This is a genomic window from Nocardioides lijunqiniae, assembly GCF_015024225.1.
Classification (GTDB): Bacteria; Actinomycetota; Actinomycetes; order Propionibacteriales; family Nocardioidaceae; genus Nocardioides; species Nocardioides lijunqiniae.
This window is the reverse complement of sequence record NZ_JACJGM010000034.1, coordinates 1-56,884: the sequence shown is the minus strand read 5'-3', so window position 1 is coordinate 56,884 and position 56,884 is coordinate 1. Positions and strand designations below refer to the sequence as shown.

The 56,884-nt window shown below is 72.5% G+C and carries 51 protein-coding genes and 1 tRNA gene (1 of these 52 cut by a window edge); 37 read left to right on the top strand and 15 right to left on the bottom strand.

Annotated elements, in window-relative coordinates:
* The 8 genes from trpC to pyk form a co-directional block, all read left to right on the top strand.
* Positions 1-58, top strand: the 3' end of a protein-coding gene (trpC, locus tag IRQ30_RS18460; RefSeq protein ID WP_193614418.1) for an indole-3-glycerol phosphate synthase TrpC. The gene continues 725 nt to the left of window position 1, outside the view; 58 of the gene's 783 nt are visible here — the last part of the coding sequence; the start codon falls outside the window, past its left edge; its stop codon occupies positions 56-58.
* Positions 55-1,284 (top strand): tryptophan synthase subunit beta, encoded by a 1,230-nt coding sequence (trpB, locus tag IRQ30_RS18455; RefSeq protein ID WP_193614417.1) that lies wholly within the window; start codon positions 55-57, stop codon positions 1,282-1,284. The genes trpC and trpB overlap by 4 nt, the downstream gene beginning before the upstream one ends.
* A complete protein-coding gene (gene trpA, locus IRQ30_RS18450; RefSeq protein WP_193614416.1) occupies positions 1,281-2,081 on the top strand; it encodes a tryptophan synthase subunit alpha in 801 nt (266 codons plus the stop codon). Before trpB ends, trpA begins: the two co-directional genes overlap by 4 nt.
* A complete protein-coding gene (locus IRQ30_RS18445; RefSeq protein WP_193607092.1) occupies positions 2,074-2,694 on the top strand; it encodes an SCO family protein in 621 nt (206 codons plus the stop codon). Before trpA ends, IRQ30_RS18445 begins: the two co-directional genes overlap by 8 nt.
* A gap of 1 nt (position 2,695) precedes the next feature.
* Positions 2,696-3,649: a prolipoprotein diacylglyceryl transferase gene (lgt, locus tag IRQ30_RS18440; RefSeq protein ID WP_338089783.1), complete on the top strand. Its 954-nt coding sequence runs from the start codon at positions 2,696-2,698 to the stop codon at positions 3,647-3,649.
* 159 nt (positions 3,650-3,808) lie between these two features.
* The gene (gene gltB, locus IRQ30_RS18435; RefSeq protein WP_193614415.1) at positions 3,809-8,359 is read left to right on the top strand and encodes a glutamate synthase large subunit; all 4,551 of its coding nucleotides are present in this window, start codon (positions 3,809-3,811) and stop codon (positions 8,357-8,359) included.
* Positions 8,352-9,821: a glutamate synthase subunit beta gene (locus IRQ30_RS18430; protein WP_193614414.1), complete on the top strand. Its 1,470-nt coding sequence runs from the start codon at positions 8,352-8,354 to the stop codon at positions 9,819-9,821. Before gltB ends, IRQ30_RS18430 begins: the two co-directional genes overlap by 8 nt.
* 71 nt (positions 9,822-9,892) lie before the next feature.
* Entirely contained in the window at positions 9,893-11,356 is a 1,464-nt protein-coding gene (gene pyk, locus IRQ30_RS18425; protein ID WP_193614413.1) for a pyruvate kinase, read from the top strand.
* Between the two features lie 3 nt (positions 11,357-11,359).
* Here the strand turns inward: pyk and IRQ30_RS18420 are convergent, their stop codons facing one another.
* Positions 11,360-12,139 (bottom strand): transcriptional regulator, encoded by a 780-nt coding sequence (locus IRQ30_RS18420; protein ID WP_193614412.1) that lies wholly within the window; start codon positions 12,137-12,139, stop codon positions 11,360-11,362.
* Between the two features lie 32 nt (positions 12,140-12,171).
* Positions 12,172-12,255, bottom strand: a tRNA-Leu gene (locus IRQ30_RS18415).
* Between the two features lie 104 nt (positions 12,256-12,359).
* On the opposite strand from IRQ30_RS18415, the gene IRQ30_RS18410 reads away from it, so the two are divergent.
* The 6 genes from IRQ30_RS18410 (at position 12,360) to IRQ30_RS18385 (ending at position 18,165) form a co-directional block, all read left to right on the top strand.
* A complete protein-coding gene (locus IRQ30_RS18410) occupies positions 12,360-12,986 on the top strand; it encodes a response regulator (RefSeq protein ID WP_193614411.1) in 627 nt (208 codons plus the stop codon).
* A 310-nt stretch (positions 12,987-13,296) separates the two neighbouring features.
* On the top strand, positions 13,297-14,319 hold the full coding sequence (locus IRQ30_RS18405; protein ID WP_227467791.1) for a branched-chain amino acid ABC transporter substrate-binding protein: 1,023 nt from the start codon (positions 13,297-13,299) through the stop codon (positions 14,317-14,319).
* A 113-nt stretch (positions 14,320-14,432) separates the two neighbouring features.
* A complete protein-coding gene (locus IRQ30_RS18400; RefSeq protein WP_193614409.1) occupies positions 14,433-15,398 on the top strand; it encodes a branched-chain amino acid ABC transporter permease in 966 nt (321 codons plus the stop codon).
* Positions 15,395-16,576 carry a branched-chain amino acid ABC transporter permease gene (locus IRQ30_RS18395; protein WP_193614408.1) on the top strand — a complete coding sequence of 394 codons (1,182 nt, stop codon included), beginning with the start codon at positions 15,395-15,397 and terminating at the stop codon, positions 16,574-16,576. Before IRQ30_RS18400 ends, IRQ30_RS18395 begins: the two co-directional genes overlap by 4 nt.
* Positions 16,569-17,471: an ABC transporter ATP-binding protein gene (locus IRQ30_RS18390; RefSeq protein WP_227463514.1), complete on the top strand. Its 903-nt coding sequence runs from the start codon at positions 16,569-16,571 to the stop codon at positions 17,469-17,471. The genes IRQ30_RS18395 and IRQ30_RS18390 overlap by 8 nt, the downstream gene beginning before the upstream one ends.
* Positions 17,455-18,165, top strand: a complete 711-nt coding sequence (locus IRQ30_RS18385; RefSeq protein ID WP_193607100.1) for an ABC transporter ATP-binding protein — start codon at positions 17,455-17,457, stop codon at positions 18,163-18,165. The genes IRQ30_RS18390 and IRQ30_RS18385 overlap by 17 nt, the downstream gene beginning before the upstream one ends.
* A gap of 25 nt (positions 18,166-18,190) precedes the next feature.
* Here IRQ30_RS18385 and IRQ30_RS18380 read toward each other — a convergent pair whose 3' ends face one another.
* Positions 18,191-18,937, bottom strand: a complete 747-nt coding sequence (locus IRQ30_RS18380) for a DUF554 family protein (RefSeq protein WP_193614407.1) — start codon at positions 18,935-18,937, stop codon at positions 18,191-18,193.
* Between the two features lie 116 nt (positions 18,938-19,053).
* Between IRQ30_RS18380 and IRQ30_RS18375 the strand changes: the two genes are divergently transcribed.
* On the top strand, positions 19,054-19,638 hold the full coding sequence (locus IRQ30_RS18375) for a GNAT family N-acetyltransferase (protein WP_227467790.1): 585 nt from the start codon (positions 19,054-19,056) through the stop codon (positions 19,636-19,638).
* A 1-nt stretch (position 19,639) separates the two neighbouring features.
* Here the strand turns inward: IRQ30_RS18375 and IRQ30_RS18370 are convergent, their stop codons facing one another.
* Positions 19,640-20,077, bottom strand: a complete 438-nt coding sequence (locus IRQ30_RS18370) for a PaaI family thioesterase (protein WP_193614406.1) — start codon at positions 20,075-20,077, stop codon at positions 19,640-19,642.
* A gap of 61 nt (positions 20,078-20,138) precedes the next feature.
* On the opposite strand from IRQ30_RS18370, the gene polA reads away from it, so the two are divergent.
* Genes polA through IRQ30_RS18345 form a run of 5 tightly spaced genes read left to right on the top strand, consistent with a single transcriptional unit; the run spans position 20,139 to position 26,662 of the window.
* The gene (gene polA, locus IRQ30_RS18365; protein WP_193614405.1) at positions 20,139-22,829 is read left to right on the top strand and encodes a DNA polymerase I; all 2,691 of its coding nucleotides are present in this window, start codon (positions 20,139-20,141) and stop codon (positions 22,827-22,829) included.
* Positions 22,829-23,167 (top strand): hypothetical protein, encoded by a 339-nt coding sequence (locus tag IRQ30_RS18360; protein ID WP_193607104.1) that lies wholly within the window; start codon positions 22,829-22,831, stop codon positions 23,165-23,167. Before polA ends, IRQ30_RS18360 begins: the two co-directional genes overlap by 1 nt.
* Positions 23,164-24,561 carry an FAD-dependent oxidoreductase gene (locus IRQ30_RS18355; RefSeq protein WP_193614404.1) on the top strand — a complete coding sequence of 466 codons (1,398 nt, stop codon included), beginning with the start codon at positions 23,164-23,166 and terminating at the stop codon, positions 24,559-24,561. The genes IRQ30_RS18360 and IRQ30_RS18355 overlap by 4 nt, the downstream gene beginning before the upstream one ends.
* Positions 24,558-25,637: an NAD-dependent epimerase/dehydratase family protein gene (locus IRQ30_RS18350; protein WP_193614403.1), complete on the top strand. Its 1,080-nt coding sequence runs from the start codon at positions 24,558-24,560 to the stop codon at positions 25,635-25,637. The genes IRQ30_RS18355 and IRQ30_RS18350 overlap by 4 nt, the downstream gene beginning before the upstream one ends.
* Positions 25,634-26,662: an NAD-dependent epimerase/dehydratase family protein gene (locus IRQ30_RS18345; RefSeq protein WP_193614402.1), complete on the top strand. Its 1,029-nt coding sequence runs from the start codon at positions 25,634-25,636 to the stop codon at positions 26,660-26,662. Before IRQ30_RS18350 ends, IRQ30_RS18345 begins: the two co-directional genes overlap by 4 nt.
* Positions 26,663-26,665: 3 nt before the next feature.
* Here the strand turns inward: IRQ30_RS18345 and IRQ30_RS18340 are convergent, their stop codons facing one another.
* Positions 26,666-27,733, bottom strand: a complete 1,068-nt coding sequence (locus IRQ30_RS18340) for a decaprenyl-phosphate phosphoribosyltransferase (RefSeq protein ID WP_193614401.1) — start codon at positions 27,731-27,733, stop codon at positions 26,666-26,668.
* Here IRQ30_RS18340 and IRQ30_RS18335 point away from each other — a divergent pair.
* Positions 27,630-28,736 carry a hypothetical protein gene (locus IRQ30_RS18335; protein WP_193614439.1) on the top strand — a complete coding sequence of 369 codons (1,107 nt, stop codon included), beginning with the start codon at positions 27,630-27,632 and terminating at the stop codon, positions 28,734-28,736. The genes IRQ30_RS18340 and IRQ30_RS18335 overlap by 104 nt on opposite strands.
* Here the strand turns inward: IRQ30_RS18335 and IRQ30_RS18330 are convergent.
* Complete coding sequence (locus tag IRQ30_RS18330) at positions 28,730-29,458, bottom strand: class I SAM-dependent methyltransferase (RefSeq protein WP_193614400.1); 729 nt, start codon at positions 29,456-29,458, stop codon at positions 28,730-28,732. The genes IRQ30_RS18335 and IRQ30_RS18330 overlap by 7 nt on opposite strands.
* Positions 29,459-29,625: 167 nt before the next feature.
* On the opposite strand from IRQ30_RS18330, the gene IRQ30_RS23915 reads away from it, so the two are divergent.
* Together IRQ30_RS23915 and IRQ30_RS18320 are read left to right on the top strand one after the other, a co-directional pair.
* Positions 29,626-33,657: an alpha-(1->3)-arabinofuranosyltransferase domain-containing protein gene (locus IRQ30_RS23915; RefSeq protein WP_193614399.1), complete on the top strand. Its 4,032-nt coding sequence runs from the start codon at positions 29,626-29,628 to the stop codon at positions 33,655-33,657.
* Positions 33,650-35,482, top strand: a complete 1,833-nt coding sequence (locus IRQ30_RS18320; protein ID WP_193614398.1) for a hypothetical protein — start codon at positions 33,650-33,652, stop codon at positions 35,480-35,482. Before IRQ30_RS23915 ends, IRQ30_RS18320 begins: the two co-directional genes overlap by 8 nt.
* Position 35,483: 1 nt before the next feature.
* Here the strand turns inward: IRQ30_RS18320 and IRQ30_RS18315 are convergent, their stop codons facing one another.
* Positions 35,484-36,641, bottom strand: coding sequence for a glycosyltransferase family 4 protein (locus IRQ30_RS18315; protein WP_338089782.1), 1,158 nt, complete (start codon positions 36,639-36,641; stop codon positions 35,484-35,486).
* 43 nt (positions 36,642-36,684) lie between these two features.
* The gene (locus IRQ30_RS18310) at positions 36,685-37,944 is read right to left on the bottom strand and encodes a polysaccharide biosynthesis protein (protein WP_193614397.1); all 1,260 of its coding nucleotides are present in this window, start codon (positions 37,942-37,944) and stop codon (positions 36,685-36,687) included.
* A gap of 55 nt (positions 37,945-37,999) precedes the next feature.
* On the opposite strand from IRQ30_RS18310, the gene IRQ30_RS18305 reads away from it, so the two are divergent.
* From IRQ30_RS18305 to pgfA, 4 genes are all read left to right on the top strand, one after another.
* Positions 38,000-39,715, top strand: a complete 1,716-nt coding sequence (locus IRQ30_RS18305) for an MmpA family trehalose lipid delivery protein (protein WP_193614396.1) — start codon at positions 38,000-38,002, stop codon at positions 39,713-39,715.
* 73 nt (positions 39,716-39,788) lie between these two features.
* Entirely contained in the window at positions 39,789-39,950 is a 162-nt protein-coding gene (locus IRQ30_RS18300; RefSeq protein ID WP_193607114.1) for a hypothetical protein, read from the top strand.
* Positions 39,947-40,717 carry a methyltransferase domain-containing protein gene (locus tag IRQ30_RS18295; protein ID WP_193614434.1) on the top strand — a complete coding sequence of 257 codons (771 nt, stop codon included), beginning with the start codon at positions 39,947-39,949 and terminating at the stop codon, positions 40,715-40,717. The genes IRQ30_RS18300 and IRQ30_RS18295 overlap by 4 nt, the downstream gene beginning before the upstream one ends.
* A gap of 104 nt (positions 40,718-40,821) precedes the next feature.
* Complete coding sequence (gene pgfA, locus IRQ30_RS18290; protein ID WP_193614395.1) at positions 40,822-41,721, top strand: cell envelope lipid trafficking protein PgfA; 900 nt, start codon at positions 40,822-40,824, stop codon at positions 41,719-41,721.
* Here pgfA and IRQ30_RS18285 read toward each other — a convergent pair.
* The gene (locus IRQ30_RS18285; protein WP_338089781.1) at positions 41,718-42,695 is read right to left on the bottom strand and encodes a class I SAM-dependent methyltransferase; all 978 of its coding nucleotides are present in this window, start codon (positions 42,693-42,695) and stop codon (positions 41,718-41,720) included. The genes pgfA and IRQ30_RS18285 overlap by 4 nt on opposite strands.
* 49 nt (positions 42,696-42,744) lie before the next feature.
* On the opposite strand from IRQ30_RS18285, the gene IRQ30_RS18280 reads away from it, so the two are divergent.
* Positions 42,745-43,635 carry a phosphotransferase family protein gene (locus IRQ30_RS18280; protein ID WP_338089780.1) on the top strand — a complete coding sequence of 297 codons (891 nt, stop codon included), beginning with the start codon at positions 42,745-42,747 and terminating at the stop codon, positions 43,633-43,635.
* 1 nt (position 43,636) lies between these two features.
* Here IRQ30_RS18280 and IRQ30_RS18275 read toward each other — a convergent pair whose 3' ends face one another.
* Positions 43,637-44,287 carry a MarR family transcriptional regulator gene (locus IRQ30_RS18275; RefSeq protein ID WP_193614394.1) on the bottom strand — a complete coding sequence of 217 codons (651 nt, stop codon included), beginning with the start codon at positions 44,285-44,287 and terminating at the stop codon, positions 43,637-43,639.
* Between the two features lie 124 nt (positions 44,288-44,411).
* Here IRQ30_RS18275 and IRQ30_RS18270 point away from each other — a divergent pair, with 124 nt between their 5' ends.
* From IRQ30_RS18270 to IRQ30_RS18260, 3 genes are read left to right on the top strand one after another with little or no spacing between them, the layout of a single operon-like run.
* The gene (locus IRQ30_RS18270) at positions 44,412-44,957 is read left to right on the top strand and encodes a carboxymuconolactone decarboxylase family protein (RefSeq protein ID WP_193614393.1); all 546 of its coding nucleotides are present in this window, start codon (positions 44,412-44,414) and stop codon (positions 44,955-44,957) included.
* Between the two features lie 51 nt (positions 44,958-45,008).
* Positions 45,009-45,560, top strand: a complete 552-nt coding sequence (locus IRQ30_RS18265; protein WP_227467789.1) for a TlpA disulfide reductase family protein — start codon at positions 45,009-45,011, stop codon at positions 45,558-45,560.
* The gene (locus IRQ30_RS18260) at positions 45,557-46,282 is read left to right on the top strand and encodes an MOSC domain-containing protein (RefSeq protein WP_193614392.1); all 726 of its coding nucleotides are present in this window, start codon (positions 45,557-45,559) and stop codon (positions 46,280-46,282) included. The genes IRQ30_RS18265 and IRQ30_RS18260 overlap by 4 nt, the downstream gene beginning before the upstream one ends.
* 54 nt (positions 46,283-46,336) lie before the next feature.
* On the opposite strand, the gene IRQ30_RS18255 is transcribed toward IRQ30_RS18260, so the two are convergent.
* On the bottom strand, positions 46,337-46,540 hold the full coding sequence (locus tag IRQ30_RS18255) for a cold-shock protein (protein ID WP_134738871.1): 204 nt from the start codon (positions 46,538-46,540) through the stop codon (positions 46,337-46,339).
* 455 nt (positions 46,541-46,995) lie between these two features.
* Here IRQ30_RS18255 and rpsA point away from each other — a divergent pair, with 455 nt between their 5' ends.
* The gene (gene rpsA / locus IRQ30_RS18250; RefSeq protein ID WP_193607117.1) at positions 46,996-48,483 is read left to right on the top strand and encodes a 30S ribosomal protein S1; all 1,488 of its coding nucleotides are present in this window, start codon (positions 46,996-46,998) and stop codon (positions 48,481-48,483) included.
* Positions 48,484-48,712: 229 nt separating this feature from the next.
* Here rpsA and IRQ30_RS18245 read toward each other — a convergent pair whose 3' ends face one another.
* Positions 48,713-48,862: a hypothetical protein gene (locus tag IRQ30_RS18245; protein WP_193607118.1), complete on the bottom strand. Its 150-nt coding sequence runs from the start codon at positions 48,860-48,862 to the stop codon at positions 48,713-48,715.
* Positions 48,863-48,955: 93 nt separating this feature from the next.
* Here IRQ30_RS18245 and IRQ30_RS18240 point away from each other — a divergent pair, with 93 nt between their 5' ends.
* On the top strand, positions 48,956-49,900 hold the full coding sequence (locus IRQ30_RS18240; protein WP_193607119.1) for a GlxA family transcriptional regulator: 945 nt from the start codon (positions 48,956-48,958) through the stop codon (positions 49,898-49,900).
* A gap of 89 nt (positions 49,901-49,989) precedes the next feature.
* Entirely contained in the window at positions 49,990-50,589 is a 600-nt protein-coding gene (gene coaE / locus IRQ30_RS18235) for a dephospho-CoA kinase (protein WP_193614391.1), read from the top strand.
* On the opposite strand, the gene IRQ30_RS18230 is transcribed toward coaE, so the two are convergent.
* The 3 genes from IRQ30_RS18230 to IRQ30_RS18220 all read right to left on the bottom strand — a co-directional run bounded on the left by IRQ30_RS18230 (position 50,564) and on the right by IRQ30_RS18220 (position 54,449).
* Entirely contained in the window at positions 50,564-51,028 is a 465-nt protein-coding gene (locus tag IRQ30_RS18230; RefSeq protein ID WP_193614390.1) for a GNAT family N-acetyltransferase, read from the bottom strand. The two genes, coaE and IRQ30_RS18230, sit on opposite strands and share 26 nt — an antisense overlap.
* A gap of 124 nt (positions 51,029-51,152) precedes the next feature.
* On the bottom strand, positions 51,153-52,106 hold the full coding sequence (locus IRQ30_RS18225; protein WP_193607122.1) for a sigma-70 family RNA polymerase sigma factor: 954 nt from the start codon (positions 52,104-52,106) through the stop codon (positions 51,153-51,155).
* Between the two features lie 177 nt (positions 52,107-52,283).
* Positions 52,284-54,449 carry a S9 family peptidase gene (locus IRQ30_RS18220; protein WP_193614389.1) on the bottom strand — a complete coding sequence of 722 codons (2,166 nt, stop codon included), beginning with the start codon at positions 54,447-54,449 and terminating at the stop codon, positions 52,284-52,286.
* 41 nt (positions 54,450-54,490) lie between these two features.
* Here IRQ30_RS18220 and IRQ30_RS18215 point away from each other — a divergent pair, with 41 nt between their 5' ends.
* From IRQ30_RS18215 to IRQ30_RS18205, 3 genes are all read left to right on the top strand, one after another.
* Complete coding sequence (locus IRQ30_RS18215) at positions 54,491-55,210, top strand: LamB/YcsF family protein (RefSeq protein WP_193614388.1); 720 nt, start codon at positions 54,491-54,493, stop codon at positions 55,208-55,210.
* Positions 55,207-55,731 (top strand): DUF4333 domain-containing protein, encoded by a 525-nt coding sequence (locus tag IRQ30_RS18210; RefSeq protein ID WP_193614387.1) that lies wholly within the window; start codon positions 55,207-55,209, stop codon positions 55,729-55,731. Before IRQ30_RS18215 ends, IRQ30_RS18210 begins: the two co-directional genes overlap by 4 nt.
* A gap of 470 nt (positions 55,732-56,201) precedes the next feature.
* Positions 56,202-56,795 carry a 5-oxoprolinase subunit B family protein gene (locus IRQ30_RS18205; protein ID WP_193614386.1) on the top strand — a complete coding sequence of 198 codons (594 nt, stop codon included), beginning with the start codon at positions 56,202-56,204 and terminating at the stop codon, positions 56,793-56,795.
* Positions 56,796-56,884: the final 89 nt, after the last annotated feature.

Sequence of the window (56,884 nt, the reverse complement as noted above, 5' to 3'; positions counted from 1 at the left end):
CGTCAAGGACGGGGCGCCGCGCCAGGCGGTCGCCGCGATGACAGGAGTCGAGGCATGACCAGCGCGCAGGAAGCACCTCCCACCACCTCCCGCTACGACGCCGACGAGCGGGGCTGGTTCGGTGACTTCGGTGGCCGCTTCATGCCCGAGGCGCTGGTCGCCGCGCTCGACGAGCTCACCGCCGCCTGGCAGGACGCGATGGCCGACCCCGCCTTCGTGGCGAGCTTCGAGGCCATCTGCCGCGACTACGCCGGCACGCCGAGCCGGCTCTACGAGGCCCGCCGGCTCTCCGACAAGGTCGGCGCGCGCATCCTGCTCAAGCGCGAGGACCTCAACCACACCGGCGCGCACAAGATCCGCAACGTGCTCGGCCAGGCGCTGCTGACCCAGCGCATGGGCAAGAAGCGCGTCATCGCCGAGACCGGCGCGGGCCAGCACGGCGTCGCCAGCGCCACGGCCGCCGCCTACTTCGGCATGGAGTGCACCGTCTACATGGGGGCCGTCGACGTCAAGCGCCAGGCGCTCAACGTCGCCCGGATGCACCTCCTCGGCGCGAAGGTCGTGCCCGTCGACGGCGGCAGCGCGACGCTGAAGGACGCGATCAACGAGGCGCTGCGCGACTGGGTGTCCACCGTCGACCACACCGCCTACCTCTTCGGCACCGCCGCCGGACCCCACCCGTTCCCCAGCATGGTCCGCGACTTCGCGCGCGGCATCGGCGACGAGGCGCGCGCCCAGTGCCTCGAGCAGTACGGCGTGCTGCCCGACGCCATCGCGGCCTGCGTCGGCGGCGGCTCCAACGCGATCGGCCTCTACCAGGCGTTCCTCGACGACGAGGACGTCGCCATCTACGGCTTCGAGCCCGGCGGCGACGGCGTCGAGACCGGCCGCCACGCCGCGACGATCCACGCCGCCGACAGCGGCGTCCTGCACGGGGCGCGCACCTACGTCCTCCAGGACGAGGACGGCCAGACCGTCGAGTCCCACTCGATCTCGGCCGGCCTCGACTACCCCGGCGTCGGCCCCCAGCACGCCCACCTCGCCCAGGTCGGGCGCGTCACGTACCTGCCGATCACCGACGCCCAGGCGATGGACGCGCTGGCGCTGCTGAGCCGCACCGAGGGGATCATCCCGGCCATCGAGTCGGCCCACGCGATCGCGGGCGCGCTGGACGTCGCCAAGCGGCTCGGCGAGGAGAAGGGTCCCGACGCCACGGTGCTGATCAACCTCAGCGGCCGCGGCGACAAGGACATGGAGACCGCCATGGAGTGGTTCGACCTGTGAGCGCCTCGACCTCCACCGCCTTCGAGAAGGCCCGCGCCGACGGTCGCGCCGCGCTGGTCGGCTACCTGCCGGCCGGCTACCCCGACGTCGCCGGCGGCATCGACGCGCTGCGCTGCCTGGTCGACTCGGGCTGCGACGTCATCGAGATCGGGCTGCCCTACAGCGACCCGGTCATGGACGGCCCCACCATCCAGGCCGCGGCGCAGCACGCGCTCGAGGGCGGCGTCCGCACCCACGACGTGCTCCGCACGGTCGAGGCCGTCGCCGCCACCGGCGTGCCGACGCTCGTCATGACCTACTGGAACCCCGTCGAGCGCTACGGCGTCCCGCGCTTCGCCGCGGACCTCGCCAGCGCCGGGGGAGCGGGCCTGATCACGCCCGACCTGACGCCCGACAGCGCCCCGGAGTGGATCGCCGCCGCGGACGAGCACGACCTCGACAAGGTCTTCCTGGTCGCGCCGTCCTCCACCGACGAGCGCGTCGCCATGACCACCGCCGCGTGCCGTGGCTTCGTCTACGCGACGGCCGTCATGGGCGTCACCGGCGCGCGCACGACCACCAGCGACCTCGCCGGCCCGCTCGTCGCCCGCACCCGAGCGACCACCGACCTGCCCGTCGGCGTCGGCCTCGGCGTCAGCAACGGCGACCAGGCCGCCGAGGTGGCGTCGTACGCCGACGGCGTGATCGTGGGCTCGGCGTTCGTCCGCGCCCTCCTCGACCAGGACGACCGGGCCGCGGGCCTGCGCGCGCTCGCGGCCCTCACCGAGGACCTCGCCGCCGGAGTGAGGCGTGCGTAGCAAGCTCGCCCCGCCCTCACGTGCCCTGCTCCCGCTCGTCCTCCTGCTGCTGGTCCTGACCGCGTGCGGCGGGGGCGAGCCGTCCAAGTTCGCCGGCAGCACCCTGGAGAACCCCTACCGGGTCCCCGACGTCGCGCTCACCGACACCGACGGCGCGCCGTACTCGCTGGCGGCCGACACCGACAAGCGGCTCACGCTGGTCTTCTTCGGCTACGCCCACTGCCCCGACATCTGCCAGCAGGTGATGGGCGCCCTCGCCGGCGCGATGAACCGCCTCGACGACGCCGACCGCGAGCAGGTCGACGTGGTGTTCGTGACCACCGACCCGACCCGCGACACCCCGAAGGCGCTGCACCAGTACCTCGAGCGCTACGACCCCTCGTTCATCGGCCTCACCGGCGACATCGACACCATCATCGAGGTCGGCAAGCCCCTGGCCATCTACGTCAACGACGGCAAGCTGCTGCCCACCGGGGGCTACGACCTGGGCGGCCACAGCACGCAGGTCACCGCGGTCGACAGCGCCGACGAGGCTCCGGTCTACTGGGACCAGGAGACCACCCAGGCGGAGTTCGCCGCCGACATCCACACCCTGCTCGCCAAGGAGAACTGACGTGACGCTCACGGCGATCACCGCCCTCTCGATCCCCAGCCCGGAGTCCGGGGTGTGGCACCTGGGGCCGGTGCCGATCCGCGGCTACGCGCTGTCGATCATCCTCGGCATCATCGTCGCGATCTGGATCGGCGAGCGCCGCTGGGTGGCCCGCGGCGGCCGGCCCGGCGACGTGCAGGACCTCGCGATCTGGGCGGTGCCGTTCGGCCTCGTGGGCGCGCGGCTCTACCACGTCGCGACCGACAGCGGCCTCTACTTCGGCGAGGGCGACAACCCCGTCGAGGCGCTGTACGTGTGGCAGGGCGGACTCGGCATCTGGGGCGGCGTCGCCCTCGGCGCCCTCGGCGTGGTGATCGCGGCTCGCCGCAAGGGCATCAAGCTGCTCCCGGTCCTCGACGCGATGGCGCCCGGCGTCCTGGTCGCGCAGGCCATCGGGCGCTGGGGCAACTGGTTCAACCAGGAGCTCTACGGCCGTCCCACCGACCTCCCGTGGGGCCTCGAGATCGACCCCGCCAACTGGCCGTCGGGCTCGACCTTCGCGCCCGGGACGACGTTCCACCCGACCTACCTCTACGAGTTCCTCTGGAACCTCGCCGCCTTCGCGCTGGTGATCTGGGCCGACCGCCGGTTCCGCCTCGGCCACGGGCGCGTGCTGGCCCTCTACGTCATGGCCTACACGGCCGGGCGCGGCTGGATCGAGTACCTCCGCATCGACACCGTCGAGCTCAACGACGTCGGCGGGCTGCGCTTCAACGTGTGGGTCTCGATCGTGCTGTTCGTCGCCGCGGCGGCGTACTTCCTGATCAGCATGCGCCGTCGTCCGGGTCGCGAGGAGTCGGTGTGGGCGGACGGCCGCGGTCCGACTGGTGAGACGACCGAGGCCGCGGACGACGCGGAGGAGGCCGAGCCGAGCGGGGACGAGCCCGAGGAGAGCACCAAGGAGACCACGGGCTGACCGTCCCATGGACGGTCGTCGACTGCCACGAGGCCGTAACCGGGTGGTAATCTGACGACTCCGCCGCGTGGGCCAACGTCGTCCCTTGCGCTCAACCGTGCAGAGTGGTCCAGGGTCACCCCGGGGCTCACCTGCGCACGACGACGACGGGAGAACTCAGTGCCCTACTCGCACGCGTTCCCGCCGCCCCAGGGTCTCTACGACCCTCGCCACGAGAAGGACGCCTGTGGCGTCGCGTTCGTGGCGACCCTCACCGGGGAGGCCAGCCACGACATCGTGGCGAAGGCACTGACCGCCCTGCGCAACCTCGAGCACCGCGGTGCCGCGGGCGCCGAGCCCAACTCCGGCGACGGCGCCGGCATCCTGATGCAGGTGCCCGACGCGTTCCTGCGCGACGTCGTCGACTTCGACCTCCCGCCGGCCAACGCCTACGCCGTCGGCACGGCGTTCCTGCAGGGCGACGAGGCCCGCGTCGCCGAGACGCGCCGCCGCGTCGAGGCGATCGCCGCCGAGGAGGGCCTCGCCGTCCTCGGTTGGCGCGACGTCCCGATCGACCCGTCGGTCCTGGGCGCCACGGCGCTCGGCGTGATGCCGGCCTTCCAGCAGCTCTTCGTCGCCGGCGCCCGCCAGCGCGTGACGGGCATGTCGCTGGAGCGCATGGCCTACTGCCTGCGCAAGCGCGCCGAGCGCGACGCGGAGGTCTACTTCCCCTCGCTGTCCTCGCGGACGCTGGCCTACAAGGGCATGCTCACCACCGAGCAGCTCGACAGCTTCTACCCCGACCTGCGCGACGAGCGGGTGGCCTCGGCCCTCGCCGTGGTCCACTCGCGGTTCTCGACCAACACCTTCCCGAGCTGGCCGCTGTCCCACCCGTTCCGGTTCATCGCCCACAACGGCGAGATCAACACGGTCATGGGCAACCGCAACTGGATGCGCGCCCGCGAGGCGCTGCTGTCCTCCGACCTGATCCCCGGCGACCTCGAGCGGATCTTCCCGATCGTCACGACCGGGGCCTCGGACTCCGCGTCGTTCGACGAGGTGCTCGAGCTGCTGCACATGGGCGGGCGCTCGCTGCCGCACTCGGTGCTGATGATGATCCCGGAGGCGTGGGAGAACCACACCGAGATGGACCAGCGCCGGCGCGAGTTCTACTCGTTCCACTCCGCCCTGATGGAGCCGTGGGACGGCCCCGCGTGCGTGGTGTTCACCGACGGCTCGCAGATCGGCGCGGTCCTCGACCGCAACGGCCTGCGCCCCTCGCGCTACTGGGTCACCGACGACGGCTTGGTCGTCCTCGCCTCCGAGGTCGGCGTCCTCGACCTCGACCCCGCCACGATCGTCCGCAAGGGCAGGCTCCAGCCGGGCCGGATGTTCCTCGTCGACACCGACGAGCACCGGATCATCGAGGACGAGGAGATCAAGTCCGAGCTGGCCTCGGAGCACCCCTACGGCGAGTGGCTGCACGCCGGGCTGATCCACCTCAACGACATCCCCGAGCGTGAGCACATCATCCACACGCACGCCTCGGTCACGCGTCGCCAGCAGATCTTCGGCTACACCGAGGAGGAGCTGCGTGTGCTGCTCTCCCCGATGGCCAACACCGGCGGCGAGACGCTCGGCTCCATGGGCACCGACACCCCGATCGCGGCGCTCAGCGACAAGCCGCGGCTGCTGTTCGACTACTTCAGCCAGCTGTTCGCGCAGGTGACCAACCCGCCGCTGGACGCCATCCGCGAGGAGCTCGTCACCTCGCTCAACGGCACCATCGGCCCGGAGGCCAACCTGCTCGACCCGACGCCCGCGTCGTGCCGCCAGGTCGTCCTGCCGTTCCCGGTCATCTCCAACGACGACCTCGCCAAGATCCGCCACATCAACCGCGACGGCGACATGCCGGGCTTCATCACCCACGTCGCCCGCGGCCTCTACGAGGTCGAGGGCGGGGGAGGTGCGCTCGCGCACCGGATCGCCGAGATCTGCGCCGAGGTCTCCCAGGCGATCGCCGAGGGCGCGCGCATCATCGTGCTCTCCGACCGCCACTCCACGGCCGAGCTCGCGCCGATCCCGTCGCTGCTGCTCACCTCCGCGGTCCACCACCACCTGGTGCGCGAGAAGACCCGCACCCAGGTGGGCCTGCTGGTCGAGGCCGGCGACGTCCGCGAGGTCCACCACGTGGCTCTGCTGGTCGGCTACGGCGCCGCGGCGGTCAACCCCTACCTCGCGATGGAGTCCGTCGAGGACCTCGCCCGCGAGGGCTACTACGTCAAGGTCGAGCCCGAGCAGGCCGTGGCCCACCTGGTGAAGGCCCTGGGCAAGGGCGTGCTCAAGGTGATGTCCAAGATGGGCGTCTCCACGGTCGCCTCCTACACCGGCGCCCAGATCTTCGAGGCCGTCGGGCTCTCCGAGGAGCTCGTCGACCGCTACTTCACGGGCACCACGTCCAAGCTGGGCGGCCTGGGTCTGGACACGATCGCCGAGGAGGTCGCGCGGCGCCACGCCACGGCGTACCCCCGCGGCGGGATCCTGCCCGGGCACCGCGAGCTCGCGACGGGCGGCGAGTACCAGTGGCGCCGCGACGGGGAGCCGCACCTCTTCGACCCCGACACGGTCTTCCGGCTCCAGCACGCCACCCGCGCCGGTCGCTACGACGTCTTCAAGCAGTACACCGCCGCGGTCGACGACCAGTCGAGCCGGCTGATGACGCTGCGCGGGCTGTTCCGGTTCAAGGACGCCGAGGGCACCGGCCGCACGCCGGTCCCGATCGACGAGGTCGAGCCGGTCTCCGAGATCGTCAAGCGCTTCTCGACCGGGGCCATGTCCTACGGCTCGATCAGCCAGGAGGCGCACGAGACCCTCGCGATCGCCATGAACCGGTTGGGCGCGAAGTCCAACACCGGTGAGGGCGGCGAGGACTCCGACCGGCTCTACGACCCCGAGCGCCGCAGCTCGATCAAGCAGGTCGCGTCGGGCCGCTTCGGCGTCACCTCCGAGTACCTCACCAACGCCGACGACATCCAGATCAAGATGGCGCAGGGCGCCAAGCCCGGCGAGGGCGGCCAGCTGCCCGGCAACAAGGTCTACCCGTGGGTGGCCAAGACCCGGCACTCCACGCCGGGCGTGGGGCTGATCAGCCCGCCGCCGCACCACGACATCTACTCGATCGAGGACCTGGCGCAGCTGATCCACGACCTCAAGAACGCCAACCCGTCGGCCCGCGTCCACGTGAAGCTGGTCTCCGAGGTCGGCGTCGGCACGGTCGCGGCGGGCGTCTCCAAGGCGCACGCCGACGTGGTGCTGATCTCCGGGCACGACGGCGGCACCGGCGCCTCGCCGCTCACCTCGCTCAAGCACGCGGGCGGTCCGTGGGAGCTCGGCCTCGCCGAGACCCAGCAGACGCTGCTGCTCAACGGGCTGCGCGACCGCATCGTGGTGCAGGCCGACGGCCAGCTCAAGACCGGGCGCGACGTCGTCGTGGCCGCGCTGCTGGGCGCCGAGGAGTTCGGCTTCGCCACCGCGCCTCTCGTGGTGTCGGGCTGCATCCTGATGCGGGTCTGCCACCTCGACACCTGTCCGGTGGGCGTGGCCACGCAGAACCCCGTCCTGCGCGAGCGCTTCTCCGGCAAGGCCGAGTACATCGTCAACTTCTTCACCTACATCGCCGAGGAGGTGCGCGAGATCCTCGCCGAGCTCGGCTTCCGCAGCATCGAGGAGGCCGTCGGCCAGGTCGGCTCGCTCGACACCGTCGAGGCGGTCGAGCACTGGAAGGCCTCGGGCCTGGACCTGAGCCCGGTCCTGCACGTCCCGGACTCCAGCGCGTTCCCCGACCAGGACCTGCGCAACACCAAGACCCAGGACCACGGTCTCGACCGCTCCCTGGACCTCACCGAGCTGGTCCCGCTGGCTCAGCCGGCGCTCCAGCACGGCGAGCCGGTGCGCGCCCAGGTCGCGATCCGCAACGTCCACCGCACCGTCGGCACGATCCTGGGCCACGAGGTCACCAAGAAGTACGGCGGCGAGGGACTGCCCGACGGCACCATCGACCTCACGTTCGTGGGCTCGGCCGGCCAGTCCTTCGGCGCGTTCGTCCCTCGTGGGGTGACGCTGCGGCTGGAGGGCGACGCCAACGACTACGTCGGCAAGGGCCTCTCGGGCGGACGCATCGTGGTGCGGCCCGACCGTGCGGCGACGTTCAACAGCAACGAGCAGATCATCGCCGGCAACACGATCGCCTACGGCGCCACCAGCGGCCAGATCTTCCTGCGAGGCGGGGTCGGCGAGCGGTTCGCCGTCCGCAACTCCGGCGCGTGGCTGGTCACCGAGGGCGTGGGCGACCACGGCTGCGAGTACATGACCGGCGGCCGGGTGGTCGTCCTGGGCAAGACCGGACGCAACTTCGGCGCCGGCATGTCCGGCGGCATCGCCTGGGTCCTGGACCTCAAGGAGTTCCGGGTCAACCGCGAGCTGGTGGAGCTGGGCCCGGTCACGGGCGAGGCCGCCCGCGAGCTCGAGCAGATGGTGCGTGGCCACCTCGAGGAGACCGGCTCGCCGGTCGCCGAGGAGCTGCTCGCCGACTGGGACCACGCGCTGACGCGCTTCACCGAGGTCATGCCGCGCGACTACCGCGTGGTGCTGGAGGCGAAGGCCAAGGCCGAGGCCGACGGCCTGGACGAGAACCAGATCGCACACAAGATGATGGAGGCACTCCATGGCTGACCCCAAGGGGTTCCTGAAGGTCGGCCGCGAGGTCGCGGAGCGACGTCCGGTCGAGGAGCGGGTCCAGGACTGGAACGAGGTCTACCCCGGTGGGATGGGCCGCGCGCTCCTGCCGATCATCACCGAGCAGGCCGGTCGGTGCATGGACTGCGGCATCCCGTTCTGCCACCAGGGCTGCCCGCTCGGCAACATCATCCCGGAGTGGAACGACCTGGTCTGGCGCGACGACTGGGAGGGCGCGATCGACCGCCTCCACGCGACCAACAACTTCCCGGAGTTCACCGGCCGGCTGTGCCCGGCGCCGTGCGAGACCGCCTGCGTCCTGGGCATCAACCAGGACCCGGTGACGATCAAGAACGTCGAGGTCTCGATCATCGACAAGGCGTGGGAGTCGGGCTTCGTGCGCCCGCAGCCCCCCGAGTGGCTCTCCGGCCGCACGGTGGCCGTCATCGGCTCCGGCCCCGCCGGGCTGGCCGCCGCCCAGCAGCTGACCCGCGCCGGCCACACCGTCGCGGTCTACGAGCGCGCCGACAAGGTCGGCGGGCTGCTGCGCTACGGCATCCCCGAGTTCAAGATGGAGAAGAAGCACCTCGACCGGCGCATCGAGCAGATGAAGCGCGAGGGCACGGTCTTCCGGGCCGGCGTCGACGTCGGTGGCGAGGACCTCACCGGCGACTCGCTGCGCGAGCGCTACGACGCGGTCGTGCTGGCCATGGGCTCCACCGAGGCGCGTGACCTGCCGGTCCCGGGCCGCGAGCTCGGCGGGATCCACCAGGCGATGGAGTTCCTGCCGCAGGCCAACCGGGTCGCGCTCGGCGAGGAGGTCGAGGGCCAGATCCGGGCCGACGGCAAGCACGTCGTGATCATCGGTGGCGGCGACACGGGCGCCGACTGCCTCGGCACGTCGACCCGCCAGGGCGCGGCCTCCATCACGCAGCTGGAGATCATGCCCGAGCCGCCGACCGACCGGCCGGAGGGCCAGCCGTGGCCGACGTACCCGATGACCTTCAAGGTCTCCTCGGCCCACGAGGAGGCGGGGGAGCGGGTCTACGCCGTGTCCACGCAGGAGTTCCTGGGTGACGACGACGGCAACGTGCGCGCGCTGCGCCTGGTCGACGTGGTGTTCGAGGGCGGCAGGCTCACCGAGATCGAGGGCACCGAGCGGGAGATCCCGGCCGAGCTGGTGCTGTTCGCGATGGGCTTCGTCGGACCGGAGAAGCCCGGCCTCGTCGAGCAGCTCGGGGTCGACCTGGACCCGCGCGGCAACGTGCAGCGCGACGGCTCCTACATGAGCTCGCTGCCCGGCGTCTTCGTGGCCGGCGACGCGGGCCGCGGCCAGTCGCTGATCGTGTGGGCCATCGCGGAGGGCCGTGCCGCGGCCGCCGCGGTCGACACCTTCCTGACCGGGTCGACGACGCTGCCCGCGCCGATCCCGCCCACGGCACGGCCACTGGTCGTCTGAGGACGACCGCTCCGCGGGACCGGGGGCGCACACGTTGGTTTTATCGATCTAAGAACCGGTAGGCTCGTCGTGTGCGAAGAGCAAAGATCGTGTGCACCCTCGGCCCTGCCACCAACTCCGAACGTCGTATCCGTGAGCTCGTCTACGCCGGCATGGACGTCGCCCGGCTGAACATGAGCCACGGCAGCCACGAGGACCACGCCGAGGCCTACCGCCTCGTGCGCGAGGCCGCCGACGCCAGCGGGCACGGGGTTGGCATCTTCGCCGACCTCCAGGGCCCCAAGATCCGCCTCGAGACCTTCCCCGACGGTCCGGTCGTGCTGCGGCGCGGCCAGCAGTGGACGATCACCACGCGCGACGTCGCGGGGGACGCCACGATCTGCGGCACGACGTACAAGGGCCTGCCGGGCGACGTCAACGTCGGCGACCCGATCCTCATCGACGACGGCAAGGTGCGCCTGCGGGTGACGGGTGTCGACGACACCGACGTCACGACCGAGGTCCTCACCGGCGGCAAGGTCAGCAACAACAAGGGCATCAACCTGCCTGGCGTCGCGGTGTCGGTGCCGGCGCTGTCGGAGAAGGACATCGAGGACCTCCGCTTCGCCCTCAGCCTCAGCGTCGACTTCATCGCGCTGAGCTTCGTGCGCAACGCGGCCGACGCCGAGGACGTGCGCCGCGTCATGGACGAGGTCGGCGTCCACCTGCCGATCATCGCCAAGATCGAGAAGCCTCAGGCCATCGAGAACCTCGACGAGATCGTGCGCGCCTTCGACGGCTTCATGGTCGCTCGCGGCGACCTCGGCGTGGAGTGCCCGCTCGAGGACGTGCCGTTCCTGCAGAAGCAGATCATCGAGAAGGCGCGCCGCAACGCCAAGCCCGTCATCGTCGCGACCCAGATGCTGGAGTCGATGGTCACCAGCCCGTCGCCGACGCGCGCCGAGACCAGCGACGTCGCCAACGCCGTCCTCGACGGCGCCGACGCGGTCATGCTCTCGGGCGAGACGAGCGTGGGGGAGCACCCCATCCACGTGGTCGAGACGATGGCCCGGATCATCGTGGCCACCGAGCAGCACGCCCTCGAGCCGCGCGAGTACGGTCAGTTCGAGCGGATCACCTGGGACCCCCACACCCGCGGCGGCGTGATCGCGAAGGCGGCCCAGGAGGTCGCCGAGCGCGTCGAGGCCAAGTACGTCGTGGCGTTCACGCAGTCCGGTGACTCCGCGCGGCGGATGTCGCGCCTGCGCGGCCCGATCCCGGTGCTGGCGTTCACCCCGGAGGCGCGGGTGCGCTCCCAGCTGTCGCTGTCGTGGGGGGTGGAGACGTTCAAGACCTCCGAGGTCGACCACACCGACGAGATGGTGCGCCAGGTCGACGAGCAGCTGCTCCAGATCGGGCGCGTCGAGGAGGGCGACCTGGTCGTCATCATCGCCGGTGCCCCTCCGGGCATCCCCGGCTCGACCAACGCCCTGCGCATCCACCGCATGGGCGACGCCATCAACGAGGTCGCGCCGGCCTACAAGCGTCAGGGCTGAGTCTCAGCGCTTCAGCCCGATGAGCTCGTCCAGCCGCGCCACCCCGGCGCGCGTGGACACGCTGATGTGGTGGACGTTGGACTGCCGCCAGGGCACGTCGACGAGGTCGAGCGCCCAGCAGCAGAGCTCGCGGATGTCCACGGAGTAGTTGGTGAACTGCCAGCGGGGATAGGCGTAGTACTTCATGACGCCGGCGACCGGCCGTCGGACGCGGTTGAGCACCCTGCATCCGTCGGAGTGGAACAGACCGCGCAGAAATGGTGCCGGGTGGGCCTCGACGATGGCGCGCTGCCAGGGCTGCAGCACGATCGAGCGCGTGTGCTTGTGCCCGGGACCGTGCTGCGGGAACAGGCACCGCCAGTGCTTCCAGGAGACGGTGAGGATCAGGCAGCCCGTTGATCGGCGCACATGAGGACGCCCGCCCGGCTTGACCCTGGTCATCAGCGAGAGGATCCGCTCGTTGTTCTCCTCATAGCGCGTGTCGTTGCAGATGTGCAGGTTGTAGACGCCGCGGCGACCGCGGCTGAGGTGACCGTCGCCGAGGTACCACCCGAGCAGCTCCGAGTAGGAGCGCTCATCCAGCGGTGCGCCGTCGCAGCGCGGGCACGGGACGGCGCAGTGAGTCTGTCCCCGCGGGAGTCCGCGACGCTGGTAGTCCCGCCTCCACCGGCGGATCGTCTTGATCGCCACGCCGTGTCGGGCCGCGTTGAGTGCGTCGGGCAGGCCGGCGTCGGAGTCACGCAGGGCACTGTCCACGGTCTCCTGCGATCGGATGTGGGGCACCCCCTCATGGTGAGAGGGACCACCGACACCGGTGCCGGGTGTGGGACTTGAACCCACATGTCCTTTCGGACGATGGTGTTTGAGACCATTGCGTATACCGATTCCGCCAACCCGGCTGGGCAGCGTCACCCTACAGAGGTGTCAGCGTGCTGCCGCAGGCGGCGCGACCGCTCCCTGAGCCGGGGGCGCCGGGGGAGGGGCGCCCTACTAGCCTGGCGTCGTGACCGACCCCGCCACCGAGAGCCGCGTACCCGCGCAGCGCACCGTCGTGATCGCCGAGGACGAGACGCTGATCCGCATGGACCTCGCGGAGATGCTGACCGAGGAGGGCTACTCCGTCGTGGGCCAGGCCGGCGACGGCGCCCGGGCGATCGAGCTCGCCGAGGAGCACCGTCCCGACCTGGTGATCCTCGACGTGAAGATGCCCGTGCTGGACGGCATCGCCGCCGCGGAGGCCATCGCGGGCAAGCGGATCGCGCCCGTCGTCATCCTCACGGCGTTCTCCCAGCGCGACCTCGTCGAGCGCGCCCGCGACGCCGGCGCCATGGCCTACCTCGTGAAGCCCTTCTCCAAGACCGACCTGCTGCCCGCGATCGAGATGGCGGTCAGCCGCTTCGCCGAGCTGAGCATGCTGGAGGCGGAGGTCGCCGACCTGTCGGAGCGCCTCGAGACGCGCAAGGCCGTCGACCGCGCCAAGGGCGTCCTGCAGAAGCAGCTCAGCCTCTCCGAGCCGGAAGCCTTCCGGTGGATCCAGAAGACCGCGATGGATCTTCGTCTCTCCATGCGGCAGGTCGCGGAAGGCGTCGTGGAGCACGGCCCGGGCGTCACCGGAGCCGGCGACGCGTGAGCGGCACTCGATAACGGATCGGTGATGATTCGGCAGCCTTCGCTCAAGTTCCTTACAGGAGGGTGCTCTCGGGTGTACGTTTCCGCACCGGAGGCACCGGCACCGTCGGGATGTCGTGCTCCGACAACTCTGCGTCCTCGGTAGTCGGCCGAGGTCCTGACGAGAGGTAGATGTCTTGAGGCGAAACACACGATTCGGGCTCGGAGCAGTGGTCGTATCACTGGCCCTGGCCGTTTCTGCTTGTGGAACGACCGACGATAACGAGGCGGGTGGCGGCGGCGGGGACGACTGCGCCTTCAACATCGGCGTGATGGGTGCCCTCAGCGGCAGCAACGCCAGCGTCGTGCTGCCGTCGGTCAACGGTGCCAAGCTCGCGCTGAAGCAGTGGTCCGCGGACAACGACGACTGCGATATCTCCCTCGAGGAGTTCGACACCGAGGGCGACCCGGCCAAGGCCACGCCGGCTGCGACCAAGATGGCCACGGACGAGACCTTCATCGGCGTCATGGGTGGCGCGTTCTCCGGTGAGACCCGCGCGACGAAGGCCACCTTCGACGACGCCGGCCTGACCATGATCAGCCAGTCCGCCACGGCCACCGACCTCACCACCGAGGAGCCGGCCGCGGTGTTCCACCGCGTCATCGGCTACGACGAGGTCCAGGGCGCGGCCATCGGCCGCTACCTGCGCGACGTCGCGGGCGCCAAGAAGGTCTTCGTCGTCGACGACTCCACCACCTACGGCGAGCCCCTCGCCAACAAGGTCAAGGAGGAGCTGGGCGACCTGGTCGTCGACAGCGACAAGACCCAGGAGGGCCAGACCGAGTTCTCCGCCGTCGTGTCGAAGATCGAGTCGGCCGAGCCCGACGCCGTCTTCTACGCCGGCTACGCCGCCGAGGCGGGCCCGTTCCTGAAGCAGCTCCGTGACGCCGGCGTGACCGCGACCTTCGTGGGTGGTGACGGCCTCTACGGCGCCGACTTCCCCAAGGCCGCCGGTGACGCGTCCGAGGGCGCCATCATCACCTGCCCGTGCCTCCCGGCCGACCAGGCCGAGGGCACCTTCGCCGCCGACTACGAGGCCGAGTTCGGCGAGGCGCCCGGCGCCTACGCCGCCGAGGGCTTCGACGTCATGACGATCTTCCTCGCCGCCATCAAGGACGGCGCTCGTGACCGCAAGGCCATGGAGGAGTTCGTCGACGGCTACGAGGGCACCGGCCTCACCAAGGAGTACGCCTTCGACGACAAGGGCGACGTCGCCGAGGAGAACGTCGTGATCTGGACGTACAAGGTCACCGACGGAGCCCTCGCGGCCGAGCAGGAGATCCCCAAGGCGTAACCAGCAGCAAGCACCGATGACCAGCGGGGCGACCGGGTCGAGACCCGGCCGCCCCGCTGGCATGGCCCACGCACCGTGGGCCGCCGTCCTGGCTCACGCACTGGGGAGACTCCATGGATTTCAGCAGCCTCATCGACCAGATCGGTGAGCACACCGCCAACGGCCTGACCAAGGGCGCGATCTACGCGCTGGTCGCGCTCGGCTACACGCTCGTCTACGGCGTTCTGCGCCTGATCAACTTCGCCCACTCCGAGGTCTTCATGGTGGGCACGTGGGCCGTCCTGGGCGTCTACACCGTCCTGGGCGCCACCGGCAGCAGCGGCGTCGGCATGGTCATCCTGGCCACCGCGCTCGCCGCGCTCGCCGCGGTAGTGGCCTCCGCCAGCACCGCCCTCATCGTGGAGCGCGTCGCCTACCGGCCGCTGCGCAAGAAGAACGCACCGCCCCTGATCTTCCTGATCACCGCGATCGGCTGCTCGCTGGTCCTGGTCGAGCTGTTCGGGCACGTGTTCCGGGTGTTCTTCGGCCCGCCGTTCGGTCGCGCGCTGGTGAGCATCCCCAGCCTCATCGACACCGAGGTGTGGCTCAACCTGGGCAAGACCTCGATCACCAACATGCAGATCATCGTCGTGGTGGGGGCCGTCGTGATGATGGTCGCGCTCGACACCTTCGTGAACAAGACCCGCCTGGGTCGCGGCGTGCGCGCCGTCGCCCAGGACCCCGACACCGCAGCCCTCATGGGCGTCAACCAGGACCGCGTCATCATGCTGGTCTTCATCCTGGGTGGGGCCATGGCCGGGGTCGCGTCGATCCTGTACACGATGAACTACGACATCACGAAGTTCGACATCGGCTTCCTGATCGGAGTCAAGGCCTTCACCGCCGCCGTCCTCGGCGGCATCGGCAACCTGCGCGGCGCCCTCGTGGGCGGCCTGCTGCTGGGCGTCGTCGAGGTCTACTCCTCCACCCTCTTCAGCTCCAACTGGGAGGACGTCACCGCATTCGTCGTCCTGATCCTGGTGCTGATGTTCCGACCGACCGGCATCCTCGGTGAGTCGCTAGGAAAGGCACGCGCATGAGTGACTCTGGCAAGGGCTCCGACACCGCTGTCGCGCCCCGCAAGGGCCCGTTGGGCCTGCCCCACCTCGGCATCGTCGACCGCTGGCAGCGGGCGCCGATCTGGATGAAGCTCCCGGTCGTCCTGGCCGTGGTCTCGTTCTGCTTCTACCTGCCCTTCCTGAACATCCTGCCGTTCGCGCAGGTGCGCACCGACCTGAACGCCGCCGGCACCGACTGGTCCAGCGTGCTGTTCCTGATCGTCGTCTACATGATCGTGGCGGTCGGGCTGAACGTCGTGATCGGGCTCGCGGGCCTGCTCGACCTCGGGTACGTCGGCTTCTACGCGCTGGGCGCCTACTCCGTGGCGCTGTTCGGCTCGTCGAGCTCGCCGGTGACGATCGCGCTTCAGGAGAAGCTCGGCTTCGCCGAGGGCTGGGCGGTGCCGTTCGCGGCCTGCATCCCGCTGGCGATCGCGTTCGCGCTCGTCGCCGGCGTCATCCTCGGCGCCCCGACCCTGCGGCTGCGCGGCGACTACCTCGCCATCGTGACCATGGGCTTCGGCGAGATCATCCGGATCATCCTGCGCAACGCGACCGACGTGACCGGTGGCCCCAAGGGCGTCATCGGCATCCCGAAGCCTCCGGGCCCGGTGGACGCCGACGGGCGTGACTTCTTCAACGGCCTCGACGTGCACCGCTGGTACTGGCTGGCGCTGATCGTGCTGTTCCTCCTGATGTTCCTCGTGCGCCGGCTGGAGAACAGCCGCGTGGGCCGCTCCTGGCTGGCCATCCGCGAGGACGAGGACGCCGCGCGGATCATGGGCGTCAACGCGTTCAAGTTCAAGCTGTGGGCCTTCGCGATCGGCGCCATGCTCGGCGCCATCGCCGGTCTGCTCTTCGCGAGCAAGCAGGGCGTGGTGGAGCCCAACGGCTTCAAGCTGAACCTGTCGTTCCTGTTCGTGGCCATGGTCGTCATCGGCGGGTCCGGCAACATGATGGGCGTGCTCTTCGGCGCCTTCCTGATCACCTACCTGCCCGAGCGGTTCCGGTTCCTGGACCAGTGGCGTCCGTTCGGCTTCGGGGTCGCCCTCGTCGCCGTGATGGTGCTGCGCCCGCAGGGCCTGATCCCCAACCGCCGAAGAGCTCGAGAGCTCGAGGACCGCAAGGCAGAGGCAGAGGAGGCGGCAGTCGATGTCTGAGCAGACGATGGAGTCCACCCGCGCGGCAGGACACGAGGCGGGGGAGGTGCTGCTGGAGGTCGACCACGTCACGTTGAGGTTCGGCGGTGTCGTCGCCCTCAACGACGTGGACTTCCAGATCCGCCGAGGCGAGATCCTCGGTCTGATCGGGCCCAACGGCGCCGGCAAGACCACCTGCTTCAACGCGATGACCGGCGTCTACAAGCCGACGTCGGGGGAGATCCGGTTCACCGGCAAGCAGATCAGCGGCCGGCCGAGCCACCAGATCACCGCCATGGGCATCGCCCGCACGTTCCAGAACATCCGGCTCTTCCCGGAGATGTCGGCCCTGGAGAACGTGATGGTGGGCTGCGACACGCGGCACAAGACGAGCGTGCTGGGCGCCTTGTTCCGCCTCTACCGCGTCCGCCCCAAGGAGCACGAGCTCCCGGAGAACGGTCTGAAGCGCGCGTTCGCCAAGGTGTTCGGCACCAGCCGGCACGTCCTGGAGGAGCGCGCCGGTCGCGAGAAGGCGATGGCGCTGCTGCGCTTCGTCGGCGTCGCCGACCGGGCGCACGAGCTGTCGCGCAACCTGCCCTACGGCTACCAGCGGCGCCTCGAGATCGCGCGCGCCATGGCGACCGACCCCCAGCTCCTCTGCCTGGACGAGCCGGCCGCCGGCTTCAACCCGGCCGAGAAGGAGGACCTGATGGACCTGATCCGTCAGATCCGCGACCGGGGTCTCACCGTGCTGCTGATCGAGCACGACATGAAGCTGGTCATGGGCGTCACCGACCGGATCGTGGTGCTGGAGTTCGGCACGAAGATCGCCGACGGGCTGCCGTCCGAGGTCGCCCGCAACCCCAAGGTCATCGCTGCCTACCTAGGAGAGCCCGACGATGCTGCTTCAGCTTGAGGACGTGGTCCTCGCCTACGGAAAGATCGAGGCGCTCCACGGCCTGACGATCGAGGTCGACGAGGGCGAGGTCGTCGCCCTCATCGGCGCCAACGGCGCCGGCAAGACCTCCACGATGCGTGCGGTCTCCGGCGTGCGTGGCATCCAGTCCGGGAGGATCACCTTCCAGGGCGAGGACGTCACGAAGCTCCGGGCCGACCAGCGGGTGCGCAAGGGGCTCAGCCTCGCGCCCGAGGGCCGCGGGATCTTCCCCGGCATGACCGTCGTGGAGAACCTCGACATGGGGGCCTACACCCGCCGTGACAAGTCCGAGGTCACCCAGGACTTCGACCGGGTCTTCGACCTGTTCCCGCGCCTCAACGAGCGGCGCAAGCAGATCGCGGGCACCATGTCCGGCGGCGAGCAGCAGATGCTCGCCATCGGGCGGGCACTGATGGCGCGGCCCAAGCTGCTCCTGCTGGACGAGCCGTCGATGGGCCTGGCCCCGATGCTCATCCAGCAGATCTTCACGATCATCACCGAGATCGCGGAGCAGGGCACCACCATCCTGGTGGTCGAGCAGAACGCCAAGCAGGCGCTCTCGCGCGCCGACCGGGCCTACGTCCTGGAGACCGGCCGGATCGTCAAGACCGGCACCGGCGCCGACCTCCTCGACGACCCGAGCATCCGCGAGGCCTACCTCGGCGTCGCCTAGCAGGTGGTGAGGGCCGCCGCCGTCGTCATCGGACGGCGGCGGCCAGCACCACCAGCACGGGGGCCACGAGCAGCGCCGGCAGCAGGTCGGCGACCGGGATCTCGCGGATCCGGAGCAGCCTCAGCGCCACGCCCACCAGCAGCAGCCCGCCCGTCGCGGTGATCGCGGCGAGCTGGGCGTCGGGCAGCACGTCGCCCAGGAGCACGCCGACGAGCGTGAGGCCGCCCTGGACGACCACGACGGTGATGGCGGACGCCGCCACGCCCCACCCGAAGGCCGAGGCGAACGCGATCGCGGCGAAGCCGTCCAGCATCGCCTTGAGGAAGAGCTGGTCCGCGCCGTTGCCGAGGCCGTCGTTCAGCGAGCCCAGGATCGTGAGCGGGCCGGTGCAGAACAGCAGCGAGGACACCACGAACCCCTCGATGAACCGGTGCCGCTCCGCGGAGCCCGCGTCGCCGGCGAGGCGCCGCTGCAGCCAGCCGCCGACCGACTCCACGCGCTGCTCGAGCCGCAGCAGGGAGCCGACGATCCCGCCCAGGACCAGCGAGCCCAGGACGATCAGCATCGGCGCGCTGTCGCCGACGCGCGACGACAGCGCCGGGTCCAGCACCGCCACCGCCGACGTCGCGGCGATCAGCAGTGTGACCAGCCCGAGGGCGTCGGTCACCAGGTCGCGGGTGCGCTCCGGCAGGCGGTCGCCGAGCAGGCGCCCCAGCAGGGCGCCCAGCAGCACGGTCGCGACGTTCACGACGGTTCCGGTTCCGGGGATCACGGGACTCCTCTGTCCAGGGTGGGCGCGCTGAGCGTAGTCTTCGGGCTGATCGTGCACGCGGCGTGCGGACGCGCGGTCGCAGTCCAAGGGTTCACCCAGGCCTGGGGAGGCGAGACATGAGTCGGTCGCTGGTGTCGCTGCGCTGTGCGGAGCTGTCCGACGCGCCGATCCTCGCCGAGCTCTGGTGCGACGGCCTGCGCCGCGCCGACCCCCACGAGCAGGTGGCCGACCTCGAGCTGGTCATCAAGGGCGCGACGGCCTCCCCGGAGCAGCGCATGCTCGTGGCGGAGTACGACGGCGCGCTGGCCGGCGCGATCCTGCTGCGCGTCGCGACCCTGTCGGCGATCAACCTCGAGCAGATCGTCCAGGCGATCTCGCCGCACGTCTTCCCGCAGTACCGGCGCCACGGCATCGGCCGCGCCCTCATGGAGAGTGCCGTCGCCTTCGCCGAGGAGCTCGGGATCGCCCACGTGGCGACCGCCGCCACCTCGGGCTCGCGCGACGCCAACCGCTTCATGGCCCGCCTCGCGCTGGGGCCCTACGCCACGCTGCGGCTGGCCCCGACCGTGGCCGTGCGCGCCAAGCTCACCGCCCAGCGCCCGGTGCTGCCGGGCAACGGCCGGCAGCGCACCCGCCTGCTGGCGGCCCGGCGCTCCATGCGCCGCTCCCAGGTCGAGGCGCCCGAGCTCGAGCTCGGCTAGCTCAGCGGCCCACCCGGTCGGCCGGCACGAGCGCGCAGGTGATGCGCGAGGTGCACACCCGCTTGCCACGGTCGTCGGTGATGACGACCTCGAAGCAGGCCGACGTGCGCCCCAGGTGCACGGGGGTGGCGACGCCGGTGACCGTGCCGGAGGTCGCGGCGCGGTGGTGGGTGGCATTGATGTCGATGCCCACGGCCACCCGGTCGGGGTGGGCGTGGCGGGCGGAGCCGACCGACCCGAGGCTCTCGGCGAGCACCACCGACGCGCCGCCGTGCAGCAGGCCGTAGGGCTGGGTGTTGCCCTCGACCGGCATCGTCCCGACGATGCGCTCCGCGGACACCTCGAGCAGCTCGATGCCCATCTTCTCGTTGAGCGCTCCCATCGGCATCTGGGCGAGGAACTCCTCGAGGGGCACGCTGGTCTGCTCGTCGTCGCTCATGGCGACATTCTCGCCGACCCGGGACCAGCGCACCGTCGGTGGTCATGGATAGAGTCGCCGGGTGCCCGACGCTCCCACGACCGACCGTCCGCGCCTGTTGCTGCTCGACGGCCACTCGCTGGCCTACCGCGCCTTCTTCGCGCTGCCCGTGGAGAACTTCTCGACGACCACCGGGCAGCACACCAACGCGGTCTACGGCTTCACCTCGATGCTCATCAACGTGCTGCGCGACGAGCGTCCCACGCACCTCGCGGTCGCCTTCGACGTGTCCCGCCAGACCTTCCGCCTGGCGGAGTACGCCGAGTACAAGGCCGGCCGCAACAAGACGCCCACCGAGTTCAGCAGCCAGCTGCCGCTGATCGAGGAGGTGCTGCAGGCCCTGCGCATCCCCTTCCTGAAGAAGGACGGCTTCGAGGCCGACGACATCATCGCCACGCTCGCGACGCGCGCGCTGGCCGACGACATGGAGGTGCTGATCCTCACCGGAGACCGCGACTCCATCCAGCTCGTCACCGACCGGTCCACGGTGCTCTACCCGATGCGGGGGGTCTCCGACCTCGCTCGCATGACGCCGGCGTGGGTCCAGGACAAGTACGGCGTGCCGCCCGAGCGCTACCCCGAGATCGCCGCGCTGGTGGGGGAGACCTCCGACAACCTGCCCGGCGTGCCGGGCGTGGGCGTGGGCTACGCCGCCAAGTGGATCAACGCCTACGACGGCCTCGACAACGTCATCCTCCACGCCGACGAGATCACCGGGAAGAAGGGCGAGTCCCTGCGCGCCCACCTCGGCGACGTCATGCGCAACCGCCAGCTCAACCGGCTGGTGACCGACCTCGACCTGGAGCTGGCGCCGGCCGACCTGGCGGTGCGCCCGTGGGACCGCACCGAGGTGCACACGCTCTTCGACGGCCTGGAGTTCCGGGTGCTGCGCGACCGGCTCTTCGAGACCCTGGAGTCCGAGGAGGAGGTCGACGGCCCCGGCTTCGAGCTGACCGGCGACGTCCTGGAGCCGGGTGCGGTGGCCGCATGGCTGGCCGAGCTGGGCGACGAGCGCGTGGGGCTCCACGTGCGCGGAGGCTGGGGCGCCGGCACCGGCAAGGTCGAGGGGCTCGCGCTGGCCACCGATGCCGACCGCGCGGCCTACCTCGACGTGACCGAGCTGACGCCCGACGACGACGCGGCGCTGGGCGCCTGGCTGGCCGACCGGGCCAAGCCGAAGGTCCTCCACGACGCCAAGGGTCCGGCGCTGGCGCTGGCCGCGCACGGCTGGGAGCTGCACGGCGTGGCCTCCGACACCGCGCTCGCCGCCTACCTCGTGCGCCCCGACCAGCGCTCCTACGACCTGGCCGACCTCACCGTCCGCTACCTGCGCCGCGAGCTGCGCCAGGAGCAGGAGCCGGAGCAGGACGCGCTGTTCGACACCGCCGAGGGCGGCGGGCACGCCGTCGCCGCCACGGCGATGCTCCACGCGCGGGCCGTGCTCGAGCTGGCCGAGGCCCTCGACACCGCCATCGAGGAGCACGGCGGCACCCGGCTGCTCGCCGACATGGAGCTGCCGCTCGTCGAGCTGCTGGCGCTGATGGAGCAGACCGGCATCGCGGTCGACACCGAGCACCTGGAGGCGCTGCAGGGCGAGTTCGACACCGAGGTGCGCAAGGCCGCCCAGTCGGCCTACGACGCGATCGGCAAGGAGATCAACCTCGGCTCGCCCAAGCAGCTGCAGGTGGTGCTCTTCGACGAGCTCGACATGCCGAAGACCAAGCGCACCAAGACCGGCTACACCACCGACGCCGACGCCCTCCAGGCGCTCTACGTCAAGACCGAGCACCCGTTCCTCGAGCACCTGCTGCGCCACCGCGACGTGATCCGGCTGCGCCAGACCATCGAGGGACTGCTCAAGACCGTCGCGCCCGACGGGCGCATCCACACGACGTTCAACCAGACCATCGCCGCGACCGGACGGCTCTCCAGCACCGACCCCAACCTGCAGAACATCCCGATCCGCACCGAGGAGGGCCGGCGCATCCGCGAGGCCTTCGTGGTCGGTGGCGGCTACGACTGCCTGCTGACGGCCGACTACAGCCAGATCGAGATGCGCATCATGGCGCACCTCTCCGAGGACGAGCTCCTGATCGAGGCGTTCCGCTCGGGCCGCGACTTCCACTCGATCACGGCCGCGCGGGTCTTCGACGTCCCGGCCGACGACGTCAGCGTCGAGATGCGCGCCAAGATCAAGGCGATGAACTACGGCCTGGCCTACGGGCTGTCCGCCTTCGGCCTGTCCCAGCAGCTGGCGATCGAGCCGGCCGAGGCCCGCGGCCTCATGGACGAGTACTTCGAGACCTTCGGCGGCATCCGCGACTACCTCGGCGGCGTCGTCGACGAGGCGCGCAAGACCGGCTACACCGAGACCATCATGGGCCGCCGTCGCTACCTGCCCGACCTGACCAGCGACAACCGGCAGCGCCGCGAGATGGCCGAGCGCATGGCCCTCAACGCCCCGATCCAGGGCTCCGCGGCCGACCTGATCAAGATCGCGATGCTCAACGTCCAGCAGGCCCTGGAGGAGCAGGGGCTGCGCTCCCGGATGCTGCTGCAGGTCCACGACGAGCTGGTGCTCGAGGTGGCCGAGGGCGAGCGCGAGGCGCTCGACGCGCTGGTCCGCGAGCAGATGGGCTCGGCCGCCGAGCTCACCGTGCCCCTCGACGTGTCCGTCGGCACCGGCCACAGCTGGCACGAGGCCGCCCACTGATGCCACCCGCGTCGGAGCGACTGGCGTCGCTCACCGCGGACCTGCTGGTCCGCGACCTGCCCGAGGCCGCGCCGCACGACGCGGCCGCGGTCGGACGCGCCACGGCCCGGCACCTCGCCTCGCTGCCCGTCGTCACGCGCGCCGGGGTGCGCGTCGCCCAGGCGGTCGTGGTCGGCAGCGCCGGGGTCCTGGGCCGACGTCCCTACTCCCGGATGACGCCGCAGGCGCGTGCCGACGTCGTCCACCGGCTGGCCGGCAGCAGCCTGCCGCTGGTGGCGGAGTACTTCCGCCTGGTGCGCGGCGTGGCCCTGATGGTGCACCACGAGGACGCCCGATGAGCTACGACGTCGCCGTGGTCGGCTCCGGTCCCGGCGGGGCCGTCACCGCTCGCGAGTGCGCTCGACGGGGCCTGCGCGTCGTCGTCCTCGAGGAGGGTGCCTGGGTCGAGCCCGGGGCCGCCGAGCCCTACTCGCTGGACCAGATGCGCCGCCAGTACCGCAACCAGGGGCTGACGGTCGCGCTCGGACGACCGCCGGTCGCCTACACCGAGGCCAGCTGCGTCGGCGGCGGCAGCGAGGTCAACTCCGGGCTCTACCACCGCGTCGACCCCGAGGTCCTCGACGAGTGGAGCGCGGCCTACGCCATCGAGGGTCTGGGACGCGCCGACCTCGACCCGTGGTTCGACTCGGTCGAGGACCGGCTCTCGATCACGACGCCGCCCCCGCCCATGAACGCCGCCTCCGACGTCCTGCGACGCGGGGCCGAGGCGCTCGGCTGGGACGGGCTCGACGTGCCGCGGTGGGTCCGTCACGGCGCCAGCGGCGCGGCGCCGGAGAAGCAGACCATGCTCCGCACCTACCTCGCGGACGCGATCGCGGCGGGCGCGGAGGTGCGCTCCGGCGTGCGCGTCGAGCGGCTGCGCGTCGAGGGCGGCCGGGTGAGCGGGGTGGAGACCGACCGCGGGGTGGTCCGGGCCGACCACGTCGTCGTGTGCGGGGGAGCGGTGCAGACGCCGGCGCTGCTGCTGCGCAGCGGGGTGCGGCGCAACGTCGGACGCGGCCTGTCGATGCACCCCACCGTCAAGGTCCTCGCCCAGCTCGACGAGGACGTCAACGACCCACGCGACCTCGCGACCTACCAGGTCAAGGAGTTCGCGCCCGCGATGACGATGGGCGGCTCTGCGGGCCGCCCGGGGATGATCGCGCTCGGCCTCTCCGGCACGTGGGACCGCGACCGGGAGCTCTCGGCCGACTGGCGCCGGCAGTCGGTCTACTACGCCTCCATCCGCAGCCAGGGCACCGGCCGCGTGCGGGTCCTGCCTGGCGCGGCCGACCCCGTGGTCACCTACCACCTCACCCGCCGCGACATGGCGGCCCTGCGTGCCGGCCTGGGCCGCCTGATGCTGCTGCTGTCGGCGGCGGGGGCCCGCCTGCAGGTCCCCTCCTACGTCGGCGCGCCCCGCGTCACCGACGCCGGCCAGGTCGGCCCGGCGGCCGAGGCCATGAGCCGGGCGGCGGCCGCGGTCATGTCGGTCCACCTCTGCGGCACCGCGCCGATGGGCGAGGACGTGCGCCGCAGCGCGACCGACTCCTTCGGGCGCGTCCACGGGGTGGCCAACCTCAGCGTCAACGACGCCTCGCTGCTGCCGAGCGCCCCGGGCGTCAACCCGCAGGGCACGCTGATGGCCGTGGCCCACCGCAACGTCGACCGGCTCCTGGAGGGCTCGCGATGAGCGGGCGCTGGGAGCCCGCGGCGACCACCGTCCTCACCGGGGCCGGCGGCTGGTTCGGCCGCGCGTTCCTGGACGCCGTCGCCCGGCCGCGCCCCGAGCACGGCCCCGTGGCCCGCGAGGGGGCGGTCCGGGTCCTGGCGGCCACGCCCGCCGAGGTGCCCGCGATCCTCGAGGTCCTGCCCCGGGCGGTGGTCCACGTCGGCGACGTGGCCGACCCACGCGTCCTCGACCGCCTCCTCGACGGCGCCGAGGGCGCCTCGGTCGTGCACGCGGCCGGCGTGATCCACCCGGCCACGGTGGCCGACTTCGCACGGGTCAACCTCGAGGGCACGCGCGAGGTGCTGGCCGCCGCGACGCGCGCCGGAGCGCGCCGGCTCGTGCACGTCTCCTCCAACTCCGCCTTCGGCGTCAACGCCACCCCCGGCGACCGCTTCCGCCAGCACGAGCCCTACCGGCCGTACCTCGGCTACGGCCGCTCGAAGATGGCCGCCGAGCAGCTGGTCCTCGAGACGGCCGCGTCGGGACGCCTCGACACCGTCGTCGTCCGGCCGCCGTGGTTCTACGGCCCGTTCCAGCCGGCGCGGCAGAGCTCGTTCTTCACGATGGTGGCCGGCGGGCGCTTCCCGGTCCTCGGAGACGGCACCCAGCGGCGCTCGATGGTCTTCGTGGACAACCTGGTCCAGGGGGTGGCGCTGGCCGAGCACCACCCCGACGTCACCGGGCAGGCCTTCTGGGTCGCCGACCGGGAGGCCTACGCCATGTCCGACATCGTGGCCACCGTCGCCCGCGTCATGCGCGAGGAGGGCTACGTCGTCAGCGACCGCGTGCTGCGGGCGCCCGGCCTCGTCGGCAGGCTCGCGGAGCGCGCCGACCGGCTCCTGCAGGACCGCGGCGTCTACCACCAGTCCCTCCACGTCCTGGGCGAGATGGACAAGACCATCGCCTGCGACGTCTCCGCGACGGTCGACTCGCTGGGCTACCGCCCGCACGTCGACCTCGCCGAGGGGATGCGCCGCTCGGTGCGGTGGTGCGCGGCCCAGGGGATCGCGCTGGCGCCCCGGAGGGACGCGCGGTGAGCGGGGTCGCGCTCGTCACCGGCGGCAGCGGCTACTTCGGGTCGCTGCTGGTCGACGCGCTGCTGCGAGACGGGCTCGAGGTGCGGGTGCTCGACGTGGTCGACGCGCCCGACCGGCCCGCCGGGGTCCGGCTCTTCCACGGCGACGTCCGCGACGAGGAGCTGGTGGGCCGCGCGGTGGCGGGGGCCGACATGGTCTTCCACAACGTCGCCCAGGTGCCCCTCGCGCGCGACCGCGCGCTGTTCGACTCGGTCAACGTCGAGGGCACGGCGGTCGTGATCCGCGCCTGCGAGCGGGCCGGGGTGGCCAAGCTGGTGCACACCTCCTCCTCCGCGGTCTTCGGCGTCCCGAGCAGCAACCCGGTCACCCGCGCCACCCCGGCGCGGCCGGTCGAGGCCTACGGCCGGGCCAAGCTCGACGCCGAGCTGCTGGTGCGGGCGGCCGTCAGCCGGGGTCTCGACGCGACGATCGTGCGCCCCCGGACGATCCTCGGGCACGGCCGGCTCGGGATCTTCGGCATCCTCTTCGACTGGATCGCCGACGGCGCCTCCGTGCCGCTGCTCGGCGACGGCAGCAACGTCTACCAGTTCGTGCACGCCGAGGACCTCGCGTCCGCGTGCCTGCTGGCGGCCCGGCGTCCCGGGCCGGCCGTCTACAACATCGGCGCCGAGGAGTTCGGCACGATGGGGGAGGCGGTCGGGCACCTGTGCGCCCACGCCGGCACCGGCTCCCGGGTGCGGCACCTGCCCGTCGGGCCGACGACGAGGGCGATGGAGTGGTCGGCCCGCCTCGGCCTCACGCCGTTCGCGCCCTACCACTGGATCATGTACAGCCGCTCCCTGTGGTTCGACGTCGCCGACGCCAAGGCGGAGCTGGGCTGGAGCGCGCGGTGGTCGACCGACGCGATGTTCGAGAGCTCCTACGAGTGGTTCCTGCAGCACCGCGACGCCGAGCCCGAGGGCGGGTCGGCGCACCGCCGGTCGGCCAAGCAGGGGCTGCTGCGCGTCGCCAAGCGGGTGCTCTGAGCCTCAGCCGACGTAGACCGCACCCGCGACGAGGGCGAGCCACACCACGGCCAGGACCTGGAGCACGTGGTCGCGCAGGGCGATCTCCTCGGGCTCGCCCGCCACCCCCGCGTCGACCGAGACGGCGTAGCGCAGGACGGCGAGCACGAACGGCGCCATCGAGGCGACGGTGAGCGCCGAGCCGCCGGCGGCCGCGCTCAGCTCGAAGGCCCACAGGCCGTAGGTCATGATCAGCAGGCCGGCCGACATGGTCCAGACGAAGCGCAGGTACGTCGGCGAGTACAGCGCGAGCGTGCGGCGGAAGAGCTCGGGCTCCTTGAGGTCCAGCGACACCTCGGCGTAGCGCTTGCCGGCCGCCATGAAGAGCGAGCCGAACGACGCGCTCAGCAGGAACCACTGCGACAGCTCGATCCCCGAGGCGGCGCCGCCGGCGACCGCGCGCAGCAGGAAGCCCGAGGCGATCACGGCGATGTCCAGCACCGGCTCGTGCTTGAGCCACCAGGAGTAGGCGGCCGACACGGCGAGGTAGACGGCGATCACCGCCGCCAGCCGCCAGCCGGCCTGGACCGCAACGACCAGCGCCAGCACGTGGAGCGCCGCGCCCGCGGCGTACGCCGCCCCGGGCCGGACCACGCCGGCCGCGACCGGGCGGAAGCGCTTGCTCGGGTGGGCCCGGTCGGCCTCCACGTCCCGGGCGTCGTTGACCAGGTAGACGCCGGAGGCGGCGCAGCAGAACGCGACGAAGGCGATGGCCGTGTGCGCGACCACCGAGCCCTCGGTGAGCTCGCCGGACAGCACCGGGGCGGCGAGGACGAGGAGGTTCTTGCTCCACTGGCGGGGGCGCGCCGTCCTGAGCAGCCCGCGCGCGGCGGACGCCGGCGGGGTCTGGGTGGCTGTCATGTGGTCCTTGGGTGTTTCGCGATACGTTGTGGCTTCGTCTGCCGTCACTATGCCTGAGGTTGCCTTGGTGCGTCCCACCCTGCGCGCACGACGCGCCCGGCTCGATCCGGCCGTCCGTGGCGCGCGCGAGGTCGTCGGGATGTACGGCGACCCGGACACCACGTGGGGCATCTGCCTCGAGGCGCACGTCGGCGCGCCCGTGGACGGCGAGGGCGTCGGCGAGCGGGTCGCCGCGCTGTGCGTCGAGCACCCGCACCTCGGCGTCGCGCCCGAGGTGGGCGTCGTCGCGGCGGCCGACTGGCCGGCCGCGCGCCGCGAGGTCGCCTCGGCGCCGTACGGACCCAGCTCGCCGCTGCTGCGGCTGGCCCTGACCGACGACGGCACCCGCCTGCTCGTGGGGGCCCACCACGGGGTGATCGACGGCCTCGGCCTGCTCGCGGTCGCCGGGGCCGCGCTGGGCCGGGGGCTGCGCACCCGGGCCCGCGGGATCGGTGACCGCGCCGCGCCCTACGGCTTCCTGGCCTCGAGCGTGCGGCGCCTCGGCGAGGCGCTCACCGACCCGCCGGCGCGCTTCGGCGGCGACGGCGAGGAGGGCTCACCGCTCGAGGACCTCAGCTCGGTCACCCGGCCACGGGTCGAGCGCGGGACCGCCCACCTCGCGCACGCCGTGCTCGCCGCCCACACCCAGGGCTCGTCGAGGGGCACGTCGAGGGGCACGTCGCGGCGACCGGTGCTGGTCATCGGCGCCTCACGCCGGACCGACGACCTGCCGCAGCCGGACCGCCAGACCGCCTACCTCCGGCTGCGGGTCGGCGGCGGCACGGACGCCGAGCGCCTGGCGCCGGCGATCGCGGCGCTGCGACCCGAGCCGGACTTCCCGGAGACCTCCGCCGGCGGCACGGCGCCCCTGGCGGTGCGCCTGCTCAGCAGCCGGCTGGGCGCGACCGCCATGCTGAGCAACCTGGGCCTGGTCCTCGGCGAGGACCTGGTCTCGCTCACCATGTTCCCGGCCAGCAGCGGCCCGCGCTCGGTGGCGGTGGGACTGGCCTCCACGACGGCCACCACCACCCTGTCGCTGCGCACGCGCCGGCGCGACTTCACCGCCGAGGAGCACGCGGCGCTCGTCGGCGCCCTCACGGACCGCTTCTTCGAGCGGCCCGCCGGCGCTCAGTAGGGGTCGTACGGCGAGTCGTGGCCCACCAGCCGCGCCAGGGGGCGCAGCCGGAGGCGCAGCATCACCTTGATGACGACGTTGCGCAGCCACCAGGGGACCTCGCGCAGGATGCGCAGCCGGTCGGCGAGCCGGGGCGGCGTGGTGCGGAAGAGCGCCATGGAGCCCTCGCGCCGCTCGTAGCGCAGCTCGCGGGAGAAGAGGACGCGCGCCAGGATGCCCAGCGTCACCCCGATCGAGGAGTAGGCGTCGTGGACCAGCACGGGCGCGCCCGGCGGCAGGAAGCGGGCCCAGAGCAGGTCGTCGCTGAAGGTCCAGAAGTCGTGCTTGCCGTCGATGTAGAGGTACTGGAAGGACTCCGTCCAGGCGGGGCGGGCCTGGGTGGAGTAGTCCTCGACGTGCCGGACGACGTGGGCGACCTCGGCCTCGTCGAGGTGGGCGAGGAACTTGGTCTTGGTCGGCGCCCCGCCGAAGAGTCGGCCCTCGACGAAGGGGTCGATGGCGATCACCTCGCCGCCGGTGGCGTCCGCGACCTTGCCCAGCACGACGGTCGACCGGCCCTGGTGGCTGCCGATCTCGAGCAGCGCCGACCCCGCGGAGACGGCGAGCGCCTCGTCGTACAGCAGTCGCGCCTGGTCCCGGGTCAGCCAGCCGGGGATGCGGTCCGCGACCGACCAGACGCGCTCGAAGCGCTCATCGGCGTCGGCGCCCGACGGGCGGGTCACCTGGCACCACGGACCCGGCGCGCGGGCGCGGGGAGACAGATTCGACCGGGTACGGCTCCGACATTGCCACGACGCCCTAGGATCACACGCGGCAGGTTACCGGTCGGTTCGTCCCGTCCGCGGCAAGAGGAGGATTCGTCATCGAAGCCGGACGCTCGCGAGCGCTCGTGGTCGACCGACTCCGTGGACGCCCCTTCGCCTGGTGGGCGGTGCCGCTGACCTGGACCTGGCTGATGGCGCTGTCCTTCCTGCAGCGGCTCGGCACCACCACGTTCGACACCAAGTTCGACCTCACCGCCGCTCCGGGCCGGTTCATGACGCGGAGCCTGTCGCTGTGGAACCAGGACTCGTCGTTCGGCGAGCTGCAGAACCAGGCCTACGGCTACCTCTTCCCGCAGGGCACGTTCTTCCTGGTGGGCGACTGGGTCGGGCTGCCCGACTGGGTCACCCAGCGGCTGTGGAGCGGGCTGCTGCTCGTGGTCGCGTTCGAGGGCTGCCGCCGCCTCGTGCGGGCGATGAGCCCCGACGCCTCGCCGTGGGCCGGCTGGCTGGGCGGGGTGTCGTACGCCGTCGCCCCCCGGCTGCTGGGCCTGGCCGGCGTGCTGACCGCCGAGGTGCTGCCGACCGCCGTGCTGCCCTGGGTGGTGCTGCCGCTCGTGCTGGCCCAGCGCGGTCGCCTCGGCCCGCGCACCGGAGCGCTCTGGTCGGGCGTCGCGATGCTGTTCTTCGGTGGGGTCAACGCGGTCGAGAACCTCGCCGCGCTGCCCCTGCCGCTCCTGGTCGTGCTGGCGACCGTCCGCCGTCCGGGCGGCGGGCAGCTGGCGCGGTGGTGGGCCGGCGCCACGGTCATGGCCAGCGCCTGGTGGATGCTGCCGCTGCTCGTCCTGGGCCGCTACAGCCCGCCGTTCCTCGACTACATCGAGACCTCGATCGCGGTCGTGCGCCCGCTGGGCTGGACCAACGTCACGCGCGGCGCCGACCACTGGCTCTCCTTCATCTACGTCGGCGGGCAGCCGTGGTGGCCGGGCGCCTACTCCCTGGCCACCGCTCCGGTGCTGATCGCGACCACCGCCGCGGTGTCGGCCCTGGGCTTCTACGGCCTCACGCGCCGCACGATGCCCCTGCGGGTGCCGCTCCTGCTGAGCCTGCTCCTCGGCGCCGTGTGCCTGACCGTGTCCCGCGAGGGTGCCCTGGCCTCGCCGCTGGCCAGCCAGTTCCAGTTCCTGCTCGACGGGCCGCTCTCGATGCTGCGCAACGTGCACAAGGTGGACCCGCTGCTGCGGCTGCCGCTCGCGCTCGGCCTCGCCCACGCGGCCACGTCGCTGGTCCCCTCGGCCGGGCGCAGCCGCGCGGCCGCCCGGAGCCTGGGCGCCTCCCTCGTGGCGGTGCTGCTGATCGTCGCGGCGCAGCCCCTGTGGAGCGGCGAGATGCGCAAGCCGGGCTGGACCGAGGTGCCCAGCGCCTGGCAGGAGGCGGCGTCGTACCTCGACAGCGTCGACGGCACGGCGTCGGCCCTCGTCGTGCCGGGAGCCGGCTTCGGCCAGCAGTGGTGGGGATGGACCATCGACGAGCCGCTCCAGGGGCTGGCCAGCACCCCGTGGGTGACGCGCAGCCAGATCCCGCTCACGCCCGGCAGCACGATCCGCTTCCTCGACGCGATCCAGGAGCGGGTCTCCGACGGCCAGGGCTCGCCCGAGCTGGCCGGGGTGCTGGCGCGCGCGGGCGTCGAGTACGTCGTGGTCCGCCGCGACCTCGACCTCTACGCCAGCGGGGCGCCCGACCCGGCGCGCGTCGACCTCGCGCTGCGCCGCAGCCCTGGCCTGACCGAGGTCGCGTCGTTCGGGTCGTCGGGCTTCGGGGACCAGTCGATGATCGACATCCTGCGCGTCGACGGGGACGTGCCGCGCGTCGAGGCCGTCGAGCGGGACGGCGTGCAGACCCTCGCCGGCGGCCCGGAGGACATCCTGACGGCCATGGAGGCGGGGCGGCTGGACCCCCGCACCCCCGTGGTCATGGAGGGCGAGCGCAACTGGGAGGCGACCGCCCCCGACCTCGTGGGCGACGGCTACCGCAAGCGGGAGCGCGGCTTCGGCCGGCTCGAGGACGCGGTGGGCCAGGTCATGACGAAGGACGAGGGCTACCGCACCGAGCGCACCGCCAACGACTACTCCGGTCCGGAGTCCAGCCGGCGGGTCTACGCCGCCTACGAGGGCATCGCGTCGGTCGTCGCGTCCTCCTCGGGCGGCTACTCCGACACGTTCGGGCCGGTCCGCCCCGAGCTCGGCCCCTACGCCGCCGTCGACGGCCTCGTCGACACCTACTGGCAGTCCTCGCCCCTGCTCGACCCGGTCGGGCAGTGGGTCGAGGTCCGGTTCGACGAGCCGGTCTCCTTCGAGACCGCCACGGTGGTCCTGGGGGTCGACGGCGTGACCGGCCTGCCCGTGCGCGAGGTGCGGGTGCAGGCTGGCGACACCGACGAGACACTGCCCGTCGACCCGGGATCCGGGACCGTGGAGGTGCCGCTGCGCGGCGAGCTCGACCGCCTGCGCGTCACCGTGACCGACACGGCCGGCACCGACGGCGTGGTCGCGATCCGCGACATCTCCTTCCCGGGCGTGGACGTCGAGCGGCGCCTGGTCGTCCCCGACGCCGGGGCCGACGACGGCACGACGTTCGTCCTGCGCTCGCGGCCCCACCGCCGTGGCTGCATCGACGCCGGCCTGGGCACCACCTGCGGGTTCCTCGCCGACGCGCGGGCCAGCGAGGAGGAGTCCGGGCTCGTGCGCGAGCTGACCGTGCGCGACGACGGGAGCTGGGAGTTCGACGGCTCCGTCGTGGCCCGCACCACCCCGGCCAGCGCGCGGCTGACCGAGCCGATCTTCGGCAAGGTGCGGGTGCGGTCGTCGACGACGTACCTCAACGAGCCGGGCGTCGGCGCCCAGCTCTCCTACGACGGCGACCCCGCGACGTTCTGGTCGGCGGCCGAGGGCGACCCGGACCCGACGCTGAGGCTGCGGTGGAAGGGCCGGCGCACGGTCGACGAGCTGCGCGTCACCGCGCCCCGCGGCACCGCCGTGGGCCCGACGAGCGCCACGGTCGTGGCCGGCGGCGAGACGAGGAGCGTGACCTTCGACGCCGCGGGGCGCGCCGCGTTCGCACCGCTCACCACCAGTCGCCTGCGGATCGTCTTCGCGCCGCCTCCGGCCGAGGCGTCCGCCCCGCTCGGCGTCGCCGAGCTCACCGTCGGCGGCCTCGAGGGCCTGCGCTACACCCCCGAGCGCGACCTGCCCACCGGCGCGATCTGCGGTCTCGGGCCCGAGCTGGAGATCGACGGACGGGTCCACCCCACCCAGGTCTCCGGCACGCTGGCCCAGGTCCTCGACGGGACGCCGATGAGGCTGGAGTCCTGCGAGGGCCCGGTGGACATCGGCGCGGGCACCCACACGGTGCGCATCAGCGCCACGGACCAGTTCGCGCCCAGCGAGCTGACGCTCGCACCCGCCGGTCGCGCCACGCCGGCGCCGCCGGCCCGCCGCGACGTCGAGGTCGGGCGCTGGACCTCCAACGACCGCAGCGTCGAGGTGGGCCCGGGGGAGGAGGCGCTCCTCGTGGTGCCCGAGAACGTCAACGACGGCTGGGTCGCCGAGCTCGACGGGCGCCGGCTGGACACGGTGCGCGTGGACGGCTGGAAGCAGGGCTACGTCCTGCCCGCCGGCGAGGGCGGTCGCGTGCAGCTCACCTTCGCTCCCAACCGGTGGTACCAGGCCGCGCTCGTGACCGGCGGCGTGCTCGCCCTGCTGCTGGCAGCGGGTGCGGTGCTGGCGCGGCGCCGCGAGCGCCTTCGGGTGGACTGCGGGCTCGACGTCACCGCCGCAGGCGAGGCACGGCCCTGGCCCTGGGGCTGGAGCCTCGCGGGCCTGGTCGTCGTGGGCCTGCTCGGCGGGCCGGCGCTCGCCGTGGGCTTCCTGGTCGGGGTGCTCGCGCGTCGCCGCCTCGACCCCGGGGCCGCGGGCGCGGTGCTGGTCGGGCTGGCGGGCGTGGCCGCCGCGCTGGTCGCCGTGGGCGAGTCGGGGCTGCCGCCCACCGTCTGCGACGCGGTGGCCGGTCTCGGCGTGGGACTCGTCGCGGCGAGCCTGACCACCCGTCCGCATGCCCCCGACCGGACCGCCGGCACGGACGGGACGGTCTCCCATGCCTGAGCGCACCGCCTGGTGGCGACCGCTGAGCGCCCCCTGGACCTCCTGGCCCGGCGTCGTGGCGCTGGTGCTCATCCTGGGGCAGGGCGTCTGGCGAGGCGTCCTGCTGGCGCGCGGGTACTTCACCCAGGACGACTTCCTGATGCTCCGGCTCGGCGACGAGCCGCTGACCGCCGGCCTGCTCACCCAGGACTACTCGGGCCACTTCTTCCCCGGCGGCTTCCTGTTCGCCTGGGCCCATGCCCACTTCGCGCCGCTGGACTGGGGCGCGGTCGTGGTCGAGACCGTCGTCCTGCAGGCGGTCGCGGCGGCGCTGCTGTGGCTGGTCCTGACCCGGCTGCTGCCGGGCTCCTGGGCCCGCGTCCCCCTGCTGGCGGTCGGGCTCCTGTGTCCGCTGGCGCTCTGGCCGACGCTCTGGTGGGCGGTGGCGATCCAGTTCCTGCCGATCAGCATCTGCCTGCTGCTGGCGGTCTGGGCCCTGCTGGTCCACCTGCACGACGATCGGTGGTGGGCGCTGCCGCTGGTGGTGGTCGCGACGGTGGCCGGCCTGCTCTTCCAGGAGCGCGCCGCTCTCTTCCCCGTGGTCCTGGGTGCGGTCGCCTGCGCCCACGCCTCGGCGCGCGGCCCGCGCGCGGTGATGGAGGCGCTGCGCGCCAGGTGGCGGCTCTGGGCGTCGCTGGTGGTGCTCCTCGTCGGCTACGTCGTCCTGCACCGGGCGGTCGCGCCGATCGCGACGACGTCGGCCGGCTCGGGCGGCGACACCGCCGAGCTGCTCGGCAACTTCGTCGTGCGCAACGCGGTCCCCGGCTTCGTGGGCGGGCCGTGGGGCCCCGAGGTGGTCGGCGACTCGCTGCTGGTGCCTCCGGCGTACGCCGTCGTGCTGGCCTGGATCGCGGTCGCCGTCGCCGTCGTGTGGACGCTGCGCCGCACGCGCGCCGCCGGCTGGGGCTGGCTGCTGCTGCTGGTCTACACGCTGCTGGACGTCGTGCTGCTCTTCGGCGGTCGCACCGGCATGGGCCCGACCTTCGGGCTGATCCCGCGCTACGCCGCCGACATCGTGCCGGTGCTGCCCGTCGCGCTGGCCCTCGTGGTGCGCGCGGTCCTGGCCGCGCCCGCCCGTCCCGAGACGCGGCCGGCACGGCTACCGGCACTCCTGCGCAGCCCGGCCCTCGTGGCCTGCGGCCTCGCGCTCGCCTACGTCGTCTCCGCGGCCGTGACCACCACCCAGGTCTCGAGCTCGCTCGAGAACCGCGTCGACCGCGACTACGTCGAGACCCTGCGGGCCGAGCTGCGGGCCCAGCCGGAGGTCGTGCTCTTCGACGGGGGAGCCCCCGACGACGTGATGATCAACTGGTTCGGCACCGACGCGACCGTGTCCACGCTCGTGGGCATCGCGCCGGAGAGCCCGGTCTTCGACCTGCCCAGCCACTCGATGCGGATGGTCGACGCCGAGGGCCGCCTGCGCCCCATGGACCTCGTCGCGACGGTCACCAGCCGGACGCCGGACGACGAGAGCTGCGGCTACGCGGTGACCTCGCAGCGCCCCACGCCGGTCCCGCTCGAGGACACCATCGACGGCGACGGCGAGCGCATGGTGCTGCGGGTGGGCTACTACACCGCGGCCCGCGGCTCGCTGCTCGTCGAGGCGGGGGAGCAGGAGCGCGTGGTGCCGCTGCGCGACGGCCTCAACGTGGTCGACATGGTCGTCACCGGCCGCCTGGACTCGCTGTCCCTGCAGCTGCGCCAGGACGAGCGGCGCGACGAGCCGGGCACGGTCTGCGTGGCGTCGGCGACGATCGGCTTCCCGGTGGCCCGGGGCGGGTCCTGAGTCAGAGGGACATGGCGCGCCGCAGGGCCGCCACCGTCGTCTCCCACGTGAACTGCGCGGAGCGGATCCTGGCCTTGGCGCCCAGGTCGCGGCGCAGCTCCTCGTCGGCCAGGAGCCGCTCGGTCTGCTGGACCAGGTCGTCCTGGTCCTGGGCGAGGAGCCCGGTGACGCCGTCGAGGATCGACTCGCAGACGCCGCCGGCGTCGGCGTAGGCGATCGAGGGCACGCCGACGCTGGCGGCCTCCACGATGGAGAGGCCCCAGCCCTCCTTGACCGACGGCAGCAGGTGCACCCAGGACCCGGAGAGGACCTCGAACTTGGTGCGGTCGCTCACGTGGCCCAGGAAGGTGACGTGGTCCTCGAGCCCGAGGTCGGCGCGGTGCTGGAGCAGCTGGGGCTCCCACCAGCCCGAGCCCATGACGGTGAGGTGGAGGTCGGGGAAGCGCTCGCGGAGCGCGGCCACGGTCTCCATCGCGTGCTCGACCCGCTTGTGCGGCACCAGCCGCACGAGCATGACGAGCTCCGGGGTGGGGGACTCGGGGCGGGGGTCGTGCTCGGGGACCGGCGGCAGGCCGTTCCAGGCGATGGTGATGTCGGAGGCCCGCACGCCCAGGTCGACGAGCTCGCTGCGGGTGACCTCGCTGACGGCGACGTAGGAGACGCCGCGGTTGACCCGCACGGCCGCCTGCGACTCCATGAACCAGCCGACCCGCGCCAGCAGGGGGTTCAGGATCGACCACTGCTCGCGGTGGACGTGGTGGACGAGGACGGTCACGCGGGCCCGGGTGAAGAGACGCGCGAGGAACGGCATGCCGTTCTGCACCTCGAGGACCCGGTCGATCCGGCCGAAGCGTCCGCTGAGCAGGTACCACGCGGCCCACAGGTAGACCGTGAGGTGACCTCCCCGGCGCACGTAACGCAGGCCGTCGAGCTCCTCGGACCGGGTCGCGCCGGGGTACTGGGCGCTGAAGATGGTGACGTCGACGCCGTCGTCGCGCAGGCGCCTGGTGACCTCCCCGACGTAGAGCTCGGAGCCCCCGCCCTCGGGGTGCCACAGGTCGCGCCAGTTGAGCACGAGCAGCCGGGTGGCGCGCGCGTCGATGGGTGCGCGGCGGCCGGCCCTGCGGGCTCGCGTGGCAGCGCGGTATCTGTCGAGCACCGTGTTCGTCCCCTCCCTGAAACGCCTACGGGTGTGGCGGACGCTACACGCCTTCGCTCATCACCGTGGGATCTTCGGCAGGGACGGGGGAGCGGGCGAGGTAGAGGCTGACCGTGACCAGCACCGCCAGGAGGAGGGCGTCGACGGCCACGACGACGGCCAGCAGCGTGTCAGGGGTCCGGCACAGGACCCCGATCCCCACGACCAGGGCGACGCCGGCCCAGGGCAGGTAGACCGAGCGGCGGCCCTGTCCCGCCACGACCGCGTACACCAGCAGCTGGAGCATCGCCAGCAGCGTGCCGAGCACCGCGAACAGCCACAGCCGCGACTCGATCTCGGCGTACTCGCTGCCTCCGACGAAGATCATGGCCAGGCCGGGGAGCAGGAACGCCGCCACCGTGGCCGCGACCCCGATGCCGGCCACCGTCGCCAGCCCCCGCAGCAGGGTGCGCCGTCGCTCGTGGACCGACGACATGGCGGGGAAGGACACGACGACGACGAACTGCGGCAGGAACAGCACGGCCTTGGTCATGATGAGCCCGGCGGCGTAGAGGCCAGCGTCGTGGCCGTCGAGCACGTTGCGGGCGACCATCACGTCGACGTTGCCGAGCGCGAAGAACGCGAGGAGCGCCTGGGAGTTGCGGGCCACCTCGCCCAGGAGCGAGGGCCCGGGCGGAGCGGGCGAGGAGGACCGGGGCAGGCGGGTGCCCCGCAGGGCGATGCTCCCGGCCAGGACGGGTGCCAGCGCCGTCACGGCGACCGCGACCATCGCCGACAGCTCGCTGGGCTGCCACAGCACGATCGCGGCACCCACCACCAGGCGCGGCACCCCGGCGGCGACGTAGACCATGGCGAGGGCGAGCCACCGGCGCTCGCCCTGCAGGACGCCGGCCTGCCCGCCCATGATCGTGAGGGGGACCGCGGCCAGACCGATCACGGCCGCGCTCACGATGCTGTCGAGGCGCAGCACCAGGGCGATCACCGGCGACAGCACCAGGAGCAGCGCCCCGACCATGGCGGCCGAGCGGTAGGTGACCCGCAGGATCGCCCGCTCGATCTCGCCCACGCCCTCGGGGTGGGAGGAGATGCGCCGCGCGGCGGTGGCCTGCAGGCCGAGCGCCAGGACGCCGACGATCATCGTGACGTTCATCAAGGCGGCGAACGCGCCGTACTCGCGGGGGCCCAGGGCCCGCGCCGCGATCATCTGGAAGCCGTAGGTGGAGACGTTCATGACGCCCATCGCGACGGCGATGGCGACGCCCGTGTCCCGCGCTCGAGGGCGCAGGCTGCTCGCCTCGGTCACGGCGTCATCGTAGACGAGGCCGGGCGGGCCCGGCCGCGTGGTTGGATCACCCCTGATGTCCAGTCCCGGTCCGCGCCGCCGCGGCGTCTCCGTGCCCCGCCCCGGGCGCGGATGGTGGGTCCCGGCGTGGGCGGTCCTGCTCGCCGTCGTCCTGCTGGGCCCGGCGCTGGCCCCGGGCCTGGTGCTGAGCTACGACATGGTGTGGGTCCCGGACCTGACGCTGCGCTCGGACTTCCTCGGCCTGGGCTCCAGCCTCCCGCGGGCCGTGCCCTCCGACGCGGTGGTCTCGGTGCTCGACGAGGTGGTGGCCGGGTGGGTGCTGCAGAAGCTCGTGCTGCTGCTCCCGCTCGTGGGCGGCGCCCTCGGCGTGGTCCGGCCGCTGCGGGACCTCCCGCTGCCGGCGCGGCTGGTCGCGGTCTCGCTCTTCGTGTGGAACCCGTTCGTCGCCGAGCGGCTGGTCATGGGCCACTGGCCGGTGCTGGTGGGCTACGGCGTCCTGCCGTGGGTCCTCCTCCTGGGGCGCCGTTGGCGGGTCGAGCGACGGCTGCCCGCGGCGCTGCCTGTCCTGGTCGTGGCCGGCTCGCTCAGTGCCAGCGCCGGCGTCGTCACCGCGGTGGCCCTCGTCGCGTCCGTGGGCCTGGGCTCGCGGACCCGCGCCGCCGTCGCCGTCGGGCTGGTCGCGGCCGCCAACGCGCCCTGGGTCGTCTCCGGGCTCCTGCACGCCGCCGCCGGACGCTCGGACCCGGCGGGGGCGGCGGCGTTCGCGTTGAGCGGCGAGGGCTCGTTGCCCGCTCCCTTGGCGGCCCTGTCGCTCGGCGGGATCTGGAACAGCGAGGTGGTCCCGCACTCACGCACCGGCATCCTCGCCTGGGTCTCCCTCCTCGTCCTGCTGGGGCTCGCCCTGGCCGGAGGTCGGCGGTGGTGGTCGCGAGGTCGGCGCGACGCGGCGACGCTGGCGATCTGCTGGGGGGTGGGGCTGGGGCTCGCGCTGCTGACGTGGGCGAGCCCCGACGCGGTCGCCTGGGTCGCGGCGCACGTCCCGGGCGGCGGACTGCTGCGGGACGGGTCCCGGCAGCTGGCGCTGTGCGTGCCGCTGGTGGCGTCGCTGGCCGCCGTGGGGACCACCCGGGTGCTCGAGTGGATGGAGGACGCCGGAGCCGTCATGGTGGCCGCGGCCCTCGTCGTGCTGCCGGTGCTGCTCCTCCCCGACGCCGCGCTGGGCGTCGACGGCCGGCTCCGGGCGGTCGACTTCCCGCGCGACTACGCCGACGCCCGGGCGGCGATCGACGAGGACGCCGGACCGGGCGACGTGCTGCTGCTGCCGCTCGCGAGCTACCGGCAGCCGGCGTGGAACGCCGGCCGCAAGGTGCTGGACCCCACGGGCCGCTACCAGTCGCGCGACTTCGTCACCAGCGACGCCCTCGTGGTCTCGGGCACGGTCATCGCGGGCGAGGACCCGCGCGTGGCGGAGGTGGCCCGTGCCCTCGACCTCCCCACGCCGGACGAGCGCGCCGACGCCCTGGTCCGGGCCGGCATCGGGGTCGTGATCACCGACCTCGAGGCCCCGGGGGAGCCCCCGGAGGTGGCGGGGGAGCCGCTGCTGCGCGGCTCGCGGCTGGAGGTGTCCGCCCTCGACGGCGCCCGGTCCCCGGCGCCGCCCACCGGATGGCTCTGGGCGATGGCCGCCGCGTGGGCGGCGTTCGTGGTGCCGCCGGTGGGGGTGGCGGCGGCCGCGGTCGTGCGCCGCAGACGCCGTCGGGACACCCCGTGAGCGTCGGCGCGGCGTTCAGCGGCGCGCGCGGCACAACGCTGCTACGCTGCGCTCACCTAGGGAGGGTGAACACGTGACAGTCTCAAGCATCGCAGCACTCATCGGGTCGCTGATCGTCGGTGGTGTCGTCGGCACCGTCTCGCTCGTCGGAGTGATCAACAGCCAGACGTCGCCGCCGAGCAAGTCTCCGGTCAGCGTCGAGAAGCCGGCCATCGACTACGGCTCGAACAGCTGACGCTGGCGCGCCGGCCCGACGACCGTCCGCGGCGTCGCGCCACGCTGCGCCGCTCCGTCCGGCTCCTGCGGGAGTTCCGGTACGAGCAGCCCGACCCGGCCCGGTTCTACCGCGCCCTCGCGGCTGACTCGGTCGAGCAGCTCGGCGACTACTGCGACCTGCGCGGGGCGCGGCTGCTCGACGTCGGAGGCGGTCCCGGCTACTTCCGCGACGCCTTCGTCGCCGCGGGTGCGACGTACCTCGCCCTCGACGCCGACGCCGGCGAGCTCGCGGGTCTGGGGGAGATCGCCTCCGGCACCGTGATCGGCAGCGGCATGCAGCTGCCCTTCGCCGACGACAGCGTCGACGTCTGCTACTCCTCCAACGTGCTGGAGCACGTCTCCGACCCCTGGCTCATGGCCGAGGAGATGGTGCGCGTGACGCGCCCGGGCGGACTCGTCTACCTCAGCTACACGGTGTGGTTCGGCCCGTGGGGCGGTCACGAGACCGCGCCCTGGCACTTCCTCGGCGGACAGCGGGCCCGCCGCCGCTACCGGCGCGTCCACGGCCACGAGCCGAAGAACCGCTTCGGGGAGTCCCTGTTCGCGGTGACCACCGGCGCGGGGCTGCGCTGGGCGGCGCGCCAGCAGGGCGCGGAGGTCGTCGCGGCGCGCCCGCGGTACAACCCCGGGTGGTCGTGGTGGCTGCTGCGGGTGCCCGTCGTACGTGAGCTGGTGACCTGGAACCTGGCGCTGGTGCTGAGGAAACTCCCGGCCGACGCCAGCTGAGCGTGTGACGTGACTCGTCAGTAGTTATCTGCCATATTGACGCCCCGGCAGCTGTGACATGGGTTACTGTGCCGAAATATTCGTTCCTGGGGAGGGGCACAGCTGTGCGTAAGAATCTTGGCGCGATCCTGCTCGCATTGAGTGGATTCCTGCTGGTGGTCGGGCTGTTGGCGCTCGTGTGGGCACCAGGGCAGGTGAAGAAGCTGCCGCTCGACGTGAACTCCGTGACCCACCTCAGCGGCACCGTGTCGAAGCTCGGCTCGCCGGAGAGCCCGGTCAAGGTGGAGAGCATCTCGAAGGTCGACTCCGACGCCTCCGACGACGAGGTCGCGGTCTGGGTCAACACCTCGTGCGTCGTGATCGACGTCGACGACGCCCCCAACTGCGTCGACGGCACCGACGAGCGCCTCGTCAGCGCGAGCACCGACGTCTTCGCGACCGACCGCGTCTCCGCGGAGGCCGTGAAGGAGTTCGAGGGCCTCCCCGACGACGCGACCACCCACGTGGGTCTCATCAACAAGTGGCCCTTCGAGTCCGAGAAGAAGGACTACGAGTACTGGGACGGCACCGCCGACGCCGCCGTGCCCGCGGTCTACGACCGCACCGACACCCTCGAGGGCGTCGACCTGTACGTCTACAAGATCGACGTCAAGGACGCCGACATCGAGGTCGCCGAGGGCGTGGCCGGCACCTACGACAACTCCATGGAGATCTGGGTCGAGCCCACCACCGGCGCGATCCTTCAGCAGAGCCAGGACCAGCAGCGCTACCTCGAGAGCGGCAGCAAGGTCCTCGACCTGAAGATCAAGTTCACCGACGACCAGGTGAAGGAGAGCGCCTCCGACGCCAAGGACAACGTCAGCAAGATCAACCTGCTCACCACGACGATCCCGATCGTGGCGCTGAGCGCGGGCGTCATCGCCCTCGTCGCGGCCATCCTGCTGATCCTCGGCAACCGTCGCTCCGGCGGCGCCCAGGGCCGACGGGGCTCCGGCACCGTCTAGTCACCGGCTCGGCAGCACACCAGCACTAGTCGTGGGGGGGGGGCCCCCCGGGCGCCCCCCCCCCCGCCCGTCCCGGGGGGGGTCGCCCCCGCCCCCCCCCCCACCCTTCCCGTCCCGGCGTCCCCCCCCCCCCCCCCCCGGGGGCGGCGCCCCCCCCCCCCCCCCCCCCCCCCCACGACTGCCGTTCCGGGGGTGAGTCGCCCGCGCACCGCCGACCAGCCGCCCCACAGCCGGTCGTGCCCCTCGGGCCACTCGGGCTCCAGGAGCGTCGTGATCCGGAAGCCCCGGCCCGCGAGGATCGCGACCCAGTCGCCCAGCGTGCGGTGGTGCTCGACGTAGGCGACCTGACCGGTGGCGTCGTCCACCTCGACGTACGGCGTGCGGTCCCAGTAGGACTGGCTCGCGACGAGACCCGCCTCGGTCGGGTCGTCGGGGAACATCCAGCGGGTGGGATGGGTGATGGAGAACGCGAAGCGCCCGCCGGGGCGCAGGACGCGTGCGGTCTCGGCGACCGCGACCTCGATCTCGCTGACGAACTGCAGTGCCCCGAAGGAGCAGAACACCACGTCGAAGGTCGCGTCCGCGAAGGGCAGCGCGGTGGCGGTGCCGAGCACCGACGGCACCGCGATCCCGGTCTGCTCGTCGAGGCGCCGCGAGTGCTGCAGCTGGCGGTGCGACAGGTCGAGCCCGAACGAGCGCCCGCCGCGGGTGCGCACCCAGCGCGAGCACTGTCCGGCGCCCGACCCGACCTCCAGCACGTCCTTGTCCCGCACGTCCCCGAGGACGCGCGCCTGGTCCTCGGTGAGGCCCTCGGGCCCCCACACGAAGCCGGCGTCGCCGAGGAACTCCCCGTGGGTGGCCTGGTACTCGTCGGCGTAGCGGTCCCAGTCAGGGCCGTTGGCCGCTCGTGACTCCGCCTCGCCGACGGCCCGCCGCTCCACGCGCACCGGGGGGTGCGGCCAGTGTTCTTGCACGCGGTCACGCTACGCCCCCGCATCCTGGGAGGCCTGAGAGGATGGAGGGGTGGACCTCGCCTCGATGACGCCGCTCGCCGGGGGCTGGTCCGGAGAGACCTTCCTCGCCGAGGCGGCCGGCGAGCGCCAGGTCGTGCGCCTCTACGCGCGACCGCGAGCGGGGCGCGAGCACGCCGAGGAGGTCGACGCCGCGCTGCTCACGCTGGTGCGCGGCCTCCTGCCGGTGGCCGACGTCCTGGAGACACGGCGCGCCGACCCGGCCTCGGGCATGCCGGCCCTGCTGGTGACCAGCGTGCTGCCGGGGGAGCGGGGCGACGTCGTGCTCCCGACGCTCGACGGCCAGGGCCTGGCGCGGCTCGGCCTCGCGGTCGGGCGCGTCGCCGCGACGCTGGGCGGCATCGCCATGCTGCGTCCGGGCCGCTTCGTCGACGGCGACCTGACCCTGGCCGAGCTGCCGGGCGCCGACGGACTTCCTGGCTGGGTGGACGCGCACGAGGAGTCGCTCGCGCACTGGACGGCAGCCGAGCTCTCCGGCCTCCGCGCGGTGGCCCGTGAGGCGCAGGACCTGCTCGACACCGTGGCCCGCACCTGCCTGGTCCACAGCGACCTGAACCCCAAGAACCTGCTCGTGGATCCGGCCACGCTCGAGGTCACCGGGGTCGTCGACTGGGAGCACGCGCACGCCGGGCACCCGTTCGCCGACCTCGGGAACGTGCTCCGCCTGGACCGGGACCCGGCCTACGTCGAGGCCGTGCTGGCGGCGTACGGCGAGCGGCTGGGCACGCCGCCGGGCGAGGCGCTGGCGCTGGCCCGCTCGGCCGACCTGTGGGCGCTGGTCGAGCTGGCGTCCCGGCGCGAGGAGAACCCGGTCGCCGCCCGGGCCGACGCGCTGCTGCGCGCGGTCGCCCGCACGGGCGATGCGTCCGCCGCTCCTCCCTGAGTCAGGTCGCGGCGCCGACGGTGCGGGGCTCGTGCTCGGCGCAGTCGACACGCAGCTGCGGGTCGGCGAACGGCACGTCCAGCAGCAGACAGTGGTAAGGGGTCGCCGTCTCGGGATGCGTCGTGTCGTCGAAGAAGCGGCACGTGAGGCAGGTGCGGGCGACGTTGATGACGCCCTCGTCCTGCAGCCCCGAGACGACCTCGAGGACCACGCGCAGGGCGGTCCCCTTCTCGCCTACCTCGAGAGGGGCGAGACGGTCGGCGATGGGCTGGTCCCAGCGGGCCAGGCGCCGCCTGAGGGACTCGCCCTGCTGGGTCAGTGAGAAGACGGAGTTGCGCCGGTCCGCCGGGTCCTGCTGCTTCGAGACCAGCTCCTTGCGACGCATGGTGCCCAGGGCGTCGCTGACCGTGGCCTGGGAGACGTCCAGCTCGATGGCGAGGTCGCTGACGCGCGGGCCCGCCGTCGACTCCAGCTTGAGGAGGAGCTGGAACTGCAGCGGGCTCACGCCCTCGAGGTAGGCCTGCCTCGACAGCATGGTGCGGGCCACGTGGCCCATGCGCTCAAGCGCGCCGGCAAGGCGCTGGTCCAGGTCGTCGGCGGCGAGGCCGTGCGTCGTGGCGTCGTTCGGCAGTCCGCCGTCGGCTGTCGTCACCTCATCCCCGTCGGCTGTGTCCCACATCATGGTTAGGAATCCTAACCGAAGCGTTGACGCCCGTCCCAGGCAAATGCATAGTAGTCCTAAGGGTTATTCGACCCTCTCATCCCTAGGAGCAGACATGGCACGAGTAGCACTGGTCGACCCCGCCGCCGCCACCGGAGCGGCCCGGTCCGTCCTGGACGAGGTCAACGGCGCCTTCGGCACCACCCCCGCAATGTTCAAGGCCGTGGCGAACTCGCCGGCGGCGCTCGAGATGATGTGGGCCGGGTTCGGCGCGCTGGGCGGTGGTCGGCTGGGTGCGCGGCTGGGGGAGCAGGTGGCCGTCCTCGTCGCCGACCGCAACAGCTGCGAGTACTGCCTGGCCGCCCACACGGCGCTGGGACGCAAGGCGGGCGCGTCCGCCGGCGAGATGCGCGAGGCCCAGGCGGGCCGCTCGGAGGACGAGCGCACCCGCGCGGCGCTGGGGTTCGCGGAGAAGCTCGTCCGGGACCGGGCGCAGGTGACGGACGCCGATGTCGAGGCGCTGCGCTCCGTCGGGTTCGACGACGAGGACGTGGTCGAGCTGGTCGCGCACGTCGCGCTCAACCTGTTCACCAACTACGTCAACGTCGCACTCGGGGTGCCCGTCGACTTCCCGACGGTCCCGCTGCTCGCCGACCGGTGAGGCACCCCGTCGCTCCGCCCGATCCGAGAGAGGTCCACGATGATGACCACCATGAGGACCGCAGACCTGACGCTGCACGACTGGGCCGTGGCCGAGTGGCTCGGCGCCGGGTCCGCCGACCTCGCGACCGAGGACCTCGTGGGTCGGGTGGTGCTGGCGGGGGCGTTCCAGATGCTGTGTCCCGGGTGCGTCAGCCAGACGATCCCCCAGCTCACGCGGGTCGCGGCGACGTTCCCGCGCGACCGGGTCGCGGTCGTGGGCCTGCACAGCGTCTTCGAGCACCATGACGCGATGACGCCGCACGCCCTGCGTGCCTTCCTGCACGAGTACGCCGTCGGCTTCCCGGTCGCCGTGGACGCGCCCGCCCCGGACGGCGGCCCGGTCCCGCAGACCATGCAGCGCTTCTCGTTCCGGGGCACGCCGACGCTGCTCCTCTTCGACGCGACCGGGCGGCTGCGGCGCCAGGTCTTCGGTCACCTCGCCGACCTGCAGCTGGGCGCCGAGATCGCCCGTCTGGAGGGTGAGTCGGGATCGACATCCCTCGAGGTCGGGGCCCCGTCCCTGCAGGAGCCCGGTTGTGACGAGAGCGGATGTCGGCGATGACTCCGGGGCGCGAGCAGGAGGAGCAGGACGCGGCGGAGGCCCGGGTCGTGGCGCGGGTCCTGGAGGTCCGCACCGGGCGCACCGGCACGGTCGAGCACCGGGGGCGCTCGGTGCCCACGGCGTTCCGCAAGTCCCCGCGCACGGGGCCCGTGGCGGTCGCGACCCTGGGCCTGGAGGGGGACGAGCAGGCGGACCCGCGCGTGCACGGCGGGCCGGACAAGGCGGTCTACGCCTACCCGGTCGAGCACTACGCCTGGTGGCAGGGGCGGCTGGGCGTCGCACTGGCGCCCGGCTTCTTCGGCGAGAACCTGCTGCTCGAGGGGCTGACCGAGGAGCGGGTCCACCTCGGGGACCGCTACGCGGTGGGCGAGCTGGTGCTCGAGGTGAGCATGCCGCGCCGGCCCTGCTTCAAGCTGGCGGCCGTCCACGACCGACCCGAGCTCCCCGAGCTGCTGCAGGAGAGCGGCCGCACGGGCTTCTACCTGCGGGTGCTCGCCCCGGGGTCGGTGGCGGCGGGGGAGCGGCTGGTCCCCGTCGGCGACCCGGTCACGACGGTGACGGTGCACGAGCTCAACCGGGTGATGAACCTCGACCGGTCCGATCTCGCGGCGGCAGCGGAGCTCAGCGCGGTGCCGCAGGTGCCGGAGCGCTGGCGCCAGAGCCTGGCGCGTCGCCTCGACGGCCACCAGGAGCCGGACGGGCCGCGACTGCGCGGGACGTGAGAGATGCACGAAGGGCCCCGACCGCAGCTGCGGTCGGGGCCCTTCGCGGTGAGATCAGGAGACGCGGACGTTCTCAGCCTGGGGACCCTTGGGGCCCTGGGCCAGGTCGAACTCGACCTTCTGGTTCTCGTCGAGCGACTTGTAGCCGCTGGTCTGGATGGCGGAGAAGTGGACGAACACGTCCTCGCCGCCACCGTCCTGAGCGATGAAGCCGAAGCCCTTCTCGGCGTTGAACCACTTCACGGTGCCCTGAGCCATGATCATTTCCCTTGTTCACGTGTCGGGGCACTGTGCCCACGACCTGCTGAAGACATCCATCTGAGCTGATTGTCCAGCGAACCGAAAACCAGGAGAACGAGATACAAGCCGCGACGTCGTGTGCGGCGAGGACGACACGAGGCCGTCCCTTCAACATCTCCTACGATAGGGCATGCGCTCGCAGTTCGGGTCTTCGGCGCGGCGCGGCGTCGCCCGGATCATTCCGGACGGCCCCCTGGCGGCGTCAGCACGGCGCCCGGTTGGACTCCCGCGGGCGGGCGGGCGTAAACTCGCGAGTTGCGCCTGTTGTCTGCCTGGGTTCCATACGGAGCGGACTCGAGCTCGCTATCACACGCTCCGTCCCGCCTCGCGGGCAGCGGATCCGAGATCGGTAGTGAAAACCGGACTTCCGGCGTGCCCGCACGACATCTGCCCACCAAGGAATTCCTTCCCTTATGACGAGCACCATGATCCAGCCGGACTACGACGCGCCCCAGGTGGCGATCAACGACATCGGGTCCGAAGCAGACTTCCTCGCCGCCATCGACGAGACGATCAAGTACTTCAACGACGGTGACATCGTCGCCGGCATCATCGTCAAGGTCGACCGCGACGAGGTACTCCTCGACATCGGCTACAAGACCGAGGGCGTCATCCCCTCCCGCGAGCTGTCGATCAAGCACGACGTCGACCCCTCCGAGGTCGTCGCCGTCGGCGACGAGGTCGAGGCCCTGGTCCTCCAGAAGGAGGACAAGGAAGGCCGCCTGATCCTGTCCAAGAAGCGCGCCCAGTACGAGCGCGCCTGGGGCACCATCGAGCAGGTCAAGGAGGAGGACGGCGTCGTCGAGGGCACCGTCATCGAGGTCGTCAAGGGCGGGCTCATCATCGACATCGGCCTGCGCGGCTTCCTGCCCGCGTCGCTGGTCGAGATGCGCCGCGTGCGCGACCTGCAGCCGTACGTCGGCCAGGTGCTCGAGGCGAAGATCATCGAGCTCGACAAGAACCGCAACAACGTGGTCCTGTCGCGTCGTGCGTGGCTGGAGCAGACCCAGTCCGAGGTGCGCCACGGCTTCCTGACCCAGCTCCAGAAGGGCCAGATCCGCAAGGGCGTCGTGTCCTCCATCGTCAACTTCGGTGCGTTCGTGGACCTCGGCGGCGTCGACGGCCTCGTCCACGTCTCCGAGCTGTCCTGGAAGCACATCGACCACCCCTCCGAGGTCGTCACCGTCGGTGACGAGGTCACCGTCGAGGTCCTCGACGTCGACATGGACCGCGAGCGCGTCTCCCTGTCGCTCAAGGCCACGCAGGAGGACCCCTGGCAGCACTTCGCCCGCACCCACCAGATGGGTCAGATCGTGCCCGGCAAGGTCACCAAGCTGGTGCCCTTCGGCTCGTTCGTGCGGGTCGAGGAGGGCATCGAGGGCCTGGTGCACATCTCCGAGCTGGCCGAGCGCCACGTGGAGATCCCCGAGCAGGTCGTCCAGGTCAACGACGACGTCATGGTCAAGATCATCGACATCGACCTCGAGCGTCGCCGGATCTCGCTGTCGCTGAAGCAGGCCAACGAGACCGCGACCGCGGCCGACGTCGAGGAGTTCGACCCCACGCTCTACGGCATGGCGGCGACCTACGACGAGCAGGGCAACTACGTCTACCCCGACGGCTTCGACCCCGAGACGGGCGAGTGGCTCGAGGGCTTCGACGAGCAGCGTGCGATCTGGGAGGAGCAGTACGCCAAGGCGCACGCTCGCTGGGAGGCCCACGTCAAGCAGCAGGCCGAGGCCAAGCAGGCCGATGTCGAGGCCGGCGAGGCCACGACGTACTCCTCGGGCGGCGACACCGACGCCGACACCGAGGGTGGCGGCGCGGCCGAGGGCGGCTCGCTCGCCTCGGACGAGGCGCTGCAGGCGCTGCGCGAGAAGCTCACCGGCGGCCAGGCCTGACCGGCTGACCGTGCCCCTCGGGGCACCTGAACGCACCGAAGGGGGCCCCCCCCCCGGGGGGGGCCCCGCGGGGGGGGGGGGGGGGGGGGGGGGGGGGGGGACAACACCCCCCCCCGCCGCGCGCGCGCGGCCGGGCTCCCGGCCCCCCCGGGCCCCCCCCCCCCCCCCGCGGGGCCCCCCCCGGGGGGGGGCCCCCCTTCGGCGTTCTGTCGGAGCGTCGGGGGTGCGGCTACACCACCCGGCCGCGCAGGGCGAGCGAGCCCAGGTCGTCGTGGTGCTCGGCGGTGTTGGCGGGACCAGCGAAGTGGTCGTGACGGGCGTAGCTGACGAGGGCCGCGAGGCCGGCCAGCAGGGCGAGGAGCAGGAGTGCGGTAGTCATGGCAGTAATCATGCGCCGTTCGTGATCCGGCCACGAGTGGCAGAGATGTCACCCTCCGTCGATTTGCTGCCAGATCTCTGCCATGATGGCGTCATGCTGACCAACGTCGCGACGCTCGTCTACGACGGCGTGGCCCCCTTCGAGCTCGGCGTCCTCTGCGAGGCCTTCGGCATGGACCGCCAGGACGACGGGATCCCGCTGCTCGACTTCTCGGTCTGCGGGCCGGTCGTCGGGCGGGTGCCGACCTCGATGGGGTTCTCCATCAACGTCGAGCGGGGCCTGGACCGGCTCGAGGAGGCCGACCTGATCGGCGTGCCCGCGATGCCCCGCGGCGGCCACGTGCCCGACGAGGTCGTCACCGCCCTGCGTCGCGCCCACGAGCGCGGCGCCCGCATCCTGTCGGTGTGCTCCGGCGCCTTCACCCTCGGTGCCGCCGGCCTGCTCGACGGCCGGGAGTGCACGACCCACTGGCGCTACACCACCGAGCTCGCCGAGCGCTTCCCGCTCGCCCGGGTCGTTCCCGAGGTCCTCTACGTCGACGCCGGCGAGATCGTCACCAGCGCCGGCACGGCGGCCGGTCTCGACGCGACGCTGCACATCTGGCGACAGGAGTACGGCGCCGGCGTCGCCAGCGCCGTGGCTCGGCGGATGGTGGTGCCTCCCCAGCGCGAGGGCGGCCAGGCCCAGTTCATCGCCCGGGCGGTGCCCGACTGCCGCGCCGAGACCCTCGGGCCGGTGCTGCAGTGGATCACCGAGCACCTCGGCGAGGACCTCGGCGTCGAGACCCTCGCGCGCCGGGCGCACATGTCTCCGCGCACCTTCGCGCGCCGCTTCCGCGACGAGACCGGCACCACCCCTCACAGCTGGGTCACCTCCCAGCGCGTGCAGGCCGCCGAGGAGCTGCTCGAGCGCAGCGGCGCCTCCGTCGACTGGATCGCCTCCGAGGTGGGCTTCGGCAACGCCGCCACCCTGCGCCACCACTTCACCCGGGTGCGCGGGGTGAGCCCGCAGCAGTACCGACGTCAGTTCGCCTGCTGAGCCCGGCAGCGTGAGCTTCGTGCCGCCGGTGGGGGTGGAGTGACGCCCGCGCGCGGGGGAGCGTGCCACTCGGCGCTAGCGTGACGCCCATGCGAGTGGGACTCACGGGCGGCATCGCCTCGGGCAAGAGCACGGTGTCGGCGATCCTGGCCGAGCTGGGCGCGGTGGTCATCGACGCGGACAAGCTCGCGCGGGAGGTGGTCGAGAAGGGAACGCCCGGGCTGGCCGCGGTCGTCGAGGCGTTCGGCGAGGGGCTGCTGACGCCCGACGGCGACCTGGACCGGCCGGCCATGGGGGCGCTGGTGTTCCACGACGAGGCCAGGCGGCGCACGCTGGAGTCGATCGTGCACCCGCTCGTCTTCGAGCGGATCGTGGCGCTGGAGCAGGAGGCGCCGGAGGGGGCCGTGGTGGTCCACGACATCCCGCTGCTCGCCGAGTCGGGCCGCGCCGACACCTTCGACGCCGTGCTCGTGGTCGACGTGCCGGCCGAGACCCAGGTGGAGCGGATGCTGCGCGACCGCGGCTGGACCCGCGAGGACGCCGAGTCGCGCATCGCCTCGCAGGCGACCCGCGAGGACCGGCTCGCCGTGGCGACGCACGTCGTCGACAACACCGGCTCGCTGGAGGACCTGCGCCGGCGGGTCGAGGAGGTCTACGCCGAGCTCACGGGCTCAGCACGAGCGTCATGAACGTGCTGTGCGGGTCGGGGCGGTAGTCGCCGAACGGCGCGCACTGGATGAACCCGTGCCGGGCGTAGAGCGCCCGCGCCGGCGCGAAGAAGTCGAAGGAGCCGGTCTCGAGGCTGACCCGCGCGACGCCGGCGGTCCGCGCCTCGGCGAGGACGTGGCGCAGCAGCGCGGTCGCGACCCCCTGGCGGGTGCGGGTGGTGGCGGTGCGCATCGACTTCAGCTCGGCGTGGTCGGGCACGAGCGTCTTGAGGGCCGCGCACCCGAGCAGGTGGCCGTGGTCGTCGGTGGCGCTCCAGAACCTCACGTCGGGCGCGCGCAGCCCGTCCAGGTCGAGCGCGTGGCTGCTGCCCGGCGGGGTGACGTCGCGCAGCTGGACGACGTGCTCCTCCAGGAACGCCACGACTACGGGGTCGGCGAGGTCGCCCGGCGCGATCCTCATCGGCGGTCTCCTCTCAACACGCGGCTCCGTCACCGCGCCCATGCTGGCACGCAGACGCCCCCCGGCTCGAGGAGCCGGGGGGCGTGTGGAGCAGCGGTGCTGCCAGGTGCCGATCAGGCGCCGGTCAGGCGGCCAGGTCGGGGTCGCCCAGGCGGCGCAGCTTCTGCAGCGCCTCCCGCTCGAGCTGGCGCACCCGCTCGGCGGAGATGCCGTGCTTGACGCCGATGTCGGCCAACTTGTGCTGGCGTCCGTCGACCAGACCGTAGCGCGACCGGATGATGTCGGCGGCGCGGTCGTCGAGCTGTCCCACGAGGGAGCTCAGGCGCTCGCGCGACTCGACGTCGAGGACCGTGAGGTCCGGGCCGGGGGCGGTCTCCTGGGCCATCAGGTCGCCCAGCGAGGTGTCACCGTCCTCGTCGACGGGGGAGTCGAGGCTGACGTGCTCGCGACCCCAGGCCATCAGGTCCAGCACCCGGTCGACCTCCATGCCGAGCTCGGTGGCGATCTCGGTCGGGTCGGGGTCGCGGCCCAGCTGGCGCTCCAGGGTGCGGCGGGCGCCGCCCACCTGGTTGAGCTCCTCCACGACGTGCACCGGCAGCCGCACGACGCGGGCCTGCTGGGCGATGCCGCGGGTGATGGCCTGGCGCACCCACCAGGTGGCGTAGGTCGAGAACTTGTAGCCCTTGGTGTAGTCGAACTTCTCCACCGCGCGGATCAGGCCGGTGTTGCCCTCCTGGATCAGGTCGAGCATCGGCATCTGGGCGCGGCCGTACTTGCGCGCGATCGAGACGACCAGGCGCAGGTTGGCCGAGATGAACAGGTCGACGGCCTTGCGACCCTCCTCGGCGAGCCACTCGAGCTCCTCCTGCTTCGCGGAGCCGGGGGCGCCACCCTTGCGACGCCCGACGCGACCCTCGGCGAGCAGGTGCTCGGCCATCAGTCCCGCCTCGATCGTCTTGGAGAGCTCGACCTCGGTCGCCGCGTCGAGGAGGGGCGTTCGCGCGATCTCGTCGAGGTACAGTCCGACGCTGTCGCGACCCTCGATCTCACGCGTGACCGTTGCAGTCCGTGCCGCCATGGGGACCCTCCTCACTGCAAGGTGACCCTTCACCCTGCGTCTATCCCAACGCTCCTTGAGGACTGAGGATTCCCGGTCCATCTGTAAGAGCCTTCGTCATGGTTGACGATTCGGATTGCCCCAGAGTTGCGAGGTCGTCGAACTCTCAGGGACTTCTCAGGGGTACCCAGAACTTCCTCAGGCAAGTCCCATCCGGTCGAGGATCCACGCGAGGGAGAAGGCGCGGTCGTGCCACGCCTTGTAGCGGCCCGAGACCCCACCGTGCCCGGCGGACATCTCGGTGCGCAGCAGGACGTCCGGGTCGAGGGCCGTGGCGCGGAGCCGGGCCACCCACTTGGCCGGCTCGACGTAGAGGACCCGGGTGTCGTTGAAGGACGTCTCGGCGAGGATCGGCGGGTAGCGCACCGCCGCCACGTTGTCGTACGGCGCGTAGCTCGCGATGTAGTCGTAGACGTCCGGGTCGGAGGCCGGGTCGCCCCACTCGTCGTACTCGGTCACCGTCAGCGGCAGGCTGGCGTCCAGCATGGTGGTGAGGTTGTCGACGAACGGCACGCCGGCGACGACGCCCCCGAACAGCTCGGGTGCCTGGTTGGCCACGGCGCCGGCCAGGAGCCCGCCGGCGCTGGCGCCCTCGGCGACCAGGTGCTCCGGCGTGGTCCAGCCGGTGTCGACCAGGTGCCGCGCGCAGGCGATGAAGTCGGAGAAGGTGTGCTGCTTGTGCTGCATCTTGCCGCCGTCGTACCAGCGGCGGCCCATCTCTCCGCCGCCGCGCACGTGGGCGATCGCGAACGCGCCGCCACGGTCGAGCAGCGAGAGCCGCGCGATGGAGAAGTACGGGTCGATCGACATCTCGTAGGCGCCGTAGCCGTAGAGCAGGACCGGCACCGGGCCGGTGCCGCCCCCCACGCCCTCGCGGGAGCCGCGGCGGGCGACGATGGAGATCGGCACCTGCTCGCCGTCGTCGGCGGTGGCCCAGAGCCGGTGCTCCTCGTAGTCGGCGGCGTCGTAGCCGCCCAGCACCGGGGTACGCCGGCGCAGCTGCAGCTCGCGGGTCCGCACGTCGTAGTCGTAGACCGACGCCGGGACCGCCATCGTGGTGTAGCCCAGGCGGACGGTGGGCTGCGAGAAGGCCGGGTTGCCGCCCGAGCCGACGGTGTAGACGGGCTCGTCGAACTCCACGAGGTAGTCGTCGGTGACGCCGGCGTCGCCGAGCTCGAGGATCCGGAGCTGGGTCAGGCCCTCGCTGCGCTGGTGGACGACGAGGTGCCCGGCGAAGGCGTCGACGTCCTCCAGCCGGGTGGCGGGGTCGTGGGCGATGAGCGGCTGCCACTGCTCCGCCGGGGTCGGCTCGATCGGCGCGGTGGCCAGCTCGAAGTCGGGTCCGGTGGCGTTGTGCAGCACCAGGAACCGGTCCTCGCCGCTGATGACGGCGTGGTCGAGGGAGTACTCCACGCCCTCACGGCGCTCGCAGAAGACGCGGAAGCCGGCGTCGGGGTCGTCGGCGTCGAGGACGCGGTACTCGGAGGTGATCTTCGAGCCTGCGGCGATCACCAGGAAGCGGTCGCTGCGGGTGCGGCCGAGCCCGACGAAGAAGCGCCCGTCGGTCTCGTGGTGCACCAGCTCGTCCTCGGACTGGGGGGTCCCGAGCGCGTGGCGCCAGATCTTGTCGGCGCGCCAGCTCTCGTCGACGGTGGAGTAGTAGACGTTCTCCCCGGCGCGGTCCCAGGTGACGCCGCCCAGGACGCCCTCGATGACGTCGGAGCGCAGCTCGTGGGTGCCGAGGTCGAGGATCCGCACGGTGTAGCGCTCGTCGCCCACCACGTCGACGGAGTAGGCGAGCAGGGTGCCGTCGGGGCTGATGCTCGAGCCGCCGAGGGAGAAGAAGTCGTGGCCCTCGGCGAGGGCGTTGAGGTCGAGCAGCACCTCCTCGCCGGGCAGCGCGGGCTCGTCGGGGGAGGCGTCCTCGGCGGGGGTCGGCGGGGTCCAGTCGTCGGGGTCGGCCACCGGGACGCGGCAGCTCGCGCCGTACTCGCGACCCTCGAAGGAGCGGGCGTAGTACCAGTGGCCGCGGTTGCGGGTCGGCACCGACAGGTCGGTCTCGCGGGTGCGGGCCTTGATCTCGTCGAAGATCGACTGCCGCAGGCCGGCGAGGTGGGCGGTGCGCGCCTCGGTCCAGGCGTTCTCGGCCTCGAGGTGGGCGACCACCTCGGGCGACTCCTTGTCCCGCAGCCAGTCGTAGTCGTCCACCCGGGTGCGGCCGTGGTGCTCGGTGGTGACGGGACGCGGCGGGGCCACGGGCGGGGCCACGGGCGTGGAGACGGGCTGCTCGACGGGATCGGTCATATCGGGAACGCTATCCAGCCCCTGGATGAGAGGCTCGGCGGGTGGCTGAGCTCCCCGGCACCGTCGACCTCAACGCCGACCTGGGCGAGGAGGTGACCGACGACGCCGCCCTGCTGGCGGTCGTCACCAGCGCCAACGTCGCCTGCGGCTACCACGCCGGCAGCGCGGACATCATGCGGACGGTGTGCGCCGAGGCGGCCCGTCGGGGCGTGGCGGTCGGCGCGCAGGTGTCCTACGCCGACCGCGAGGGCTTCGGGCGCCGGCGCACCGACGTCGCCGCCGAGGTGCTGCGCGAGCAGGTCGCCGACCAGGTGGGGGTGCTGGGCGCGATCGCGGTCTCCGAGGGGACCGCCGTGCGCTACCTCAAGCCCCACGGAGCGCTCTACCACCGCGCGATCGAGGACGAGGTGCAGGCCGGCGCCGTGCTGGCCGGCTCCGGCGACCTGCCGGTGCTGGGCATGCCGGGGGCGCTGCTGCGGCTCGCGACGGGGGCCGGCCGGGAGGTGTGGCACGAGGGGTTCCCCGACCGCGGCTACGACGGCACCGGCCGCCTGCTCCCGCGGGACCGGCCGGGCGCCGTGCTCGACGACGTCAGGGCGGTCAGCGCGCAGGCCCTGGCGCTCGCCCCGCTGGTCGACTCGCTGTGCCTGCACGGCGACGCGCCCGGCGCGGTGGCGCACGCGAGCGCCGTACGGCGTGCGCTCGAGGCGGCCGGGTGGTCGCTGCGGCCCGTCGGGGCACCTGACATCCTCGGCACATGAGACTCCCCTCCCGTGCCGGCGCGGGCCTGGCCTGCCTGGTGGTCCTGACGCTGAGCGCGTGCAGCGCCGACGACGGCACCGCCGAGCGCTACGACGCCGACGAGGTCGCCGGACAGGTCGCCGACGCCCAGCGGGAGGTCGCTCCCCAGTTCGACGTGGAGCGGGGCTCGTGCCCCGAGGGCGAGGAGCTCGCGCAGGGCGCGTCCTTCGACTGCACCGTGGTGGTCGGCGGCGCGGAGGCGACCTACACGGTCACCGTCGAGTCCGTCTCCGACGGCGAGGCGGAGCTCGCCTTCACCTCCGACGAGGCGGTCATGTCGGCGGCGGGCGCCACCGACCTGGTCGAGGAGGACGCGGAGGACCGCGGCTACGACGAGGCCAACGCCTCCTGCGGCGAGACCGAGGTGCTCGTCGGGGAGCCGGGGGACGTCATCACCTGCACCGTCGCCGCCGACGGTGAGCAGTACGACGTCGACGTCGAGATCCTGGACCTCGACGGTGCGATCCAGCTCGTGACCTGAGCCGGTACGTCCTCCACAGGGGAGGCCCGGAGCTGTGGACAGGACCCCGTTCCTGTGCACTCACGGGCCATTCCTGTGGACGAGCCTGTGGGACCGGAAGTTTGTGGGACGAGTTCCCGCCATTCCCTTGCGGGCGGTGGCCGCGGCACCGTAGAACTCTCCTACCAGCTCGGCGCGGACCTCACGGAAAGCACCGGCTGGGGATCGGACAGGAGCGATGACCCGCACCGCGAGGCAACTCGAGGCGTCGGCCCGGTGACGGGGACGGCGGGGTCGGAGCACCCGTCATGATCGGTCGGGCGTCACCGTTTCCGGCCGAGCCGAGGGCCTCTTGATGCTCATACCATCAAGAGGCCCTCACCCTTTGCTGCGCCATCGCGGACCATCCTGGCCGCTCGACGCGCGCCGCGTCACCCCCGCCGCGTGACCACCCGACGACCCCGGAGTGAACATCGCGGCAGACTGGGCCCATGCAGCTGCGCGCGTTCGGTCCCCGGGCGCTGCTCGCGGAGGTGGACGACGCGCGCTCGGCGCTCGCCCTGGCCACGTGGGCCCGGGGCGCGCGCCTCGAGGTGACCGAGGTCGTCCCCGCGGCCGAGACCGTGCTCTTCGACGGGGTGCGCGACGCCGCGGCGCTCCGAGCGGCCCTGGCGGCCTGGGACGGCAGGGCGCACCCGCCCTCCCGGGAGCCGGTCGAGGTGCCGGTCACCTACGACGGCGACGACCTCGGGTTCGTGGCCGAGCGCTGGGGCACCGACGTCGCGGGCGTGGTGGCGCGGCACGGCGCCACGGCGTTCGTGTCGGCCTTCTGCGGCTTCGCCCCGGGCTTCGCCTACCTCACCGGCCTGGCCGAGGCGCTGGCCGTGCCCCGGCTGGACTCGCCCCGGGCCCGGGTGCCGGCGGGGGCCGTGGCGCTGGCGGGTCCGTGGTGCGGCGTCTACCCGACGGCGTCGCCCGGCGGCTGGCGGATCCTGGGCCGCACGTCAGTCCGGCTGTGGGACCCCGAGCGGGCCGAGCCCGCGCTCCTGGCGCCGGGCACGCCCGTGCGGTTCGTGCCGGCATGAGCCTGCACGTGCGCCGGACCGGGCCGCTGGCCACCGTCCAGGACCGCGGCCGGACCGGCCTGGCGCACCTCGGGGTGCCGCGCGCGGGC

What these genes read in the sequence shown, in the direction of transcription:
- trpB (WP_193614417.1), top strand. Translation starts at nt 55, where the DNA reads ATGACCAGCGCGCAGGAAGCACCTCCCACCACCTCCCGCTACGACGCC.
- IRQ30_RS18430 (WP_193614414.1), top strand. Translation starts at nt 8,352, where the DNA reads ATGGCTGACCCCAAGGGGTTCCTGAAGGTCGGCCGCGAGGTCGCGGAG.
- IRQ30_RS18405 (WP_227467791.1), top strand. Translation starts at nt 13,297, where the DNA reads ATGGGTGCCCTCAGCGGCAGCAACGCCAGCGTCGTGCTGCCGTCGGTC.
- IRQ30_RS18400 (WP_193614409.1), top strand. Translation starts at nt 14,433, where the DNA reads ATGGATTTCAGCAGCCTCATCGACCAGATCGGTGAGCACACCGCCAAC.
- IRQ30_RS18395 (WP_193614408.1), top strand. Translation starts at nt 15,395, where the DNA reads ATGAGTGACTCTGGCAAGGGCTCCGACACCGCTGTCGCGCCCCGCAAG.
- IRQ30_RS18390 (WP_227463514.1), top strand. Translation starts at nt 16,569, where the DNA reads ATGTCTGAGCAGACGATGGAGTCCACCCGCGCGGCAGGACACGAGGCG.
- IRQ30_RS18385 (WP_193607100.1), top strand. Translation starts at nt 17,455, where the DNA reads ATGCTGCTTCAGCTTGAGGACGTGGTCCTCGCCTACGGAAAGATCGAG.
- IRQ30_RS18375 (WP_227467790.1), top strand. Translation starts at nt 19,054, where the DNA reads ATGAGTCGGTCGCTGGTGTCGCTGCGCTGTGCGGAGCTGTCCGACGCG.
- IRQ30_RS18370 (WP_193614406.1), bottom strand. Translation starts at nt 20,077, where the DNA reads ATGAGCGACGACGAGCAGACCAGCGTGCCCCTCGAGGAGTTCCTCGCC.
- IRQ30_RS18360 (WP_193607104.1), top strand. Translation starts at nt 22,829, where the DNA reads ATGCCACCCGCGTCGGAGCGACTGGCGTCGCTCACCGCGGACCTGCTG.
- IRQ30_RS18355 (WP_193614404.1), top strand. Translation starts at nt 23,164, where the DNA reads ATGAGCTACGACGTCGCCGTGGTCGGCTCCGGTCCCGGCGGGGCCGTC.
- IRQ30_RS18350 (WP_193614403.1), top strand. Translation starts at nt 24,558, where the DNA reads ATGAGCGGGCGCTGGGAGCCCGCGGCGACCACCGTCCTCACCGGGGCC.
- IRQ30_RS18340 (WP_193614401.1), bottom strand. Translation starts at nt 27,733, where the DNA reads ATGCCCCACGTGGTGTCCGGGTCGCCGTACATCCCGACGACCTCGCGC.
- IRQ30_RS18320 (WP_193614398.1), top strand. Translation starts at nt 33,650, where the DNA reads ATGCCTGAGCGCACCGCCTGGTGGCGACCGCTGAGCGCCCCCTGGACC.
- IRQ30_RS18305 (WP_193614396.1), top strand. Translation starts at nt 38,000, where the DNA reads ATGTCCAGTCCCGGTCCGCGCCGCCGCGGCGTCTCCGTGCCCCGCCCC.
- IRQ30_RS18270 (WP_193614393.1), top strand. Translation starts at nt 44,412, where the DNA reads ATGGCACGAGTAGCACTGGTCGACCCCGCCGCCGCCACCGGAGCGGCC.
- IRQ30_RS18265 (WP_227467789.1), top strand. Translation starts at nt 45,009, where the DNA reads ATGAGGACCGCAGACCTGACGCTGCACGACTGGGCCGTGGCCGAGTGG.
- IRQ30_RS18260 (WP_193614392.1), top strand. Translation starts at nt 45,557, where the DNA reads ATGACTCCGGGGCGCGAGCAGGAGGAGCAGGACGCGGCGGAGGCCCGG.
- IRQ30_RS18255 (WP_134738871.1), bottom strand. Translation starts at nt 46,540, where the DNA reads ATGGCTCAGGGCACCGTGAAGTGGTTCAACGCCGAGAAGGGCTTCGGC.
- rpsA (WP_193607117.1), top strand. Translation starts at nt 46,996, where the DNA reads ATGACGAGCACCATGATCCAGCCGGACTACGACGCGCCCCAGGTGGCG.
- IRQ30_RS18245 (WP_193607118.1), bottom strand. Translation starts at nt 48,862, where the DNA reads ATGACTACCGCACTCCTGCTCCTCGCCCTGCTGGCCGGCCTCGCGGCC.
- IRQ30_RS18240 (WP_193607119.1), top strand. Translation starts at nt 48,956, where the DNA reads ATGCTGACCAACGTCGCGACGCTCGTCTACGACGGCGTGGCCCCCTTC.
- coaE (WP_193614391.1), top strand. Translation starts at nt 49,990, where the DNA reads ATGCGAGTGGGACTCACGGGCGGCATCGCCTCGGGCAAGAGCACGGTG.
- IRQ30_RS18230 (WP_193614390.1), bottom strand. Translation starts at nt 51,028, where the DNA reads ATGAGGATCGCGCCGGGCGACCTCGCCGACCCCGTAGTCGTGGCGTTC.
- IRQ30_RS18225 (WP_193607122.1), bottom strand. Translation starts at nt 52,106, where the DNA reads ATGGCGGCACGGACTGCAACGGTCACGCGTGAGATCGAGGGTCGCGAC.
- IRQ30_RS18220 (WP_193614389.1), bottom strand. Translation starts at nt 54,449, where the DNA reads ATGACCGATCCCGTCGAGCAGCCCGTCTCCACGCCCGTGGCCCCGCCC.
- IRQ30_RS18210 (WP_193614387.1), top strand. Translation starts at nt 55,207, where the DNA reads ATGAGACTCCCCTCCCGTGCCGGCGCGGGCCTGGCCTGCCTGGTGGTC.
- IRQ30_RS18205 (WP_193614386.1), top strand. Translation starts at nt 56,202, where the DNA reads ATGCAGCTGCGCGCGTTCGGTCCCCGGGCGCTGCTCGCGGAGGTGGAC.